53 protein-coding genes and 1 tRNA gene (2 of these 54 only partly in view) are annotated in these 55,920 nt (G+C 67.0%); 35 read left to right on the top strand and 19 right to left on the bottom strand.

Features of this window, described 5'->3' with window-relative positions:
- Window positions 1-32, top strand: the final stretch of a protein-coding gene (locus L8F96_RS03855) for an alpha/beta hydrolase-fold protein (RefSeq protein WP_334655142.1). It extends 901 nt beyond the left edge of the window; 32 of the gene's 933 nt are visible here — the last part of the coding sequence; the start codon falls outside the window, past its left edge; it ends in the stop codon at window positions 30-32.
- Between the two features lie 359 nt (window positions 33-391).
- On the opposite strand, the gene L8F96_RS03850 is transcribed toward L8F96_RS03855, so the two are convergent.
- The gene (locus L8F96_RS03850) at window positions 392-1,789 is read right to left on the bottom strand and encodes a sugar transferase (protein WP_136450665.1); all 1,398 of its coding nucleotides are present in this window, start codon (window positions 1,787-1,789) and stop codon (window positions 392-394) included.
- Between the two features lie 312 nt (window positions 1,790-2,101).
- Here L8F96_RS03850 and L8F96_RS03845 point away from each other — a divergent pair, with 312 nt between their 5' ends.
- Window positions 2,102-2,341, top strand: coding sequence for a hypothetical protein (locus tag L8F96_RS03845; protein ID WP_334655141.1), 240 nt, complete (start codon window positions 2,102-2,104; stop codon window positions 2,339-2,341).
- A gap of 28 nt (window positions 2,342-2,369) precedes the next feature.
- On the opposite strand, the gene trpS is transcribed toward L8F96_RS03845, so the two are convergent.
- The 3 genes from trpS to secB form a co-directional block, all read right to left on the bottom strand.
- Window positions 2,370-3,377, bottom strand: a complete 1,008-nt coding sequence (gene trpS / locus L8F96_RS03840) for a tryptophan--tRNA ligase (RefSeq protein ID WP_334655139.1) — start codon at window positions 3,375-3,377, stop codon at window positions 2,370-2,372.
- A gap of 12 nt (window positions 3,378-3,389) precedes the next feature.
- The gene (murJ, locus tag L8F96_RS03835) at window positions 3,390-4,949 is read right to left on the bottom strand and encodes a murein biosynthesis integral membrane protein MurJ (protein WP_334655138.1); all 1,560 of its coding nucleotides are present in this window, start codon (window positions 4,947-4,949) and stop codon (window positions 3,390-3,392) included.
- A 172-nt stretch (window positions 4,950-5,121) separates the two neighbouring features.
- Complete coding sequence (gene secB, locus L8F96_RS03830) at window positions 5,122-5,649, bottom strand: protein-export chaperone SecB (protein ID WP_125944296.1); 528 nt, start codon at window positions 5,647-5,649, stop codon at window positions 5,122-5,124.
- Window positions 5,650-5,799: 150 nt separating this feature from the next.
- On the opposite strand from secB, the gene L8F96_RS03825 reads away from it, so the two are divergent.
- The 3 genes from L8F96_RS03825 to L8F96_RS03815 are packed head-to-tail and all read left to right on the top strand — an operon-like array spanning window position 5,800 to window position 8,226.
- Entirely contained in the window at window positions 5,800-6,444 is a 645-nt protein-coding gene (locus tag L8F96_RS03825; protein WP_136450662.1) for a Tim44/TimA family putative adaptor protein, read from the top strand.
- On the top strand, window positions 6,444-7,697 hold the full coding sequence (gene mltA / locus L8F96_RS03820; RefSeq protein WP_334655134.1) for a murein transglycosylase A: 1,254 nt from the start codon (window positions 6,444-6,446) through the stop codon (window positions 7,695-7,697). The genes L8F96_RS03825 and mltA overlap by 1 nt, the downstream gene beginning before the upstream one ends.
- Window positions 7,698-7,728: 31 nt before the next feature.
- Window positions 7,729-8,226: a Smr/MutS family protein gene (locus L8F96_RS03815; RefSeq protein ID WP_125944298.1), complete on the top strand. Its 498-nt coding sequence runs from the start codon at window positions 7,729-7,731 to the stop codon at window positions 8,224-8,226.
- Between the two features lie 6 nt (window positions 8,227-8,232).
- On the opposite strand, the gene L8F96_RS03810 is transcribed toward L8F96_RS03815, so the two are convergent.
- On the bottom strand, window positions 8,233-10,401 hold the full coding sequence (locus L8F96_RS03810; RefSeq protein ID WP_334655133.1) for a primosomal protein N': 2,169 nt from the start codon (window positions 10,399-10,401) through the stop codon (window positions 8,233-8,235).
- 58 nt (window positions 10,402-10,459) lie between these two features.
- Between L8F96_RS03810 and L8F96_RS03805 the strand changes: the two genes are divergently transcribed.
- The 4 genes from L8F96_RS03805 (at window position 10,460) to L8F96_RS03790 (ending at window position 16,016) form a co-directional block, all read left to right on the top strand.
- On the top strand, window positions 10,460-11,344 hold the full coding sequence (locus L8F96_RS03805) for a tyrosine-type recombinase/integrase (protein ID WP_334655132.1): 885 nt from the start codon (window positions 10,460-10,462) through the stop codon (window positions 11,342-11,344).
- Between the two features lie 509 nt (window positions 11,345-11,853).
- Window positions 11,854-13,173, top strand: a complete 1,320-nt coding sequence (locus L8F96_RS03800) for an EAL domain-containing protein (RefSeq protein WP_082102968.1) — start codon at window positions 11,854-11,856, stop codon at window positions 13,171-13,173.
- Window positions 13,173-15,575 carry a sensor histidine kinase gene (locus L8F96_RS03795; protein WP_334655131.1) on the top strand — a complete coding sequence of 801 codons (2,403 nt, stop codon included), beginning with the start codon at window positions 13,173-13,175 and terminating at the stop codon, window positions 15,573-15,575. The genes L8F96_RS03800 and L8F96_RS03795 overlap by 1 nt, the downstream gene beginning before the upstream one ends.
- A 54-nt stretch (window positions 15,576-15,629) precedes the next feature.
- Window positions 15,630-16,016, top strand: coding sequence for a response regulator (locus tag L8F96_RS03790; protein ID WP_046409240.1), 387 nt, complete (start codon window positions 15,630-15,632; stop codon window positions 16,014-16,016).
- Between the two features lie 20 nt (window positions 16,017-16,036).
- Here the strand turns inward: L8F96_RS03790 and L8F96_RS03785 are convergent, their stop codons facing one another.
- Complete coding sequence (locus L8F96_RS03785; protein ID WP_334655129.1) at window positions 16,037-16,975, bottom strand: D-2-hydroxyacid dehydrogenase; 939 nt, start codon at window positions 16,973-16,975, stop codon at window positions 16,037-16,039.
- A gap of 47 nt (window positions 16,976-17,022) precedes the next feature.
- Here L8F96_RS03785 and L8F96_RS03780 point away from each other — a divergent pair, with 47 nt between their 5' ends.
- Window positions 17,023-17,985 carry a M48 family metallopeptidase gene (locus L8F96_RS03780; protein ID WP_334655127.1) on the top strand — a complete coding sequence of 321 codons (963 nt, stop codon included), beginning with the start codon at window positions 17,023-17,025 and terminating at the stop codon, window positions 17,983-17,985.
- 12 nt (window positions 17,986-17,997) lie between these two features.
- Here L8F96_RS03780 and cysS read toward each other — a convergent pair whose 3' ends face one another.
- The gene (gene cysS / locus L8F96_RS03775; RefSeq protein WP_334655126.1) at window positions 17,998-19,428 is read right to left on the bottom strand and encodes a cysteine--tRNA ligase; all 1,431 of its coding nucleotides are present in this window, start codon (window positions 19,426-19,428) and stop codon (window positions 17,998-18,000) included.
- Window positions 19,429-19,625: 197 nt separating this feature from the next.
- Between cysS and rpsU the strand changes: the two genes are divergently transcribed.
- Together rpsU and L8F96_RS03765 are read left to right on the top strand one after the other, a co-directional pair.
- The gene (gene rpsU, locus L8F96_RS03770) at window positions 19,626-19,832 is read left to right on the top strand and encodes a 30S ribosomal protein S21 (protein WP_007404630.1); all 207 of its coding nucleotides are present in this window, start codon (window positions 19,626-19,628) and stop codon (window positions 19,830-19,832) included.
- Window positions 19,833-19,946: 114 nt separating this feature from the next.
- Window positions 19,947-20,519, top strand: coding sequence for an FKBP-type peptidyl-prolyl cis-trans isomerase (locus L8F96_RS03765; RefSeq protein WP_046409243.1), 573 nt, complete (start codon window positions 19,947-19,949; stop codon window positions 20,517-20,519).
- Between the two features lie 280 nt (window positions 20,520-20,799).
- Here L8F96_RS03765 and L8F96_RS03760 read toward each other — a convergent pair whose 3' ends face one another.
- The gene (locus L8F96_RS03760; RefSeq protein ID WP_046409244.1) at window positions 20,800-21,096 is read right to left on the bottom strand and encodes an EthD family reductase; all 297 of its coding nucleotides are present in this window, start codon (window positions 21,094-21,096) and stop codon (window positions 20,800-20,802) included.
- A 61-nt stretch (window positions 21,097-21,157) separates the two neighbouring features.
- Window positions 21,158-22,588 (bottom strand): aldehyde dehydrogenase family protein, encoded by a 1,431-nt coding sequence (locus L8F96_RS03755; protein ID WP_046409245.1) that lies wholly within the window; start codon window positions 22,586-22,588, stop codon window positions 21,158-21,160.
- A 211-nt stretch (window positions 22,589-22,799) separates the two neighbouring features.
- On the opposite strand from L8F96_RS03755, the gene L8F96_RS03750 reads away from it, so the two are divergent.
- Complete coding sequence (locus tag L8F96_RS03750; protein WP_334655125.1) at window positions 22,800-23,735, top strand: right-handed parallel beta-helix repeat-containing protein; 936 nt, start codon at window positions 22,800-22,802, stop codon at window positions 23,733-23,735.
- 52 nt (window positions 23,736-23,787) lie between these two features.
- On the opposite strand, the gene L8F96_RS03745 is transcribed toward L8F96_RS03750, so the two are convergent.
- Window positions 23,788-25,440 (bottom strand): alkaline phosphatase family protein, encoded by a 1,653-nt coding sequence (locus L8F96_RS03745; protein ID WP_334655630.1) that lies wholly within the window; start codon window positions 25,438-25,440, stop codon window positions 23,788-23,790.
- An 89-nt stretch (window positions 25,441-25,529) separates the two neighbouring features.
- Between L8F96_RS03745 and L8F96_RS03740 the strand changes: the two genes are divergently transcribed.
- The 5 genes from L8F96_RS03740 to L8F96_RS03720 all read left to right on the top strand — a co-directional run bounded on the left by L8F96_RS03740 (window position 25,530) and on the right by L8F96_RS03720 (window position 31,492).
- Window positions 25,530-27,515, top strand: a complete 1,986-nt coding sequence (locus L8F96_RS03740) for a protein-disulfide reductase DsbD family protein (protein WP_417158941.1) — start codon at window positions 25,530-25,532, stop codon at window positions 27,513-27,515.
- Between the two features lie 11 nt (window positions 27,516-27,526).
- Complete coding sequence (locus tag L8F96_RS03735) at window positions 27,527-28,126, top strand: redoxin family protein (protein ID WP_334655122.1); 600 nt, start codon at window positions 27,527-27,529, stop codon at window positions 28,124-28,126.
- A 120-nt stretch (window positions 28,127-28,246) separates the two neighbouring features.
- Window positions 28,247-29,722, top strand: coding sequence for a circularly permuted type 2 ATP-grasp protein (locus tag L8F96_RS03730; protein ID WP_334655120.1), 1,476 nt, complete (start codon window positions 28,247-28,249; stop codon window positions 29,720-29,722).
- Between the two features lie 37 nt (window positions 29,723-29,759).
- Entirely contained in the window at window positions 29,760-30,695 is a 936-nt protein-coding gene (locus tag L8F96_RS03725; RefSeq protein ID WP_046409251.1) for an alpha-E domain-containing protein, read from the top strand.
- Window positions 30,695-31,492 carry a transglutaminase family protein gene (locus L8F96_RS03720; RefSeq protein ID WP_296218284.1) on the top strand — a complete coding sequence of 266 codons (798 nt, stop codon included), beginning with the start codon at window positions 30,695-30,697 and terminating at the stop codon, window positions 31,490-31,492. Before L8F96_RS03725 ends, L8F96_RS03720 begins: the two co-directional genes overlap by 1 nt.
- Before the next feature lie 13 nt (window positions 31,493-31,505).
- Here the strand turns inward: L8F96_RS03720 and L8F96_RS03715 are convergent, their stop codons facing one another.
- Together L8F96_RS03715 and L8F96_RS03710 are read right to left on the bottom strand one after the other, a co-directional pair.
- Window positions 31,506-32,273 (bottom strand): arginyltransferase, encoded by a 768-nt coding sequence (locus L8F96_RS03715; protein ID WP_296218286.1) that lies wholly within the window; start codon window positions 32,271-32,273, stop codon window positions 31,506-31,508.
- 181 nt (window positions 32,274-32,454) lie between these two features.
- Window positions 32,455-33,699 (bottom strand): threonine ammonia-lyase, encoded by a 1,245-nt coding sequence (locus L8F96_RS03710; protein WP_296218289.1) that lies wholly within the window; start codon window positions 33,697-33,699, stop codon window positions 32,455-32,457.
- 177 nt (window positions 33,700-33,876) lie between these two features.
- On the opposite strand from L8F96_RS03710, the gene L8F96_RS03705 reads away from it, so the two are divergent.
- Window positions 33,877-34,716 (top strand): NAD(P)-dependent oxidoreductase, encoded by an 840-nt coding sequence (locus tag L8F96_RS03705; protein ID WP_125944313.1) that lies wholly within the window; start codon window positions 33,877-33,879, stop codon window positions 34,714-34,716.
- Window positions 34,713-36,419, top strand: a complete 1,707-nt coding sequence (locus L8F96_RS03700) for an amidohydrolase (RefSeq protein ID WP_334655115.1) — start codon at window positions 34,713-34,715, stop codon at window positions 36,417-36,419. Before L8F96_RS03705 ends, L8F96_RS03700 begins: the two co-directional genes overlap by 4 nt.
- A gap of 66 nt (window positions 36,420-36,485) precedes the next feature.
- Here L8F96_RS03700 and L8F96_RS03695 read toward each other — a convergent pair whose 3' ends face one another.
- The gene (locus tag L8F96_RS03695; RefSeq protein ID WP_136450648.1) at window positions 36,486-36,824 is read right to left on the bottom strand and encodes a hypothetical protein; all 339 of its coding nucleotides are present in this window, start codon (window positions 36,822-36,824) and stop codon (window positions 36,486-36,488) included.
- Between the two features lie 126 nt (window positions 36,825-36,950).
- On the opposite strand from L8F96_RS03695, the gene uvrC reads away from it, so the two are divergent.
- Together uvrC and L8F96_RS03685 are read left to right on the top strand one after the other, a co-directional pair.
- Complete coding sequence (uvrC, locus tag L8F96_RS03690; RefSeq protein ID WP_334655114.1) at window positions 36,951-38,870, top strand: excinuclease ABC subunit UvrC; 1,920 nt, start codon at window positions 36,951-36,953, stop codon at window positions 38,868-38,870.
- A gap of 54 nt (window positions 38,871-38,924) precedes the next feature.
- Window positions 38,925-39,116, top strand: a complete 192-nt coding sequence (locus L8F96_RS03685; RefSeq protein WP_125944316.1) for a hypothetical protein — start codon at window positions 38,925-38,927, stop codon at window positions 39,114-39,116.
- Window positions 39,117-39,135: 19 nt separating this feature from the next.
- On the opposite strand, the gene radC is transcribed toward L8F96_RS03685, so the two are convergent.
- The gene (radC, locus tag L8F96_RS03680) at window positions 39,136-39,828 is read right to left on the bottom strand and encodes a RadC family protein (protein WP_334655113.1); all 693 of its coding nucleotides are present in this window, start codon (window positions 39,826-39,828) and stop codon (window positions 39,136-39,138) included.
- 198 nt (window positions 39,829-40,026) lie between these two features.
- Between radC and L8F96_RS03675 the strand changes: the two genes are divergently transcribed.
- From L8F96_RS03675 to L8F96_RS03640, 8 genes are all read left to right on the top strand, one after another.
- A complete protein-coding gene (locus tag L8F96_RS03675; RefSeq protein WP_334655111.1) occupies window positions 40,027-43,146 on the top strand; it encodes an intermembrane phospholipid transport protein YdbH family protein in 3,120 nt (1,039 codons plus the stop codon).
- Window positions 43,143-43,364: a YnbE family lipoprotein gene (locus L8F96_RS03670; RefSeq protein ID WP_334655110.1), complete on the top strand. Its 222-nt coding sequence runs from the start codon at window positions 43,143-43,145 to the stop codon at window positions 43,362-43,364. The genes L8F96_RS03675 and L8F96_RS03670 overlap by 4 nt, the downstream gene beginning before the upstream one ends.
- A 1-nt stretch (window position 43,365) precedes the next feature.
- Entirely contained in the window at window positions 43,366-43,746 is a 381-nt protein-coding gene (locus L8F96_RS03665) for a YdbL family probable chaperone protein (protein WP_046409261.1), read from the top strand.
- Between the two features lie 168 nt (window positions 43,747-43,914).
- The gene (locus L8F96_RS03660) at window positions 43,915-44,232 is read left to right on the top strand and encodes an AtpZ/AtpI family protein (RefSeq protein ID WP_046409262.1); all 318 of its coding nucleotides are present in this window, start codon (window positions 43,915-43,917) and stop codon (window positions 44,230-44,232) included.
- A 32-nt stretch (window positions 44,233-44,264) separates the two neighbouring features.
- On the top strand, window positions 44,265-45,053 hold the full coding sequence (locus L8F96_RS03655) for a F0F1 ATP synthase subunit A (protein WP_125944320.1): 789 nt from the start codon (window positions 44,265-44,267) through the stop codon (window positions 45,051-45,053).
- Window positions 45,054-45,104: 51 nt separating this feature from the next.
- Entirely contained in the window at window positions 45,105-45,332 is a 228-nt protein-coding gene (locus L8F96_RS03650; protein WP_046409264.1) for a F0F1 ATP synthase subunit C, read from the top strand.
- Window positions 45,333-45,388: 56 nt separating this feature from the next.
- Window positions 45,389-45,883, top strand: a complete 495-nt coding sequence (locus L8F96_RS03645) for a F0F1 ATP synthase subunit B family protein (protein WP_136450644.1) — start codon at window positions 45,389-45,391, stop codon at window positions 45,881-45,883.
- Window positions 45,876-46,526, top strand: a complete 651-nt coding sequence (locus L8F96_RS03640; protein ID WP_125945449.1) for a F0F1 ATP synthase subunit B family protein — start codon at window positions 45,876-45,878, stop codon at window positions 46,524-46,526. Before L8F96_RS03645 ends, L8F96_RS03640 begins: the two co-directional genes overlap by 8 nt.
- Window positions 46,527-46,595: 69 nt before the next feature.
- Here L8F96_RS03640 and L8F96_RS03635 read toward each other — a convergent pair whose 3' ends face one another.
- A complete protein-coding gene (locus L8F96_RS03635) occupies window positions 46,596-47,645 on the bottom strand; it encodes an AI-2E family transporter (RefSeq protein ID WP_334655108.1) in 1,050 nt (349 codons plus the stop codon).
- Between the two features lie 164 nt (window positions 47,646-47,809).
- On the opposite strand from L8F96_RS03635, the gene L8F96_RS03630 reads away from it, so the two are divergent.
- Together L8F96_RS03630 and L8F96_RS03625 are read left to right on the top strand one after the other, a co-directional pair.
- Window positions 47,810-48,469: a TIGR02117 family protein gene (locus L8F96_RS03630; protein WP_334655107.1), complete on the top strand. Its 660-nt coding sequence runs from the start codon at window positions 47,810-47,812 to the stop codon at window positions 48,467-48,469.
- Between the two features lie 68 nt (window positions 48,470-48,537).
- Window positions 48,538-49,842 carry a sugar MFS transporter gene (locus tag L8F96_RS03625; protein ID WP_046409268.1) on the top strand — a complete coding sequence of 435 codons (1,305 nt, stop codon included), beginning with the start codon at window positions 48,538-48,540 and terminating at the stop codon, window positions 49,840-49,842.
- A gap of 140 nt (window positions 49,843-49,982) precedes the next feature.
- Here L8F96_RS03625 and L8F96_RS03620 read toward each other — a convergent pair whose 3' ends face one another.
- From L8F96_RS03620 to yajC, 4 genes are all read right to left on the bottom strand, one after another.
- Window positions 49,983-50,369 carry an Mth938-like domain-containing protein gene (locus L8F96_RS03620; RefSeq protein WP_334655106.1) on the bottom strand — a complete coding sequence of 129 codons (387 nt, stop codon included), beginning with the start codon at window positions 50,367-50,369 and terminating at the stop codon, window positions 49,983-49,985.
- Between the two features lie 7 nt (window positions 50,370-50,376).
- Complete coding sequence (gene secF, locus L8F96_RS03615; RefSeq protein ID WP_046409270.1) at window positions 50,377-51,360, bottom strand: protein translocase subunit SecF; 984 nt, start codon at window positions 51,358-51,360, stop codon at window positions 50,377-50,379.
- 117 nt (window positions 51,361-51,477) lie between these two features.
- A complete protein-coding gene (gene secD, locus L8F96_RS03610) occupies window positions 51,478-53,082 on the bottom strand; it encodes a protein translocase subunit SecD (RefSeq protein WP_046409271.1) in 1,605 nt (534 codons plus the stop codon).
- Window positions 53,083-53,096: 14 nt separating this feature from the next.
- Window positions 53,097-53,435: a preprotein translocase subunit YajC gene (gene yajC, locus L8F96_RS03605; protein WP_046409272.1), complete on the bottom strand. Its 339-nt coding sequence runs from the start codon at window positions 53,433-53,435 to the stop codon at window positions 53,097-53,099.
- Between the two features lie 138 nt (window positions 53,436-53,573).
- On the opposite strand from yajC, the gene L8F96_RS03600 reads away from it, so the two are divergent.
- The 3 genes from L8F96_RS03600 to L8F96_RS03590 form a co-directional block, all read left to right on the top strand.
- A complete protein-coding gene (locus L8F96_RS03600) occupies window positions 53,574-53,879 on the top strand; it encodes a putative quinol monooxygenase (RefSeq protein ID WP_046409273.1) in 306 nt (101 codons plus the stop codon).
- Between the two features lie 49 nt (window positions 53,880-53,928).
- Window positions 53,929-54,005: transfer RNA gene (locus L8F96_RS03595), tRNA-Pro, on the top strand.
- A 311-nt stretch (window positions 54,006-54,316) separates the two neighbouring features.
- Window positions 54,317-55,920, top strand: partial view of a DUF3857 domain-containing protein gene (locus tag L8F96_RS03590; protein ID WP_334655105.1) — the 5' portion only. 319 nt of this gene lie beyond the right edge of the window; only the first 1,604 of its 1,923 coding nucleotides appear in the window; its start codon is at window positions 54,317-54,319; its stop codon lies beyond the right edge, outside the window.

The raw sequence follows: 55,920 nt of genomic DNA, 5'->3' as shown, positions 1-55,920 counted from the left end.
TGGCATCGCTGGCAGCCTTCCTCTCGTCTTGACCGGCTTCCAGGTCGACAGGTTGAACGGGACGGCCTGGGCAACATCCGTCATTCTGCCGCGCCTGATGCGCTGGCTTTCCCGAGTCCCGTTCCCAATTCCGCTTGCCCGAAACGGGCCATCGGACATGGAGAAAGAGACTGCTGCGCGTTGGTCGATCGGCGGTTTCGGGGTAGTGCCCCGATCTACAGAACGACCTTGATTTGGCACTTTCCGTCAGTCCGCTTTATGAGTCGACGGCTTAGTGTCGCTCCGATCATTGGCTACTCCACATCAGGTCATAGCACCCTGCGATCAGATCACGTCGAGCCGGCACCACCGCCAACGCCAACGCCAACGCCAACGCCAGCGCCAGCGCTGCTCAAAACGCGTTGCGGTGCACCACCACCTTCAACGTCGCGAACAGGATCATGATGTCGCGCATCAGGCTCCATCCGTTGACATATTCCAGGTCGGCGCGAAGCCGGTTGATCAGATCCTCGCGCCGGTGGGTCGCGCCGCGAAAGCCGCGGACCTGTGCCAGGCCGGTCAGTCCGGGCTTGCAGACATGGCGATGATGGTATCGCTGGTCGACTTCCCAGAATAGCTGATCCCCGGCGAGCGAGCCGATGGCGTGCGGACGCGGTCCGACGAAGCTCATGTCGCCGCGCAGGATGTTGAACAGCTGCGGCAGTTCATCGATGCTCGTCGCGCGGATGAAACGGCCGATGCGAGTCACCCGCGCATCGTCGCGCAGCGTCGAAACCCGGCCCTCGCTGTCGCACGCCGCCAGCCGCATGCTGCGGAACTTGTACATGGCGAACAGCCGGTTGCCCTTGCCAACCCGCGTCTGCACGAACAGCGCCGGCCCCTTGCTGTCGATCTTCACCAGCAGCGCGACGGTGATCAGCAGGGGCGCGAGGAAGACGAGCGCCGGGATGACGATGGCAAGGTCCAGCGCACGTTTCAGCAGGCGATCGCGCAGCGGCAGCCCGCCGGCCGATACCAGCACGCAGGCGACGCCGTTGAAGTGGCGGTGGCCGATCACCCCGATCGTGTCGAGTTCCGGGATCAGCAGGCGCGCGGTGACATTGCTGCCCTTCAACACGGTCGACCATGTCGCCCGGCGCGACGGGGGGCAGGCGACGAACACCTCGTCCACGCCGCGCAATTGCCGCGCGAGGCGATCGAGCGCGAGCGGATGGATTGTCGTCTGCGCCGAATCCAGCGGCTCGCTCGCGACGATCTTCAGCCCGGGCGGCAGCGGCACGTCGACCCCATCCAGGATCAGCATGCGGCTGAGCGCGGAGCCCGCGAGCAACCGGTCGCTCCACATGCCGATGACGCTTCGCCCCAGCAGCAGCATCGCCGCCGAGCAGAAGAAGGTCACCATCGCGCTCACCCGGGAGATGGGCGACACTTCCTGCAACAGGAAGGCGATGAAGATCGTCAGCAGGAACGCGGTCAGCAGATTGGCGAACGCGCCCCATGCCGAGGCGCGCCAGCGTTCCAGGGTCGGCGCGCGATAGGTGCGCGTGCCCAGCAGCAGGTAGATCGGCAGGATCGCCGCAAGCAGCGCAGGGTTGCCCAGCGGCAGCCCGCGAAGGGCCGCGATCAGCCGACCCATGCCAAATCCGAACAGCGGCGACAGGATGTCGCAGACGAGCAAGGCCACATACAGCCGCAGCCGCAATGCCCGCTTCCCGTCGCTTGGCGCGCTGATCATATCGACGGGGGTCAGCCAGTCGCGCGCCAAGGGGAAGTCGGACAAAGTCGTCACCCAAACCCCCTTGAACCCTCCAGGTCATGATCTTTCACGCCTGGTTTTGCGATGAACGCTTCAGAAGACGGCCTGATGAACCAGCCCGAATCCCGATCTTATCGTGTCTTATCTTGTCGCACTGGGTGCCTTCTTAGCGGACTGGCGGTCAAGCATCATTCTTCCGCAAGGCCGAAGGATGTATCCAATACGGGGGAAGTATTTGCGATAAGGAAGCGCGCATCACGCGACGCCCCGGGGCTGGAGAAGGTCACGACGCCTTGCGCATTATCTTGTTCTTTACTCGCCTGCGCGATCCCGGCGGCTGCAATAATGGCGTCGCAATGGATGGATGGCCGGATGGCAGGTGAGTTTCACGCTGATACGATCGCTTCGCCGGCCGCTCATGCGGACCCGCGGCACGGCGCAACCGTGCCGCGCCCGGCACCGCTCATCGGCGTCAGGTACGGCGTAACCGCGGCCCGCACGCTCGATCCGGCATGCCTCGGCTTCTGGATCGCGGCGTCGACCTTCCTCTGGTCGCTGATCGCGCTGGTCGTCCTGCTGCTCTGACCGCCAGCAACCAGCCCCCGCCATCACCTCAGGCGAGCAGCCCCATCGCCTTCTGCGCGTCCGCCAGCACCGGCGCGGCAAGATCGCGCGCCTTCTCCGCCCCGCGCGCCAGGATCGCGTCGATCGCCCCGCGATCGTTCAGCAGGCGCAGCATCTCGTCGCGGATCGGGCCTAGCTTCGCCACCGCCAGGTCGGCGAGCGCCGGCTTGAACTGGCCGAAGCCCTGCCCCGCAAATTCCGCCACCACCTCCTCGGGCGTACGATCCGCCAGCGCGGCGAAGATCGTCACCAGGTTGCGCGCCTCGGGCCGCTCGGCCAGCGCCTCCCAGCTGTCCGGCAGCGCGTCGGGATCGGTCTTGGCCTTGCGGAACTTGTCGGCGATCTCGCTGTCGCTATCGATCAGCTTCACCACCGACTGCGCCGACGGGTTGGATTTGGACATTTTGGCCGACGCATCGCGCAGGCTCATGATCCGCGGCGCGGCCTTGCTGATCAGCGGCTCGGGCAGGGTGAACAGCTCGGTCTGATAGTCCTGGTTGAACTTGGTCGCGATGTCGCGCGCCAGCTCCAGATGCTGCTTCTGGTCCTCGCCCACCGGCACGTGGGTGGCGTTATAGAGCAGCACGTCGGCCGCCATCAGCACCGGATAGTCATACAGGCCGACGCTCGCGCCCTCGCGGTTCTTGCCCGCCTTGTCCTTGAACTGCGTCATGCGATTGAGCCAGCCGACCCGCGCGACATTGTTGAGCAGCCAGGCCAGCTCGCTGTGCGCCGGCACGCGCGTCTGGTTGAACAGTGTCGACCGCTCGGGGTCGATCCCGGCGGCGACCAGCGTCGCGGTCATCTCGATCGTGTTGGCGGTCAGCTCGGCCGGCGCGATCCATTCGGTTAGGCCATGAAGGTCGGCGATGAAATACATCGTCTCGCCCCCGGCGGCCTGGATCTCGTCCTGCATCGCCACCCACTGCTTCACCGCGCCCAGGTAATTGCCGAGGTGAAGATTGCCGGTGGGCTTGATGCCGGAAACGACGCGCATTGTGGGGGGATCCTATCGACGAACAAGCCTTCTGACGTCGGCCATCCGAAAGGCGCCGAACAGGAAGGTGGCGGCGAAATAGACCAGCGCACCCGCGCTGACCAGCACCAGCATCGCGCCCCAGCGGTGCAGGCTCGGCCCGGTGGTATAGGGGCGGAACAGGTCATTGGCGAACCACATGACGACGCCCATCAGCAGCGCCGCCAGCACCAGCCGCCACGCCCGCCGCTTGAGCTGCGCGTCGGCGACGAAATGCCCCTTCGCCACCAGCGCACGCCACAGCAGGACGACGTTGACCGTGGAGGCAAGCGCCGTCGCCAGCGGCGGCCCCATATGCCCCAGCGGGTAGATGAAGGCGAGGTTGAGCACCAGGTTCACCACCATCGACGCGGTGGCATAGCGCACCGGCGTGCGCGTATCCTGCCGCGCGTAGAAACCGGGGGTCAGCACCTTGACCAGGATGTACGCCGGCAGCCCGATCGAGAAGGCGGCGAGCGACTGCGCCGTCGCCACCGTGTCCGCCGGGGTAAAGGCGCCATGCTGGAACAGCGCGGCGACGATCGGCTGGCCGCACACGATCAGCGCGGCGGTCGCCGGCAATGTCAGGAACAGCGCCAGCTCCATGCCCCGGTTCTGCGTCTCCATCGCCGCTGCGTCCTCGCCCCGGCCAAGCTGCGCGGAAATCGTCGGGAGAAGGACGGTGCCAAGGCCGATCCCGATCAGGCCCAGCGGCAATTGGTTCAGCCGGTCGGCATAATAAATGTAGCTGACGGATCCCGCGGACAGCAGGCTCGCCGCCAGCGCGGTGGAAATGACGAGGTTGATCTGCACCGCGCCGGCGCCCGCCGCGGTCGGCCAGATCAGCGACATCAGCCGCTTCACGTCCGGCGTCAGCGTCGGCCGCTTCAGCTTCAGCACCACGCCCGCCTTGCGGCACGCCCAGATCAGCCAGATCAGCTGCAACGCGCCCGATACCGTCACCGCGATCGCCTGGTTGCGCGCGGTCACCAGATTGTCCTGATGATGGAAGAACAGCAGCGCCGCGATCAGCGTCAGGTTGAGGAGGATCGGCGCCGCCGCCGCGACCCAGAAACGGTGCAGCGAATTGAGGATCCCGCCCAGCAGCGACACCAGGCTGATCAGCATCAGATAGGGAAAGGTCAGCCGCGACAGTTCGACGGCATAGGCGAATTCCGCCCGCGTCGCATCGTTGAACCCGCCTGACAGCAGCCAGGTCACCGGCCAGGCGGCCAGCTCCATGACGATCGTGAAGAAGATCAGCACGGGCACCAGGATCGACAGCGTATCGCTGGCAAAGCCGATCCCGTCGTTCAGCCCGCGGCCGTCCTTGTCGGCGACCTTGCGGTTGAACAGCGGGATGAAGGCGGCGGAAAAGGCGCCTTCCGCGAACAATGCCCGAAACATGTTGGGCAGGCGGAACGCGATCAGGAAGGCGTCGGAGGCAAATCCTGCACCGACGAAGCGCGCGAACAGCGAATCGCGCACCAGCCCGAGGATTCGGCTGGCCAGGGTCAGCCCGCCAACGGAGCCGAGCGCACGCGTCAGGTTCATCGTGTCAGGTTCCACTCGCCGGATGGCCGTGGCGCCCGCTTGGTGATGCGCGTGGTCGCCCGCTGGATCGCCCGCTTGGTCATTGCCGGCCGGCGGCGGGCGCGCCGGTCAGAAGGCCGTTCGCGGGCCGGCACGTCACAGCGCCAGCCCGCGATCATGGCCCCAGTCAGGTTCAGGCCTGGCCGAAATTGCCCGAGGCGATCTGCGCGTCGCGCTGCTCGGCCTGCTGCATGTACAGCGAGTTGAAATCGATCGGCTCCAGCAGCAGCGGCGGGAAGCCGCCGTCGCGGATCGTGTCGGCGACGACGCGGCGCGCGAACGGGAACAGCAGGCGCGGTGCCTCCCCCAGCAGGAACGGCTGCAGCGCGTCCATCGGCACGTTGCGCACGCCGAACAGGCCGGCATAGGCCAGCTCGACGAGGAAGGTGACGCGGCCCTGCGTCTCGGCGCGAACCTCGATCTTCAGCGTCACTTCATGCGCGTCATCGGCCACCTGGTTGGCGGCGATGTCGAACTGGACGTTGATTTCCGGGCCCTGTGCGTCCTGGAAGACGGCCGGTGCGTTCGGGTTCTCGAACGACAGGTCCTTCACATATTGCGACAGCAGGCCGACGGCGGGGGCATTGTCCGCGCCGTTGGGCAGCGCGCCGTCCTGGCCGGGTTGGTTGCCGATTCCGGCGCCGTTGTCCTGCTCGTCCATGTCAATCTTCCTTGAGGATGATGGGGGCGCGGGGTGCCGCGCACATGCGGCCAGCGCCTAGCAGGGGGCAAAGGCGGATTCAACGCCGGCACCCATTTGAAACGTGGCGCGTTGCGCCCTATGTTGGAACCTTAGCGTATCGGAGGTCGGGTGTTCTACATAGTCCTTCTTGCGATGGTTGCGGCATTCCTTGCGCTCCGGCTCTATTCGGTGCTGGGCAAGCGTACGGGACATGAGCAGCCATTGCCCAAGCCGGCGGAGGACCGCGTCGTGGCCAGTGCATTGCCGCGCGCCGTGGAAACGACCGCCGAACCGCGTGAGCCGGTGGTGAAGCCTTTCGAGGGTAATGCCGAGCCTGGCATTCGCGCGATCATCGCGGCCGAACAGGGCTTTGACGTCAATCGCTTCGTCGATGGCGCGCAGGCGGCGTACCGCATGATTCTGGAGGCCTTCTGGAAGGGTGACGAGGATACGCTCCGCGATCTCGTCTCGCCCGATGTCGGCCGTGCGTTCAGCGATGCGATCGCTGCGCGCCAGGCCGCGGGGCAGGTGCTCGACAATCGACTGGTGTCGATCGACAAGGCGACCATCACGGGTGCCTCGCTGCAGGGTAAGGAAGCACGAATCACCGTTCGCTTCGACGCGCTGATCGCCGCGGTGACGCGCGATGCGGAGGGCAATGTGATCGCCGGCTCGACCAGCGACGCGCTCGAAACCCACGACATCTGGACCTTCGCCCGCACGCTGCGCAGCAGCGATCCCAACTGGAAGCTGTCGGACACCGACGAAGCGTGATGCATCTTCGGGGGGGGATTACGCTGGCCGCGGCGCTGGCGCTGTCGGCCTGTGTCGGCGGCGTCGTGCCGCCAACGCCGGGTTCGGCGCCGCCGCGCGGCACGTCCCAGCAACAGCCACCGCGCACCAGCGGCCCGGTGCGCCAGCCCACGCCCGCGACGCCGATGGCGCCGCTGCCGGCCACGACCAACGCTGGTGCCACCACTGCCGTCGCTGCCGGCCTTGCGGCGGGGCCTTCGGTCGCCGGCCTGCCGATCACCCGCGATGCCGCGGCCCGCGCGCTGGCCGCCTTCCGCATCAGCTGCCCCTCGCTGGTCCGCCGCACCGACCCCACCGGGCTGACGCGCGGCGCCGACTGGAAACCCGCCTGTGACGCCGCGGCGCGTGGCGGCGACCCGCGCGATTTCTTCACCCGCTGGTTCGAAACCGTGCAGGTCGGCGACGGCAAGGCATTCGCCACCGGCTATTACATCCCTGAAATCGCCGGCTCGCGCACGCACCGCCCGGGCTATGCGCCGATCTACGGCCGCCCCAGCGATCTCGTCGATGTCGATCTCGGCCAGTTTTCCGAGGCGCTGAAGGGCAAGAAGATTCGCGGCCGCGTCGAAGGCACCAATTTCGTGCCTTATTACGATCGCACCATGATCGAGGAAGGCGCGCTTTCCGGTAAGGCGCGGATCCTCGGCTATGCCGTCGATCCGGTGGAGCTGTTCTTCCTTCAGGTGCAGGGCTCGGGCCTCGTCCGCATGCCCGACGGCCAGGTGCTGCGGATCGGCTATGAAACGCAGAACGGCCGCGATTATACCGGCATCGGCAAGCTGATGCTCGATCGAGGGCTGATCGGCCGCGGCGAGGCGAGCATGCAGGGCATCGTCGCCTGGCTCCACGCCAATCCCGCGCAGGGGCGGGAGATCATGCGCGAGAACAAGAGCTACGTCTTCTTCCGCGAACTCGACGGGCCACCGCTCGGCGCGATGGGCCTGCCGGTCTCCGATCAGGCGACGGTCGCCGCTGACGTGCGCTTCGTGCCGCTCGGCGCGCCGGTGTTCCTGTCGATGGACCGCACCGACGCGACTGGCCTCTGGGTGGCGCAGGATACCGGCGGCGCGATCAAGGGCACCAACCGCTTCGACACCTTCTGGGGCGCTGGCGACGAGGCCCGCGCGATCGCCGGCGGGATGAGCGCACGCGGCACCGCATTCCTGCTGGTGCCGGTGGGCACGCTGGCCCGGATCGGTGTCGCGCGCCCTTGATCCCGATGAGGCCGCGCTCTGGGCGCGGGTGATGGCCACCGTCCGTCCGCTGCGCGCGGCGGCGGTGACGATCGTGCCGCGTCCGGTGCCGGGGCCGGCACCGGTTGATCGCAGGCCAAAAGTCTCCGCAAACAGGCCGATTACCCCCGCCAAGACCCCGCCGCCCGCGCGCCCGGGGCCGGGCGTCACCCTGGATGGCGGCTGGGACAAGCGTCTGTCGCGCGGCCTGGTCAGCCCCGACGCGACCATCGACCTCCACGGCCACACGCTCCATTCCGCCTATGACATGCTCGACGGCGCACTCGCCCGATCGATCGCCCACGGCGACCGGGTGGTGCTTCTGGTGACCGGAAAACCGCCCCGCCCCGAGAGCGAACGCCCCCACGCCCGCGGTGCGATTCGCGCTGCGATCGGCGACTGGCTGGCCGGCTCCCGCCACGCCTCCGCCATCGCCGCGGTTCGCAACGCGCACCCTCGTCATGGCGGGCAGGGCGCGCTCTACATCGTCCTGCGCCGCCCTCGCACCTGACGGCGGCTAGAGGAAACTGTACGGGTCGACGTCCACTGCCACCCGCACCTTGATGGGCCAGTCGAGTGCCCCCAGCCAGTCGCGAATCACGTCCTGCACGTCCAGCGTGCGCTTGGCATGCACCAGCAGCCGGAACCGATGCCGCCCGCGCAGCATCGCAAGCGGGGCGGGGGCTGGGCCATAGACATGCATCCCCTCCACCTTCGGCGCGCTCCGCCCGATCAGCCGCGCCGTTTCCTGCGCCGCGGCGCTATCCTCGCTCGACACGATGATCGCCGCATAGCGCCCGAACGGCGGCGCCCCGGCATCCTGCCGCGCCTCCACCTCCGCGGCGTAAAAGGCATCCGCATCCCCGGTGATCAGCGCCTGCATCACCTGCGCCCCGGGCGAATGAGTCTGGATAAACACGCGGCCCGGCTTCTCGCCACGCCCGGCCCGGCCCGACACCTGCCGGATCTGCTGAAATGTCCGCTCCGCCGCGCGCAGATCGCCGCCCTCCAGCCCCAGATCCGCGTCGATCACGCCGACCAGCGTCAGGTTGGGGAAGTGATAGCCCTTGGTCACCAATTGCGTGCCGACCACGATGTCGATCGCGCCCGCCTCCATCCGCGCGACGAACTCGGCGGCCTTAGCCGGTGACCAGATCGTGTCGGACGTGACGATCGCCACTCGTGCGTCCGGAAACAGCGCCGTCGCCTCATCAGCGATCCGTTCCACCCCGGGCCCACACGCAACCAGGCTGTCCTCTTCCCCACATTCCGGGCAGGCGCGCGGGATCGGTTCGACATGGCCGCAATGGTGGCACGCGAGCCGCCGCGTCAGGCGATGCTCCACCATCCAGGCGGTACAATTCGGGCATTGGAAACGATGCCCGCAATGTCGGCAGAGCGTCAGCGGCGCATAGCCGCGGCGGTTCAGGAACAGCAACGACTGCTCGCCCCGCTCAAGCGTCTCCTCGATCGCCTTCACCAGCGGCGGCGCGATCCAGCGGCCCCGATCCGGCTTGTGCTCCAGCAGGTCGATCGCCTCGATCGCCGGCATGGTCGCCGCACCGAACCGCCCCGGCAACTTCACCTCGGCATAATTGCCCAGCGTCACTTGCTGCCGTGTCTCGATCGCTGGCGTGGCGGACGCGAGGATCACCGGGCATTGCTCGAACTTGCCGCGCATCACCGCCACATCGCGCGCGTGATAATGAACGCCATCTTCCTGTTTGAAGCTCGTCTCATGAGCTTCGTCGACGACGATCAGCCCCAGATCGGCATAGGGCAGGAACAAGGCCGATCGCGCGCCCACGGTAACCCGGGCTTCGCCGCTGGCGATGGCGCGCCACGCGCGCCGCCGCTGCGTCGATCGCAAGCCGGAGTGCCAGGGGACTGGCTCGCAGCCGAAGCGGTCGTGGAACCGCCGAAGGAACGGCTCGGTCAGCGCAATCTCGGGCAACAGCACCAGCACCTGACGCCCCCGGCGCAGCGCCTCGGCGACCGCCTCGAAATAAACCTCCGTCTTGCCCGATCCGGTTACACCATCGAGCAATGTGGGACGAAACGCCCCGGCAGCCACATCGCCGACGAGCGAATCAGCGGCCGCACGCTGGTTCTCGGACAGGACGGGGGCAGCAAAATCGGGGGCCGGCACCGGAAAGGGGCTGTCGATATCAACCTCGACACTCTCGATCGCCCCCAGCTTCACCAGCCCGCGAATCACCCCGTCCGATACATCGGCCATGGTCGCGAGTTCGCGGATCAGGCCCTGACGATCCCCGATCCGCTCCAGCGCCTGCTCGCGCTGCGGGGTCATCCGCTCTGGCCGGTGTCCTGTCGCGCGATATTCCGTCGCCAGCCGCGATCCCTCCAGCGCGGACGTTGAGGAAAGCGCCATGCGCAGCACAGACGCTGGCGGCGCGAGATAATAATCCGCCGTCCATTCGATCAGCCGGCGGAGCGCCAGGCGTAGTGGTGGCGCGTCGGCAACGGCCAGCAGGTTACGCAGGCGATTGTCGCCCACCTCCGCATCGGACGGCATCCGCTCCGGCTCCCACACCACCCCGACCAGCTGCCGGGGCCCGAGCGGCGCGACGACAATCGACCCTGGCTCGACCGACATGCCATGCGGCACTCGGTAATCCAGCGGGCCAAGGGCAGCATTGAGGAGGAGGACACGGGCACGGGACATCGGCCTGCGCATATGGGGCGCAGGCGACTCGGAGGAAAGCAGGTGATACGGTTTTGCGGTGGAAGACCTGCCCGCCCGCTTCGCCGAGCATCTGATTCGGGACAGACGCCGCTCGATCCACACGGTCCGGGCGTATCGCGCCACGGCACAGCGCCTGGTGGACTTCCTGCAGGATCATCTCGGCATGCCGGTCGGTCGCGCGGAACTCGCCGGCCTGACGCCCGCGGACCTTCGCGCTTTCCTCGCGCGGCGCCGGGGCGAGGGGCTTTCCAACGCCTCGGCGGCGCGCGAATTGTCGGCGGCGCGGGCTTTCTTGGAATGGGGCACCGGCGCCAGCGGCGTCCCGATGCTCAAGGGCCCTCGAGTACGCAAGGGCGTGCCGCGCGCCGTTGCGCCGCATGAGGCAGTCGCGCTTGCGGAAGAAGTGGCGGAGGGCGCGGCAGAGCCATGGATCGGCCAGCGCGACTGGGCCTTGCTGCTCCTGCTCTACGGGGCGGGGCTGCGAATCGGGGAGGCGCTGGGGCTCACGGGCGCCGTCCTGCCGCTGGGAGAGACGATCCGCGTCACCGGGAAACGCGACAAGCAACGCATCGTGCCGTTGATCCCCCCGGTCCGCAGTGCGCTCGACGCCTATCTGGCCGCCGTCCCTTGGCCGATCGACCGTGAATCACCCTTGTTCCGCGGGCAACGGGGCGGGCCACTGTCGCCCGGCGTAGTGCGTGCAAAGGTAAGGGCGGCGCGCGGCGCGCTGGGCTTGCCCAACCGAACGACGCCGCACGCGCTGCGGCATTCGTTCGCGACTCATTTGCTGGGCCGGGGCGCGGATCTGCGCGCGCTACAGGAATTGCTTGGTCACGCCAGCCTGAGTTCGACTCAGATCTATACCGCGGTCGATGCGGCGCACCTTCTCGACGTCTACCGACACGCTCATCCGCGCGGCTGAGGGCACGCCCGAGAACGACCCCTCCCGCATTGCACGGCACGTCTTCTTTTCATGTCGTCTGGCGGAGCGCCGTTCTTCTGCCCGAGGGCGGCTGATGCACCGGCCGAACCAGGCCGGTCACCTGCACAAGACAGGAAAAAGCCCCCATCGCTGACGATGAGGGCTCCCTGTTCCATTAGCGCAAGACGCTAATCTTAACATGTGTTGGTCCGCAAATGCGAACCAGTCCGGCTGTTGATCGGAAAAATACTGCCTAGCCGCAGTTCTGCCGATCAACCTGACCGAACGAAACCCTTACCAGGGCTTGATTTCGGTGCCGTAGATCAGCGCGATGATGAAAGCGAGCATGTTGAACTCCCTAGTTTTTTAGCACCTTTGACGGTGCATGCTGTGATTTAACGATTTGTTTACCATATCACAAGCGCATTCATTCGGCCCATCTTGATCGTCCCGACTTTGGACGGTGATTAAAGGTATGTTTAGGCATGGTGCGCTAGCTGCGGCACGGTATGGCTGGCCCCGGCTCACAACCCGAAGTCCCCGCGTCGCGAGAGCAGGCGCTGGCAACGCTTTCCGCTTTGGCGGCGCAACGTCCCGCCTGGCGGTTTCTGGTCCTCGCGGAGATTGCCAATTTCGCGCGTGTCAGACGGCATCTTGGCTGCGCGCGCGCCGATCTCCTGATCACCGATGTCCAATCCCGCATTGAGGCTGCGCTGCCTGATCTGCGCCTTCTCGTTACCGGCAGAACCAGCATCGAGATTGCGTTCGAGGGCGGTCGAGCGGCGGACCTGGATGAGACGTTGGATCGCCTGCGCGATCTGTGTGAGCCGATGTTCGATCTGGACGGCGAAATGTATCAGGTCGATGTCGTGTTCGGCGCAGCGGCTGGCCGCGTGCCGCAAACCGATGAACTCAGGCTGGTTGAGGAGGCAGAGGCGGCGCTGGTCGAGGCCCGGTCGGCACACTCGCCGGTGCGGCATGATCTGGTGGGCCCGGAAGCGCGTGACATTCGCCGCGTGGCGGATGAACTGCGCACGGCGATTGCCGAGGATCAGCTGCTGCTCGCCTATCAGCCGAAGATCCACGTTCGGCGGCAGGAGATCAGTAGCGCCGAAGCACTTGTACGCTGGCACCATCCCGAGCGCGGCCTCGTGCTGCCGGGCGACTTCATCGGCGCGGCAGAGGACGGCGAGGTCATCGACCTGCTAACGCTGTGGACCATTCGCCGCGCGATCGACGATCAGCGCACGCTGCTCGCTGCCGGGCATGACCTGCGCATCTTCATCAATATCTCGGGTCAGCTGCTTGCCGATCAGGCCTTCGTCGATGCCACCTGCCGGCTCGTTGCCGAGGCGGACGCCAAGCTCGGGTTCGAGGTGACCGAAACCTCCGTCATCCGCGATCCCGAATCGGCGATCGCCAACCTGCAACGCTTCGCCGACATTGGCATCATCGTCGCAATCGACGATTACGGCGCCGGCCTGTCGAGCTTGGCGTATCTGAAGCAGCTGCCGGCTCGGGAGCTGAAGATCGACAAGCTCTTCGTCACGCAGCTGACCAGCTCGAACCGCGATCCCCTCATCGTGCGCTCGACGATCGACCTGGCGCATGCCCTGGAGATGGAGGTCGTCGCCGAAGGCGTGGAAACGCATGCGGCTCTCGCCTTACTGACCGTCATGGGGTGTGACATGGTGCAGGGATTCCTCATCAGTCGCCCGGTCGCGCTGCCGGCGCTGATGGCCTTCCTTGAGGAGGACCAGCACCATCATGTCTCGCGAGATAGCCGCGCTTCATTCAACGGGTTGGCGACGGCGTGGAAGCGCGGGTGATGACGCGGGGCTTCCTGGCCCGCATTGTCGCAAGCATCCTCCCGCTGCTTCTCGCGGGAACTGCGCTTGCAGCGTCGACGCGCGACGCGCGATTTGACGTCATGATCGCGGGGATCAAGGCGGAGATACTGACGGATCCCGCGAGTGCCGTCGATCAAGCGTCTGCCGCATTGGATTACGCCCGGCGGGCCAAGTCGCCGCACATGGAGGCGACTACGCGATGGCTGCGCGGGGAGGCGAGGAGCCGTATCATCCAACACCAGGCTGCGGAGCAGGACCTTGCAGCCGCCCGCGTCCTCGTTGAGCGCACTGCGCCGAGATCACAGTTGAATGCCGACATTCTCCTCTCAGAGGGCGGTGTTCTGTATGCGACGGGCAAATTGGCTCGTGCGCTCGACGATCTGCGCCGAGCGCACGACATGTTCCGCGAATTGGGCGACACGCGCGGGCGCGCAAAAGCGCTGATCATGCTCGCCGTCGTTCACTCGATTGGCAAAGACCATGCGACGGCGTTGCGCTATTTCGATCAAGCGTTGGAGGTTTACCGCGGCGACCCAGGCTTGTTGGTGTCGATCCATAATGGTCGCGGCCTTGCTCTCAAGGATCTCGGCCGGTTGGCCCAGGCCGAGGCGGAATTCGGAAAAGCTCTGCACTACGCAGCGCAGATGAAGAGCAAGCTGGTATATGCTCAAGCCCTGACAAATATTGCTGATGTCCGGCTTGATCGTGGCAAGACCGTGAGCGCGGATGACGCCATCGATGAAGGTCTGGCCTTAACGCGCCAACCTGGAGCATCCTCCTATCATCCCAGCTTTGTCGTTCTTGCGGCAGATGCGGCAATACGGCGTGGTGCGGTCGGTACCGCCGAGCGGCTGATCTCGCAGCGCTTCGCCGGGACGGATCTCACCGCCACGCTGTCTCCTGACCGTCAGGCACATGATGTTGCGTACAAGATCTACTCAAAGGCGGGCCGCAGCGATCTCGCCCTCCAGCACCTGGCCGCGCTGAAGCGGCTCGATGATCTCGCAACCGAGACCGCGCGCTCCAACAGTGCCGCAATCGCCGCGGCGCGGTTCGACTTCGCCAATCAGGAACTGCGCATCGCCCAGTTGAAAGCGGCCGATCTCCAGAAGACCGTCGCGTTTGAACGCGCACGCACGCAGACGCAACAATGGATCACGCTCGGGGTGGGCGCAACGACGCTCCTGATCATCGGCCTGCTGGCATTCGGCCTGATCACCATCCGGCGCAGCCGTAACGCGCTCGCGCGAACCAATATCGCGCTCGGCAAGGCACTCACGGCGAAGACCGAGTTCCTCGCGACCACCAGCCACGAGATCCGTACCCCGCTCAACGGCATCCTCGGCATGACGCAGGTGATGCTCGCCGACGAGCGGCTGGATGCGCCGACACGCGATCGGCTGTCTGTCGTTCAGGGCGCGGGCATCACGATGCGGGCACTGGTCGACGACATACTCGACGTCGCCAAGATCGAAACGGGCAAGATGACGTTGGAGGAAGCGCCGACCGATATCCGGCGCGTGCTCGAGGAAGCGGGCCAATTGTGGGTCGGCCCCGCGCGCGACAAGAAGCTGACGTTTGACCTCGCCATTGCCGATGCGCCGCAATGGGCGCTGGTCGACGGCATGCGCTTGCGCCAGATCATCTTCAACCTGCTTTCCAATGCGGTGAAGTTCACGCCCGCCGGCTCGGTGCGGGTCGAGGCCGCGGTGCACGGCGATCGCTGGCGGCTGACCGTCGCCGATACCGGGATCGGTATCGCCCCTGACAAGCACGAGATCATCTTCGAACCGTTTCGACAGGCCGATACGGGCACGACGCGCCAGTTCGGCGGCACGGGGCTGGGCCTGTCGATCTGCCGCAACCTGTCGCGCGCGATGGGGGGCGACGTCACCGTCTCCAGCGAAGAGGGCCAGGGAGCGACCTTCACGCTCGAGTTGCCGTATCAACCCGCCGCGCCCGCGGAGGAGGCTTTACCACAGCCGGCAGGCGAGGGTGTGCTGGTGATCGACCGCAATCCCATCACCCGCGCGATGTTCAAGGCGCTGCTCGAGCCGCGCGGCGGCGCCGTGGCCTTTGCAGCGAGCGCCAACGAAGCAACCGAAATACTGGCCAACCGCCAGCCCGCCGTCGTGCTGATCGATCATGCAACGCTTCAAGCTGTGGAGAATGCAGCGGCTGCGGTGGAGGAGATCGCAGCAGCCGCCCCGCACGCCAGGATCTCGTTGCTCGGCCCGACGATGGCCGAGGAAGAGCAGTCCGCACTTGCCGCATCAGGCGTGTCGCAGTTCATCGTAAAGCCCATCGCCAAGGATAACTTGGTTAACGCCGTTTTCGGAGCCGAACAGAACGCAACTGGACTTGTCTCCGAGGCGGCTTGAGACGATAATAGTATCGGCAATGGAACAATCAGACTGCCCCTCCGGCAAACGCCCATGAACGTCCTTTTCATCGAGGACGACAGGATGAATCGTCGGGTCGTCCGCGACATGCTTCACGTGGCGGGTGCCGACATGATCGAGGCGGAAAGCGCAGAAGAGGGGCTCCGGCTGCTCGATGGGCAGGATTTCGACATGCTCCTCGTCGATCTGCGCATGCCGGGCATGGATGGTATCACCGCGATTCGTCACATTCGCGCGCGCCCTGATCAGAAGGGCCGGGTGCCCATCATCGTGGTGACGGCCGACACCGCGGTCGACTTGCGCGAACGCTGTCTCGCGGCGGGCGCTGATGATGTGATCTTCAAGCCCGTCGCGATGGACAATCTGTTTGATGCCATGGGTCGGGTGCTGGCCGCCGACGAGGGCGGCCTGATCGGCTGATCGCGGACCTTTGCCGCGGCTCAATAGCCGCGGTCGAGATCGGCGACATTCTCCATCGGCTGTCCCGCACGGAAAGCGGCCAGGTTGCGCAGGAACAAAGCGGCTGCGCGCTGGAACATCTTGGTCTGGCTGCGGCCCGACAGATGCATCGAGATCATGCAATTGGGCGCGGTCCACAGCGGATGATCCGCGGGCAGCGGCTCCGGGTTCGTCGGGTCGAGGAAGGCGCCGCCGATCGACCCGCTCGACAATGCTGACAGCAGCGCGTCGTCATCGATCATGTCGCCGCGAGCGATGTTGATCAGCCATGCACCGCGCTTCATCGACGCGAGCTCCGCCGCCCCGATCATCGCCTTCGTCTCGCTGGTCGACGGCGCGGCCAGGATCACCCAGTCGTAATCGCCCAGCTGCGCGCGCCATGCGTCCGGGGTCAGCGTCCCGTCGCTGCCGGACCGGGTGACACCCGTCACCTCAACGCCGAACGCCGCCAGCCGCTCGCCGATCAAGCGGCCAATCGCGCCATAGCCGATGATGATCGCCTTGGTGTCGGCAAGCTCGATCTTGCCCGGCGAGTCGCGCAGCCACTCGGCGCGATCCTGGGCGCGCACCACTTCGTCGAAGCGCTTGGCCGCGGCCAACACGCCCAACACGGCATATTCCGCCACCGCAATGGCATTGATCCCGACGCCATTGGTCAACGTCGCCTCGCGTTCGCGCAGCGTGTCGAGCGGAAAGGCATCCAGTCCGGCATAGATCGTCGTCACCCAGCGCAGCGCCGGCCCCGCGGCGCGCAGCGTTTCCTCGGTCAGCCGCGTCGGCTGCATGTCCACCCAGGCAATCTCCGCGTCGCCGATCATCTCCTTGGCGTCGGCGGGGCTGGACCACCATGCCACCTCCAGATCGTGCGGGAGCTGCGATTCCAGCAGCGGACGGGCGAGCGCGGGGAGAACAGCCTTCATGGACAAGGGTGATAGCGCGTGATCCAGGGGTCGCCTATCATCAACGCGTGATTGCCTTACTCATCGCCACCGCCGCCCCGATGCCCGCTCCGGCCGGGGGGCTCGACGCCGCCAGCCTTGAAGCACTGCGCGCGATCGATCTACGCCTCGCCACCATCGCGCACCGCCTGGTCACTGCCAACGCGCCCTTGTGCCAGGATCAGGCGCCGGCGACCGGCATGGTGGTTCATGCGATCAACCAATATGATCGCGATACCCAGCCTGCCGCACGGCAGGTGTTCGGCTTCTCCGCCCCGATCGCCGTAGAGGGCGTGGTGCCTGGCTCGCCCGCGGCGGCGGCGGGCGTCTCCGCTGATGATGGCCTGCTGTCGATCGGCCCGCGCGCGCTGACCGCGTCCACTGCGCCGCCCTCCAGCGTTGATCGCGATTTGGCGCTCTCGCTTCTGGAAGGGGCCGCGTCACCTGTTCGCGTTACGGTAACGCGCGGCGGCGGCGAGGCACGGGACATCGCGATCAACGCGCCCGCCGGCTGTCGCAGCCGGTTCGAGGTTCTGCTCGGCCCCGCGATGACGGCGCAGGCGGATGGCAAGGTCGTGCAGATCGGCGTCCGCTTCTTTGAGCGCTATCGCGATGACGAGGTCGCCGTGATCGTCGCGCATGAACTGGCCCACAACATCCTGCGCCACCGCGTCCGGCTGGAGGCGGCGGGCGTAAAGGGCGGCCTGCTAGGCGAGATCGGCCGCAACGCCAGCCTCGGGCAGGCGGCGGAGCTTGAGGCCGATCAACTGGGCGTCGTCCTGCTCTACAATGCCGGCTATGATTCGGCGTCCGCCGCGCGCTTCTGGCAGCAGCGCGGTGGCGACATCGATGGTGGGCTGTTCCGCAGCCGCACCCATCCGGCAACGAAGCGGCGCGTCGCCGCGATCGACACCGCGGCCGCGTCACTCACAGAGCAACAGCGCCCCGTCATCCCGCCAATCCTCGCACGGCGCGACCAGCCGATGAAGTAAACGGCCGGCCGCTCAGGCGGCCGGCACGCGCCAGTCCCAGCCCAGCGGATCGCCGTCCATCACCTCGACGCCGGCGGCCGCAAGCTCGTCGCGAATCGCGTCGGACGCGGCAAAGTCCTTCGCGGCGCGCGCTGCCTTGCGCTCCTCAAGCCGTGCCTCGATCACCTCCGCCGTGATCGTCGCCGTGGACGGCGGGACGCGAATGTCCTCGCGCCGCAGCGTATCGAGCGGCAGGCCCAGAACCTCGACAAAGTCACCCATCGCAGCCAGCCGGTCGCCGGCCGACACCTTCTTGTCTCCCAGCAACGCGTCGAGCACGGGCAGCACGCGAGGCGTTGCCAGATCGTCGGAGATGGCGGCATCAAGCTGCGCGCGATACTCGGCAGCAGAGCCCTTGGACCGGCCGTCCGCGCGCGACCGCAAACCTTCGATCGCCTGCACCATCCGCTTCAATCGCACCTGTGCCGCGGCCAGATTCTCCCACGAGAACTCCAGCTCGCTGCGATAATGCGCCTGCAGGCACAGCATCCGGTACGACAGCGGATGGTAGCCACGGTCCACGAGCGCTTGCAGCGTCAGGAACTCTCCCGACGACTTGCTCATCTTGCCCGCCCGCTCGACCAGGAAGTTGTTGTGCATCCAGAAGGCGGCACCCGTGTCGGCGCAGTCGCAATGCGCCTGATTCTGCGCGATCTCGTTGGGATGGTGGATCTCGCGATGGTCGATCCCGCCGGTATGGATGTCGAACGATTCGCCCAGATACTTCTGGCTCATCACCGAACATTCCAGATGCCAGCCCGGCGCGCCGCGGCCCCACGGCGAATCCCATTCCATCTGGCGGTTCTCGCCCGGCGCGGAGGTGCGCCAGATCGCGAAATCCTGCGCATGGCGCTTGCCGTCGACCGGATCGATCCGGCTTTCTCCCGCATCGTCCTTCAATCGCGCAAGACGGCCATAATCCGGCACCGTCGTCACATCGAAGTACAGCCCGCTTTCTAGACGGTAGCAATGCTTCGCCTCGATCGCGGCGGCGAAATCGATCATCTCCGCGATGTGATCGGTCGCCAGCGGCAGGTGAGTCGGGCTGCGGATGTTGAGATCCGCCAGGTTGCGCTTGAACGCGTCGGTATAATGGCGCGCGATCGCCCAAATGTCCTGACCCGCCCGGCGGGCGGCCGCTTCCATCTTGTCGTCACCGGCGTCGGCATCCGACGTCAAATGGCCGACGTCGGTGATGTTGATGACATGGGTCAGGTCGTAGCCCTTCCACGTCAGCGTGCGCGACAGCGTGTCGGTGAACACATAAGCGCGCAGATTGCCGATATGCGCGTAATTGTAGACGGTCGGGCCGCAGGAATAGACTCGCACCCCGCGCTGCGGATCAAGCGGTTCGAACACGCGCAGGGAGCGCGACAGGCTGTCGTACAGCGATAACGGCGTCATGCCCGCGCTCTACCCGCGTGATCGGCGGCCGAAAAGGGCGGGTCTGGCGCTGTGATGTAATCGCCACAGACCAGCGGGTTGCACGGGTGGCGGGCTGGTGGTAGACGCAGCGGGTTCACGGCGCAGGCGATGCTTGGTGCCGCCGTTTCCGTTTGACGGAATCGGGCTGTTTCAGATCTCGGAGAAGTGTCGGTTTTATGCAGATCATCGTTCGCGACAACAACGTCGACCAGGCCCTGCGTGCGCTCAAGAAGAAGCTGCAGCGTGAAGGCGTGTACCGCGAGATGAAGTTGCGCCGCCACTATGAGAAGCCGTCGGAAAAGCGCGCTCGCGAGCGTGCCGCTGCGGTCCGTCGTGCGCGCAAGCTGGAGCGCAAGCGCGCCGAGCGTGACGGCGCCCGGTAAGAACCGGCTTTCTCGAGTCGGCTCGCCGCCAACAGTGCTGGCCGACTCGATCAAACATATCTGATGTTGCCACCCGGGGGCGGTACACCGCGTCCGGCCTTTACGGGGATCGCCATGTCGACCGTTACCGCTGTTCCGATCGCTCCGGTGAAGCGCAGCTATGTCGTCTGGTTGATCGTGGGCATCATCGCCGCGGTCATGGCCGCGGCCGCGCTGGCGGTGCAGGGGGATGATTTCCTTACCCGCAACGCCCGTGCCAAGGGCGTTGTGACGACGCCGTCCGGCCTTCAGTATCAGGTGATCGAGCCGGGTTCGGGGGCGAAGCCGACCGACACCGACGTTGCGCTGGTGATGTATGAGGGGAAGCTCCTCGACGGCACCACTTTCGACAAGTCGCAGCAGCCGACTCCCTTTCCCGTCACCGGCGTCGTTCCGGGCTTCTCCGAAGGCCTGAAGCTGATGCCGAAGGGGGCGAAGTACCGCTTCTGGATCAAGCCTGAGCTTGGCTATGGCGCTGAGACCAAGGGGCCGATCCCGGGCAATTCCACGCTCGTGTTCGATGTCGAGCTGCTCGATTTCCTGCCTGAGGCGGTGATCCGCCAGCTTCAGCAGCAGCAGATGGGCGGCGCGGCCGGCATGCCGGGTGCTGCGATGCCGGGTGCCGAGGCCCCGCCGCAGGGTCGCTGATCCTCGCACGAACCTGAGTGATTTCGCACCGTCGTCGCTCCTAGCGGCGGCGGTGTTTTCTCATGTGCCACACGGCCTTCGACGCGAACGGGCTCTTGACCGAGACAGCCGTGGTCGCGGCCGATCAGTCGCGCGGCGTTGCGCCTATCCGGAGGGAGTGGCCCGGCTCACAGGTCTAAGGGGCACTGCAGTGGCAGCGATCGTCGCGCCCGCATTCGCAGATAATCAGCATCGACTGGACGCCCCCAGCCGGCGCCTTGCCGACCGGGGGCTCCGGCGCTCAGAGCGCCCGGCCAACCATGATGGTGGGCGTGATGTCGGTGAAGTTGGGCACGTCGGCCTGAAGCTCGCCGATGCGCGGATTGGCCATCGCCTGGCCCATGCTTTCGGGCGAGGCGAAATGGAAGTGCGCGATCAGCGCAAAGGGCGCAGCCCCGCCGCCCGGCGCCTGGCCTTCGATCAGCTCGACTCGCTCGGGCTGCCAGATCTCCTTGGCGAGCTCGGCGTGCTTCGCCTTGTAATAGCTCGCGTCAAACTTCGCCCCGTCGTGATTCGGGTACAGAACACTGACGATCATTTTCCTCTCCCCTCAAGAAAACGGGCGCCCCCTTGTGTGGAGACGCCCGCGATTGTTTTCATCAGGCGGCGTTTTCGCCGATGATGGTCTTCACTTCCATGAAGTCTGTCAGGCCCCATTTGCCGCCCTCGCGGCCGTTGCCCGAGGATTTGTAGCCGCCAAAGGGCGTTGCGCCGTTCGGTCCCCAGGCGTTGATGGTGACAAGGCCCGCGCGCAGCTTGCCGGCGATCTTGGACGCCTCGGCGGGATCGCCGGAGATGGTCGCCGACAGGCCGTAATCGGTGTCGTTGGCCATTTCGACGGCCTGCTCGCTGTCCTCATAGGTGGTGATCGTCGCGACGGGCCCGAAGGTTTCCTCGCGATAGATGCGCATGTCGGGGGTCACGTCAGCGAGGACGGTCGGCTTCACATAATAGCCGGCATTGCGGCCATCGGGACGACCCACGCCGCCGGTGACGAGACGTGCGCCTTCGTCGAGCGCCGACTGGATCAGGTCCTGGATCTTCTCGAACTGGGCCTTGTTGACGACCGGACCGATGTGCGCGCCCTGCTTGTCGGGGCTGTCGACCTGGGTCGCCTCCATGATCGCCTTCACGACCTCCTCGGCCTCGTTCACCTGGCTCTTGTGGACCAGGAGGCGGGTAGGGGCGATGCAGCTCTGGCCGGTGTTGGCGATAACGCCGGCGAGCGTCGGTGGCAGGACTTCGCCCAGCTTCGCGCCTTCCAGCACCACGTTCGGCGCCTTGCCGCCCAGTTCCTGGTGGACGCGCTTGACCGTCGCGGCGGCCGCGGTCGCGACGGCAACGCCTGCGCGGGTCGAGCCGGTGAAGCTCACCATGTCGACGTCCTTGTGCGCCGAAAGCGCCGCGCCGACCGTCGGGCCGTCACCATTGACCAGGTTGAACACGCCCGCCGGCACGCCAGCCTCTTCCAGAATCTCGGCCAGGATCATGGCGTTGGTAGGGGCTTCTTCCGACGGCTTCAGAACCATCGTGTTGCCCGCTGCCAGCGCCGGGGCGACCTTGGCGCAGATCTGGTTCAGCGGCCAGTTCCACGGCGTGATCATCGCCACGACGCCGATCGGCTCATGGACGACGCGCGCGCCCTTGGCGGCCTGTTCGGAGAAGCTGAATTCCTTCAGCGCGGCGAGCGTGCCCATGAAATGGCCAAGGCCAGCGGGTGCCTGTGCCATGTTGGCGAAGGAGATCGGCGCACCCATTTCGCGGCTCGTCGCAGCGGCCAGGTCGGGGATGCGTGCCTTGTAGCCGGCGATGATCCGCTCGAGCAGCGCGATGCGGTCCTCGACCGTCGACTGCGACCAGGTCTTGAACGCCTTCTTCGCGGCGGCCACTGCCTTGTTGACGTCCGCCTCGCTGCCCAGCGTGATTTCGGTGGTGGGCTGCTCGGTCGCGGGATCGATCACTTCGTGGCGCTTGCCGCCTTCGCTGTCGACCCAGGCGCCGTCGATATAATGTTTCAGATAGCTCTGCATGATGCCTCTCCGTCTCTTGAAATCGGCGTTTCCTTCATGTGTGGGGCGCGATTAAGTCAGTTGCAACAGGAAACGCGACACGTTGCGGCCGTGCCGCGACGGGACAAGGGGGGTGGCCGTCATGGGCTGCGCCGCCCGCCCCGCGCCACTATCGCACCGGGAGCCTGCCCGCCGCGCGGCCCGACGCGGTGACCGACAAAGGGACCCGACCATGCGCACCGCTTCCGCCCTCCTTGCGCTTCTCCTCGCCGCCCCGGTGGCCAGCCAGCAGCGCGCGGCGCCATTCACGGTGGCGGAGACGGGCGAGGCCTACGGAACGCTGGATGATGCGCTTCAGGCCAATCGCGGGCGCGACTTCACCGTGCTGATCGCGCCCGGCACCTACCGCGAATGTGCGATCCAGCAGGCCGGGCGCGTCACGTTCAAGGCGGTGGAGCCCGGTACCGCGATCTTCGAGGGCGCGTGCGAGGGGAAGGCGGCGCTGGTGCTGCGCGGCAACGGATCGACCGTCGACGGCCTCGTCTTCCGCGGCATCCGCGTGCCGGACGGCAATGGCGCGGGCATCCGCATCGAGATCGGCGACCTGGTGGTGCGCAACTCGATGTTCCTCGTCAGCCAGGAGGGGATCCTGGGTGCGACCGACGATCCGGCCAGCGTCACGATCGATCGCTCGACCTTCTCGGGCCTTGGCCAATGCCATGAGACGGAGGATTGCGCCCATTCGATCTATCTCGCCAACCGCGGCAGCGTGACGATCACCAATTCGCGGTTCGAGCGCGGGGAGGGCGGCCATTATGTGAAGCTGCGCGCCCCGCGCGTGCGCATCATCGACAACAGCTTCGACGACAGCGCCGGCAACCGCACCAATTACATGATCGATCTGCCGGAGGGCGGCACCGGGGAGATCGCGCGCAACACCTTCGTGCAGGGACCGCGCAAGGAAAACTGGGGCGGCATGATCGTGGTCTCGGCCGAACAGCGCAAATACAGCGCGGCCGGCCTTTCCATCCACGACAATGTCGCCAGCCTCGCGCCCGGGCAGCAGAAAAGCCCCGCCTTTGTCGCCAACGTCAGCGGTGACCGGCTGGCGGTCGGCACCAATCAGCTCGGCGCCGGCGTGCGTGCCTATGAGGTGCGCCAGCCCTGATGGGGGCGAAGAACGCCGGCTGCCACCCTGACAGCCGGCGCTCCGCCGTCGATTAGCGGCAGGTGTCGCCCGACCCGCTGTCCAGATCGAGGCAGCGGCCATCCAGCCCCTTTACCGGCAGATTGATCGTCGCGGCCAGCGTCGGGACGATGTCCACCGTTTCGATCGACTGCGGCTGTTCAAAGCCGGCCATCCCCTTGCGCCAGAACAGGATCGGCACGCGGCGGTCGTAATCCCACGGGCTGCCATGCGTGGCGACATAGCCCGGACCCGGCTTCGCAATTCCGCTGACGCGCGGCTTCAGCATGATCAGCAAGTCGCCCGAGCGTTCGGGATCGTAGGAGGCGTGGGCGCGCTGCTCCAGCGTCCAGGCTTCGGGCGGCAGGTCCGGGATCGTCGCCGCCGCGATCTGCTCGCGGGTCAGAACGGTGGCGACCTGCGGGAAGGCGCTGATCCGCTTCACCGCCTCGGCGAGCACCGCCTTGCGGCGGTTCGCCGGCACCGTGTTGGAGACATAGACGTCACCTTCCGAACCCAGCAGAACCGGTCCGGCGATACGCAGCTGCTTGCCGATCTCGGCGCCGATGTCGCGCACCGACAGCGCGGGGGTGACTCGCGTCTCGCCCGGCATGCCGCGCTGCTGCTGCCGCTCGGTCGCGTCATGGCCGCCATGGTCGGCGGTCAGCACCACCTGATAGTCGATCCCCCAAGAATCGAGCGCGGCGAAAAAGCCGCCGAGCGTCTTGTCGAGCTCCGCCATCTGCAGGCACATCTCGCCGCCGCCCGGGCCATAGCCGTGCCCGACGTAATCGGTCGCCGACGCGCCGATCGAGATGATGTCGGGCGCATCGCCCTTGCCAAGCTTCATGTCCTGGATCAGCCCGGCGGCGATCGCGAACACCGCCCCATCAAGCGCTGGGGAACCGCGGAACGCCCGCAAGTCCCCTGCCGCGCGGGCAAAGCGACCGTCGCCGATCGTCTGGCCGCCAACCGTGATCGGCTGCATCAGCGGCCGGCAGAAGGCGGGCACCGCCAGCGGCTCCTGCGGCTGCGCGATCAGGCGGGCGACTGCCTCGCGCCCGCGCTGCACCGCTGGCGGCACGGGACGCTGGTCATAGGAAACGAAATCCTTGCCGTCCCAGAACCACAATTCGTCCACCTTGTGGCCGCCCATCATGATCGCGGCGCGATCCTTGCCCGCGACCGAGACGACCCGGCTGGCGGGGTTCGCCGCCTTCATCATCTCGCCCAGCGTCGGCACCTTCAGGTGAAGATCCGCGACCTTGTAGTTGCGGTGGTCGGTCCCGGGGATCCGCTCATCCTCGGAGCAATAGACTTCCTTGTCCTCGCGCGGCGCGTCCTGGTTGATCCAGTTGTTGGCGATGATGCCGGTGCGGCCCGGCCGCATCCCGGTCAGGATCGTCGAATGGCCGGGGCACGTCTCGGTCGCGGCGTGGCTCTGATAACCCGCGGGGAACACCGCGCCCTGCAACAGCCGCGCAAAGCCGTCGGTGAAGCGGTTGCGATATTGCGCAAAGAGATTGGCGGAGAATTGGTCCACCGAAATCGCGACGATCAGCTTGGGCGGGGTACGCGGGGTGACCGCATTGGCAGGTGCGGGCGGCTGGGCGGATTCGAGAACCGCCTCCTGCGCGGCAGCCGGAAGCGCGATGGAGGCAAGAAGCGCGGCGAGAAGAGCTTTCATCATGAACCTTGGTGCTTGGCGACGAGGCGGGGTATGTGCCGGGCATGACGGCGAGGCAAGCTTGGGTAGCGACCCTGTTTTTCATGGTCATGACGGTGCTGGCGACTGTCGCGCCGGCGCAGACCCGTCATGTGGCGATCACCCTGGTGCCCGAGACGGCGCGCCCGGCCGCCGGCAGCACCGTGACGCTCGCGTTCGATTCGCGGCCTGAGCCGGAATGGCACGGCTATTGGCGCAATCCGGGCGACGCCGGGATCGAAACTCAGCTCGACTGGAAACTGCCCGACGGCGTGAGCGCGGGCGATCTGCGCTATCCGGTGCCCGAGCGGCTGATCGTCGGCGGGCTGATGAACTATGTCTATGAGGCGCCCTTCGCCCAGCTGGTCGACCTGAAGATCCCCGCTGGCCTGCCCGCCGGCACGCGCCTGCCGGTGTCGGTGAAGGCGGACTATCTGGTCTGCACCAAGGAGATCTGCGTCCCCGAAAGCCAGACGCTGTCGACCGAACTCGTCGTCGGTGACGGCGCGGTTGATCCTGCGACCCGCGCGCGCTTCGACCAATGGCGCCAGAAGCTGCCCCGGCCCTTGGGTTCGACCGCGACATGGCAGGCAGCGGATGGCCAGTTCCGCCTCGCCGTGCCGTTCCCTGCCGATGCGTCCATTCGCGACGCCTATTTCTACCCGCTCGCCGGTGGCGCGATCGATTATGCCGCGCCGCAGAGCGTGACTCGCGATGGCGACCAGCTCGTCGTCGCGACAAAGGCCGCATCGACCCCGGCGACTGGCGCGCTCGAGGGCGTGCTGGCGACCGGCGACGGGCAGGGCTTCGCGATCAGCGCCAACCCGGGCACCGTCGCTGCGCCGGCGCCCGCTGCAGCGACGGGCGCGCTGATGCCCGCGCTGCTCGCCTTTGCCGGGGCATTGCTCGGCGGCCTGCTGCTCAACATCATGCCCTGCGTCTTCCCGATCCTCAGCCTGAAGGCGCTGGGGCTCGCGCGTTCGGGTGAGACGGAGAGCGCGGCGCGGCGCGAGGCGCTGGCCTATACCGCCGGTGTCGTGCTGGTCTGCCTGGCGCTGGGCGGCGTGCTGCTCGCCTTGCGCGCGGGCGGCGCCAGTGTCGGCTGGGCGTTCCAGTTGCAGGATCCGCGCGTCATCGGCGTGCTCCTGCTGCTGGTCATGGGGATCGCGCTCAACTTGGCGGGGCTGTTCGAGCTGCCGACGCCGCGCTTCGCCAGCCGATCGGGTGCCGGCGGCGCCTTCGCCACCGGCGCGCTGGCGGCGTTCGTGGCGACGCCGTGCACCGGGCCGTTCATGGGGGCGGCGCTGGGCGCGGCGCTGGTCCTCCCGCCGCTTGCCGCGATGCTGGTGTTTGCCGGGCTGGGGCTCGGCATCGCGCTGCCGTTCCTCGCGATCGGCTTCGTCCCCGCGCTGCGCCGCCGCTTGCCCAAGCCCGGGCCGTGGATGGCGCGGCTGCGGCGCATCCTGTCGGTGCCGATGTTCCTCACCGCGCTGGCGCTCGCCTGGGTGCTCGGGCGTCAGGCGGGCGTCGACGGGATGACGATCGGGCTCGGCGCCACCTTGCTCGCCGCCTTCGGCCTGTGGTGGTCCGGCCGCCGCCAGGCCGCGGGCCGCGAGCGTGTGTGGTGGCCGGCAGTGCCGGCGCTTGCGCTGGCGATGGCCGGCGTGCTGCTGGTCCGTGCAGCGCCGCCCGCTGCCGCGGTCGCCTCTGCCACCGATGAGCCCTTCACCGAGGAGCGACTCGCCGCGTTGCGTGCCGAGGGGCGGCCAGTGTTCGCCTATTTCACCGCCGACTGGTGCGTGACGTGCAAGGTGAATGAGAAAACCGCGATCGAGACCGACGCCGCGCGCCAGGCCTTTGCCGATGGCAATGTCGCGGTGCTGGTGGGCGACTGGACCGACGGCGAGCCCGCGCTCGGCCGCTTCATCGAGGCGCACAACCGCGCCGGCGTGCCGCTCTATCTCTGGTATCCGAAGGGCGCCGATCGTCCGCAGGTCTTGCCGCAATTGCTGACCAGCGGCATGCTTGCGGCATTGCCGGGGGGCACGAAGAGTTGAGGAGAGCGATGATGCGCCTGCTTCCTTTTGCGATCGTGGCCCTGGCCGCGATGCCCGCCGCCGCCGAACAGACGACCGGCCAGCCCGCCGGCAACTTCCGCCTCATGGACGCCGATGGAAAGGCTGTGACGCTGTCGCAGTTCAAGGGGCGGCCCGTGGTGCTGGAATGGAACAACCCCGGCTGCCCGTTCGTGCAGAAACATTATGACAGCGGCAACATGCAGGCCGCGCAGGCAAAGGCGAAGGCGATGGGCGCCGCGTGGCTTACCATCAATTCCGGCGCGCCGGGCAAGCAGGGCCATATGACCGGCGCCGAGGCAAAGGCGTTTCTCGCGGCGCAAAAGGCGCAGCCGACCGCCTATCTGCTCGATCCGCAGGGCCGCGTCGGCAAGGGCTATGGCGCCAAGACCACGCCGCACATGTATCTGATCGATGCCTCGGGGAAGCTCGTCTACCAGGGCGGGATCGACGACAAGCCGACCGCTAACAAGGCCGACATCGCCGGCGCGCACAACCACCTGCTCGCCGCCTTGGGAGAGGTGAAGGCCGGCAAGAAAGTGTCGGTGGCCGAGGCGCGCCCCTATGGCTGTTCGGTGAAATACGCCGACTGAGGACGACGGAACGCCGCCGCAATGGCGGCGTTTTCGTATGCGGCTGTCGCCGCGCTCTTGTGCGGCGCAACATTATCGCACAGCATGCACCCGAAACGATCCTGGAGCGTTATCGGTCGAATGGGGACTCGGGCATTCGACGAAATCATGGGGCTGGGTGAGCAAACGCGCCCGGAAATGGACAATCTCGTCCGGTGGCTGGACGAAACGCCGTCCGACGAATTGCGCCGGCGGCAGGAGGCGGCCGAAACCACCTTTCGCCAACTCGGCATCACCTTCGCGGTTTACGGCGATAGCGACGCGAGCGAGCGGATCATCCCGTTCGACATCGTGCCGCGCGTCTTTCTCGCGGACGAATGGGCACGCCTGTCGCAGGGGCTGGTCCAGCGGGTGGAGGCGATCAACGCCTTCCTCGACGACATCTATGGCGCGCAGGAGATATTGAAGGCCGGCGTGCTGCCGGAGGAGCTGATCTTCCTCAACCCGCAGTTCCGCCCTGAGATCTTCGGCATCCGCCCGCCGCACGGGATCTGGGCGCATATCTGCGGGATCGACCTGGTGCGTACCGGCGCCGACGAATTCTACGTGCTGGAGGACAATGCCCGCACGCCATCGGGCGTCAGCTACATGCTGGAAAATCGCGAGGCGATGGTCCGGCTGTGCCCCGAACTGTTCGAGCAGTTCCGCGTCGCCGCGGTCGACAGCTACCCCGATCGCCTGCTGGAAACGATGCGCTCGGTCGCGCCGCGCGGCTGCGCGCAGAACCCAACGTGCGTCGTGCTGACCCCCGGCCACTTCAACTCCGCCTACTACGAACACAGCTTCCTCGCCGATTCGATGGGGATCGAACTGGTCGAGGCGGCCGACCTCGTGGTCGATGACGACATGGTCTACATGCGGACCATTGCTGGCCGTGTGAAGGTGGACGTGATCTACCGCCGCGTCGACGACGACTTCCTCGATCCTTTGGTGTTCCGTCCCGATTCGCTGCTCGGCGTCCCCGGCCTCACCGCCGCTTACGCCGCCGGCAACGTCGCAATCATCAACGCGCCGGGCAACGGCATCGCCGACGACAAGGCGATCTACAGCTACATGCCCGAAATCGTCCGCTTCTATTCGGGCGCCGAGGCGAAGCTTCCCAATGTCGAAACCTGGCGCTGCCGCGAACCGGAGGCGCTGCGCTACACGCTCGACCACCTCGACGAACTGGTGGTGAAGCTGGTCGATGGCTCGGGCGGCTACGGCATGCTCGTCGGTCCGACGGCCAGCAAGGAGGAGATCGCCACCTTCCGCGCCGTGCTGGAAAAGGAGCCGCATCGCTACATCGCGCAGCCGACGCTCGCGCTTTCGACTGTGCCCACGTTGGTCGATCAGGGTGTCGCACCGCGCCACGTCGATTTCCGCCCCTTCGTCCTGACCGGCTCGAAGGGCGTTCAGGTGGTCCCCGGCGGCCTCACCCGCGTCGCGCTTCGCGAAGGATCGCTGGTCGTCAATTCGTCGCAGGGCGGCGGCACCAAGGATTCGTTCGTGCTGCTCGACGATCAGTGGCGCCAGTCGCAGACGATGGGCACGATGACGCAGGAGCAGAGCCTGTGAGCCTCGCGGTGCGCCGCTCCCTATGGGGGGACGCGCGATGCTGAGCCGTACCGCCAGCTCGCTCTACTGGCTGGGCCGCTACATCGAACGTGCCGATTTCATCGCCCGGCTGGTCGAGGCGACGATCCGCCTCGATGTCCTGTCGGCGCGCCCGGCGGGGGAGGCGGCGTGGCTCTCCGCGCTGACCGTCACTGATACGGAGGCTGCGTTCAAGGCGACTGGCGCCAGCCTGACGCGCGAGGCCGTTTCGCGCTTCCTCACCAGCGATACGTCGCACCCCGGCTCGCTCGTGCGCAGCCTCGACATGGCGCGGATGAACGCCCGCGCCGTGCGCACCGCACTGACGCGGGAGGCCTGGTCCGCGATCAACGGCGCCTGGCTGGTGTTCGACAAGCGCGTCAGCCGGCTCGACCCCGATCGCGCGCTGGCGCTGGTCGATGCGGTAAAGGCCGAGACTCGCGGGTTCGAGGGCGCGCTGCACCGCATGTTGCGCAACCAGACGACGTTGTTCATCCGCTTGGGCCAGGCGACGGAGCGGGTGGACAACACCGCGCGTCTGCTGGACGTCAAATACCATATCCTCCTTCCCGAAGGGCAGGAGGTCGGCGGCGCGGTCGATCGCGATCAATGGACCACCATCCTGCAGACGGTGTCGGCCGTCACCGCCTTCCGCTGGCTCTACAATGACGGGCTGCAGCCCGCGAACGTGATCGACCTGCTGCTCTCGCGCGTTGAACTGCCGCGCAGCATTGCCGGCGCGATCGAGGAGGTGACCGACGTGCTGACCCAGCTTGCCAAGCGCACCGGCACCAATGGCGAGGCGGATCGCATGGCCCGCACCCGCCATGCGCGGGTCAGCAAGACGCGCACCAGCGACGTCATCGTGTCCGGCCTGCACCAGCATCTGGAGGCGCTGATCGCCGAGAATGATCAACTTCACGCGGCGATCGGCCGCCAGTTCAAGTTCGCCTGATGCGCCTGTCGATCGATCACCGCACCTTTTACGCCTTCACCGCGCCGCAGGGCCGTATCGTGCAATTGCTGCGGCTCACCCCCTCCGACCTGCACGACCAGACGGTCGCCTCCTGGCATATCGCGGTCGATTGCGATGCCCGCATGACGCACCATCGCGACGGCTTTGGCAATGCCACCACCATGCTCTATTGCGAAGGCCCGCTCGACCAACTCGAACTGACCGTCACGGGGGAGGTGGTGACCAGCCCGTCGGCCGGCGTGCTGCACGGCGCACACGAACTGCTGCCGCCGCGCTTCTTCCTGCGCACGACACCGACCACCGCGGCCGACGCGGAGATTGCCGATTTCGCCACGCGTGCTGCCGACGGAACCGACATTCCCGCGCTGCACCGGCTGAACCATGCGGTGCGTGATCGCTTCGCCGACGATTGCGGCCGGCCGGAGGCTGGCCTTGCCGTCACCGACGCATTCGCGCGCGACGCGCTGACCGCGCGCGACATGGCGCAGGTGTTCATCGCCGCGGCTCGCGCGATCGGCGTGCCCGCGCGCTACGTCTCGGGTTATTGCGACCTTACCGGCGATCACCGCCCCACGCCGCATGGCTGGGCGGAGGCATGGCAGGAAGGCTTGGGCTGGGTCGGCTTCGACCCCTGGCTCGGCCAATCGCCGGAGGAGCATCATGTCCGGGTCGCCGTCGCGCTCGATGCGGCGCAGGCCGCGCCGGTGGCGGGATCACGCCTCGGCGATGGGCGCGAGGCGCTGGAGGTCGACGTGACGGTGCAGGGCGCGGACTAAGCGCCCGAAAACGTCAGGCGATCTGCTCGGCCGACGCTGCTTCACCTTCATCCTCCATCAGCGCCCAGCCGCGCGGGCCCAGCGCCTCCAGCGGCTGGTAGCGCGTCTTGTACGCCATCCGCTCCGCGCCCTTCACCCAATAACCAAGATAGACATAGGGCAGCCCCGCACGCGCCGCGCGCAGGATGTGGTCCAGGATGATGAGATTGCCGAGCCCCGGCCGCGTCGGCAGGTCGGGGTCGAAGAAGCTGTAGATCATCGACAGGCCATCGGCCTGCTGGTCGGTCAGGCACGCGCCGATCAGCCGCCCCGGCCGCCCGTCGCGCGCCGGCTCGCGATATTCGACGATGACGGTGTTGACCGGCGAATGTTCCACCATGTCGGCATAATCCTGCTCGTCCATCCCGGCCATGCCGCCCGTCGGATGGCGATGCGTCAGGTAGCGCGACAGCAACTGGAACTGCTCGTCCGTCGCCCATGGCTTGCACGCCGCCACGTCAAGGTCGGCGCTGCGGCGGATCAGCTTGCGCTGGCTGGCATTGGGGACGAACTCGGTCGTGCGCACCCGTACCGACACGCAGGCGCTGCACCCGGCGCAGGAGGGGCGATAGGCGACCGACTGACTGCGACGAAACCCGATCCGGCCCAGCGCGTCGTTCAGCTCCGCCGCGTTCGGCCCCGACAATTCGGTGAACACCTTCCGCTCCTCGCGCCCGGGCAGATACGGGCAGGGCGCAGGGCTGGTGACGAAGAAACGCGGAAAACGGAAAGAGGCGGTCACCGCTGACGGAACTCCAGTCGAACGCGGCCCTCGCGCGCGTGCCGTGATCGATATGAAGAGACGCCGCCCCCGTGAGAAGCCGGCGCGCCGCCGTTTTGCCGCGGATGGGTGAAGCAATTCCTACCGGCGCGGCGAAATGCCCCAATGTGGGGCAGAATATCGCGCGCCGCCGGTGGTTTGCTCAGGCAAGCTCGATCAGGCTGACCTGATATTTCGCCACGTCCAGCGCGGCGAGCAGCCGGTCGAGATGCGCGCGGTCGCGCGTCTCGCATTCCACGTCGAGGCTCAGGCCCTTCGCCGGCAGGTTGGTGAAGATGCGCTGGTGCGACAGCTCCAGGATGTTGACCCGCTCCTGGTCGAAGATGCGCGCGACATTGTAGAGCGCGCCCGGCTGGTCCTGCAGCCGGATGCGCAGCCGCGCCAGCCGGCCCGATCGCGCCAGGTCGCGCAGCAGAACATTGGCCAGCAGCCGGGTGTCGATATTGCCGCCGCACAGCACGATGCCGACCGACTTGCCGGCAAAGCGATCCTTGTTCGCCAGCACCGCGGCAAGGCCCGCCGCCCCGGCGCCCTCGACCACTGTCTTTTCGATCTGAAGCAACAGGCTGACCGATTCCTCCAGGCTGCGCTCGCTCACCAGCAGGATATCGTCGACCAGCGCCTCGACCATCTTCGCGGTGACCCCGCCGGGCTGCTTTACCGCAATGCCCTCGGCCAGTGTGTCGCCGGCGCAGGGCAGGTCGGTGTGGCGCAGCTTGTTGTACATCGACGGGAACAGCTCGGCCTGCACGCCGATCACCTCGATCGGATGGTCAGCCGCGCGCGCCACCGTTGCCATGCCGGAAATCAGCCCGCCGCCGCCGATCGGCACCACCAAAGTGTCGAGCGTGGGGATCTCCTCCAGCATCTCGATCGCCACCGTGCCCTGGCCGGCGATGACTCGCGCATCATCGAACGGATGGACGAAGGTATAGCCGCGCTCCGCCTCCAGCACCCGCGCATGGGCATAAGCCTCGTCAAAGGTCGCGCCGTGCAGCACCACCGTCGCGCCATGGCCCTCGGTCTGGACGATCTTCACGATCGGCGTGGTCGTCGGCATGACGATCGTCGCGGGGACGCCCAGCCGGTTGGCGTGATAGGCCAGCCCCTGCGCGTGGTTGCCGGCCGATGCGGCGATGACGCCGCGCGCCTTGGCATCGTCGTCCAGCAGCAGCAGCGTGTTGAGCGCGCCGCGCTCCTTGTACGCCGCGGTGAACTGCAAATTCTCGAACTTCAGGTAGATCGTCGCGCCGGCCAGCGCCGACAGCGTCTTGCTGATCAGCGTGGGCGTTCGAACGATGGAATCGCGAATTCGGCTGTGGGCGGCGCGCACGTCCGCCATGCTGACGGGAAGGGTTTCGGTCGTCGGGTGCACCGCAGTCGCCATACGCATAGGTCCTACCAGCCGTTCGCCCCGGCATGTCGAAAGGGCTGTCGTTTCTTCGGAGAAGAAGGGCAGGGGCTTCGACATGCTCGGCCCGAACGGGATCATCGATCCTGGTTCGCAAAGGTCGCCAGTAGGAGCATCTGGCGCGCGGTGCAAACAGGCCCTATCCCGCCGGGCATGAGGATCGCTTTCATCGGCACCGGCGTCATGGGTGCACCCATGGCCGGGCATCTGGCGCGCGCCGGCCATCAGGTCACCGTCTATAACAGGACACGGGCAAAGGCGGAGGCGACCGGGCTTACCGTCGCCGATACGCCCGCGGCTGCGGCGGCAGGCGCCGAGGCGGTGATCACCTGCGTCGGCAACGACGATGATCTCGCCGCCGTCACTTTGGGCACCGATGGCGCGTTCGGTGCGATGGCCGACGATGCGCTGTTCATCGACCATACCACCGTCTCGGCGGACATCGCGCGGCGGCTCGCAGCGGCGCGGCCGCTTAGCGTCGATGCGCCGGTATCGGGCGGCCAGGCAGGCGCAGAAAAGGGCCAATTGTCGATCATGTGCGGCGCCAGCGAGGCCGCCTTTCTCCGCGCCCGCCCCGTGATGGAGGCCTATGCGGCCCGGATCGTCCATGTCGGCGCGCCGGGTGCCGGCCAGCAGACGAAGATGGTCAACCAGATCTGCATCGCCGGCGTCGTTCAGGGCCTGTCTGAGGCGCTTCGCTTCGCCCAGGCCAGCCACCTCGATCTCGACAAGGTGTTCGAGGCGATCTCCGGCGGCGCGGCGCAAAGCTGGCAGATGGTGAACCGCTGGCCGACCATGGCCCGCGACGAATTCGACTTTGGTTTCGCGATCGACTGGATGCGCAAGGATCTTGGCCTTGCGCTGGATGAGGCGAAGCGGAACGGGGCGGTGCTGCCGGTGGCGGCGCTCGTGGATCAATTCTACGCCGAGGTACAGAAAATGGGTGGTGGCAGGCAGGATACGAGTGCGCTGGTGCGGAGGTTGCCGCGATGAAGCGCGCTCTTCTCCTGCTCGCAACGGCCGTGATGGCGGTCCCGGCGAGCGCCGATGGCATCGTCGACAACGTCAACGGCATCGCGCCCACCGCCGACGGCAAGGTCGTCCGCTTCAAGGCGCTGCTGATCGACCAGCAGGGCCGTGTCACCCGCTTGGTCCCGCCGGGCGAGCAGCCGCCCAAGCTCAGCCGTCGCGAGCTGAAGAAGAACGCCGGCAAGCCGCTCTACGACTGGCGCATCGACATGGGCGGCAAGACGGTGCTGCCCGGCTTCATCGACGCGCACGGCCACGTCATGGGGCTCGGCTTCGGCGCGCTTTCGCTCGACCTGTCGGGCGCGCGGTCGCTCGACGAGGCGAAGGCGATGGTCGCCGCCTATGCGCGCGCCAATCCCAATCGCAAGTGGATCACCGGCCGTGGCTGGAACCAGGAGGCCTGGGGCCTCGGGCGCTTCCCGACCGCCGCGGATCTCGATTCGGTGGTCGGCGACCGCGCCGTCTGGCTGGAGCGCGCCGACGGCCACGCCGGCTGGGCCAACACTGCGGCGATGCGGGAGGCAAATGTCACCGCGGCGACGGCGTCTCCTGCCGGCGGCCGCATCGAGAAGAGCGGCAATGCGCCGTCCGGCGTCTTCGTCGACGCGGCGATGCAGCTGATCGAGCGCGCGGTGCCCAAGCCTCTGCCCAAGGAGCGCGACGCCGCCTTCCTCGAGGCGCAGCAGGCGCTTCTCGCCAATGGCATCACCGCCGTCGCCGACATGGGCACAACGGTCGATGACTGGCTCAGCTATCGCCGCATGGCCGATATCGGTGCGATGCGCGTGCGCGTCATGAGCTATGCCGCCGGTGTCGATACCGCGAGCCAGATTGGCGGCAAGGGGCCGACGCCGTGGCTGTACGACGATCGCCTGCGCCTTGGCGGGGTGAAGATCTACCTCGACGGCGCGCTCGGGTCGCGCGGCGCGGCGCTGAAGGCGCCTTATGCCGATGCGGCGGGAGAGAAGGGGCTGAGCTTCCTGTCCGACACGCAGCTGCAGAACCAGATGAGCCGCGCCGCGATGGATAATTTCCAGCTCGCGGTGCACGCGATCGGCGACAAGGCCAATTCGCAGGTGCTCGATGCGATCCAGGTGCTGAACGCCACCTATGGCGGCGATCGTCGCTGGCGGATCGAACATGCCCAGATCGTCGATCCCAACGATCTCAAGAGCTTCGGCAAGTACGGCACGATCGCCTCGATGCAGCCGACTCACCAGACCGGCGACCGCACCATGGCGGAGGCGCGGCTCGGCCCCAACCGGCTGAACGGCGCCTATGCCTGGAAATCGGTGCTCGACAATGGCGGCAAGCTGGCGTTCGGCTCCGACTTCCCGGTCGAGAAGCCCGATCCCTGGGCCGGCTGGGCCGCCGCCTTCACGCGGCAGGACGCCAATGGCCAGCCGCCCGGCGGCTGGCACCCGGAGGAAGCGGTCACGCGGGAACAGGCGTGGTGGGCGTTCACCGGGGGCGCGGCCTATGCCGGCTTCGCGGAAAAGAACTTCGGCAATCTTGCCCCCGGGCAGAAGGCCGACTTCATCGTCGTGGACCGCGATCCGCTCACCGTCGACGCGATGGGCCTGCGCAACATCAAGGTCGAACAGACCTGGGTCGGCGGAGAAAAGGTGTACGATCGCGCCAAGGGCGTGAAGGCACCTGCCCAATAAGGGCCTGCTGAAACCGGGCCGATGACGCTGCCAGCAGCGCGCGTCATCGGCCTGTTCGGCCCGGCCTTACGGTTCGCTGCGCAGGTCGCCGCGATTGGCGGCAAAGCCCGGCGCCGGGCCGGTGGCCGGGCGCAGCGCCTCACGCTCCGATGCCGGCACCGGCGCCGTCGGATCGGGGCGGAAATGATCCGGCGCGCGCTCGTTCGGGCCCGGATGATGATCGCCCTCCAGATCCGGCGCACGATGTCCGTCCTTTGGCGCGAAGAAGCGGTCGAACAGGCCGAAATGGATCGCGCTGGCCAGCCCCGTGGCGATCGCGCCGATCGCGGTGGCGGCGCCGATCGCGACGTTGCGCTGATGATGATCGGCCTTGAAGCGGCCGTTGCTCTCGCGTTTCTGGGTCATGCGCGCTCAACACCTGTGCCAAGCCGCGCGTTCCCCGCCTCGCGGCGCACCCAGCCGCTTCGCACCCAGCCGCTTCGTCGCTTCATGGTTCAAAAACCGGCCGCTCGGCCCTAGATCGCGAGAACGATGCAAGGTTCCTACGGCCCGCCTGACCGGTTCAACGAAGAGAAAGCGACATTCGCGATCCGCGGCAGCGACCAGCCCGATCTGGAGGCTGGCGTGGCGGCGATCCGCAATGTCGTTCAGACGCTGCCGTTGCGGCCCGGTGTGTACCGGATGCAGGATGCGCGCGGCGACGTGCTCTACGTCGGCAAGGCGCGCGCGCTGAAGAACCGCGTCACCAACTATGCGCAGATCAACAACCTGTCGAAGCGGCTCCAGCGGATGGTGTCGCAGACCCGGTCGATGACCATCGTCACGACCAACAACGAGGCTGAGGCGCTGCTGCTCGAGGCGCAGCTGATCAAGCGCTATCGCCCGCCGTACAACGTCCTGCTGCGCGACGACAAAAGCTTTCCTTTCATCCTGTTGCGCGCCGATCACGAGTTTCCGCGCATCCAGAAGCATCGCGGCGCCCGCCGCGCGAAGGGCGATTATTACGGCCCCTTCGCCAGCGCGGGCAGCGTCAACAACACGCTGAATGCGTTGCAGAAATTGTTCCTGCTCAGAAGCTGCACCGACGGCTTCTTCAAGACGCGCGACCGGCCGTGCCTGCTGTACCAGATCAAGCGCTGCTCGGCGCCGTGCGTCGGCCGGATCGACAAGGCCGGCTATGACGAGCTGATTGCCGACGCGAAGAAATTCCTCGCCGGCAAGACAACCGACGTCCAGGCGAAGCTGGGCGCCCAGATGGAAGCCGCCGCCGCGGCGATGGATTTCGAGCTCGCCGCAGTGCTCCGCGACCGGCTGCGCGCACTGACCTTCATCCAGGGCTCGCAATTCATCAACGCCGAAGGGGTGGGCGACGCGGACATCTTCGCGCTCGCCAGCCATGAAGGCGTGATCGGCATCCAGGCCTTCTTCATCCGCGGCGGCCAGAATTGGGGCCACCGCAGCTTCTTCCCCGCGCACACCGCGGATGTGACCGAGGAAGAGGTGATGACCCTGTTCCTCATGCAATTCTATGAGGAGGTGCCGCCGGCGAAGGCGGTGCTGGTCGATCGCGTGCTGCCGGAGGCGGACCTGCTGGCCGAGGCGCTGACGACCCAGGCCGGGCGCAAGGTGTCGATCGAGGTGCCGCAGCGGGGCACGCGCAAGCGGCTGATGGAACAGGCCTGCCGCAACGCCAAGGAAGCGCTTGAGCGCCGGCTGGCCGAAAGCACCACGCAGGCGAAGCTCAACCGTGAGGTCGCGGACCTGTTCGGCCTCGCCGAGCCGCCGCAGCGGATCGAGGTGTATGACAACAGCCACATTCAGGGCACCAATGCCGTCGGCGCGATGGTCGTCGCGGGGCCGGAGGGCTTCCGCAAGGGCCAGTATCGCAAGTTCAACATCAAGCAGGCGGCGACCGACGACGATTTCGCGATGATGCGCGAAGTGCTGACCCGCCGCTTCGCCCGCGCGATCGAGGAGGATCCCGATCGGGACGGGGACAATTGGCCCGATCTGGTGCTGCTCGACGGTGGCCGGGGACAACTGAATGCGGCCAAGGCGGTGCTGGAGGATCTCGGCATCGAGGACGTGTGTCTCGTCGGCGTCGCCAAGGGCCCGCACCACGGCCGCGAGGGGCGCGAGGTGTTCCACCTGATGGACGGGCGCGAACTGACGCTGCCGGTCAATTCGCCGGTGCTGTTCTACCTTCAGCGGCTACGCGACGAGGTGCACCGCTTCGTCATCGGCGCGCATCGCGACAAACGCGCCAAGGCGATGGGGGCGAGCCCGCTGGACGAAGTCCCCGGCATCGGCCCGGCGCGCAAGAAGGCGCTGCTGATGCACTTCGGCACCGCGCGCGCGGTGCGCAATGCCAGCCTCGCCGATCTGCAGAAGGCGCCCGGTGTCAGCGCCGGCGTCGCGCAGCAGGTGTACGACTTCTACCACGCGAAGTGAGCAAAGCGGAACGGCCACGCCTTCTTCGCCGTTGATGCGGCGAAGGAGACCCTCATGTCCAATCCCCCGCTCAATCCCGCGCAGACCGACCCGCTCGCCGAAACCGATGCCGACGGCAATCCGCTTGATGAGGACGCGAAGCTCGACATTGCGCTGGAAGGGTCGATGATCACCTCGGAGCCGCCGCAAATGTCCGAGCCGAAGACCGCGGCGGAGGAAAAGGCCGAAAAGAACGCCGGCCACTGATTGCAGTCTGCGCCGCCGGTTACATCAGTCCCTTGGCACGCAGGCTCACATGGCCGCTGGTGCCGATGATCAGGTGATCGTGCACCGCAATGCCCAGACCCTTGCCGGCATCGATGATCGCGCGCGTGATCTCGATGTCGGCGCGGTTGGGGGAGGGGTCGCCCGAGGGGTGGTTGTGCACCAGGATGATCGCCGCGGAGCCCAGGTCGATCGCACGGCGGATCACTTCGCGCACATGGACCTGCGCCTGATCGATCGATCCCTCGCTCATCACCTCGTCGCGGATCAGCATGTTGCGGCTGTTGAGATGAAGCACCCGCACCCGCTCGATCACATGATGCGCCATGTCGGCGTGGAGGTAGTCGAGCAATGCCTGCCAATTGCCCAGGATCGGCCGCGCCGCCGCTTCAGATTGAAGCAGGCGGATCGCCGCGGCCTGCGCGATCTTGATCGCCGCGACGCTGGTCTCGCCCATTCCCTGCACACGCCGCAGCGCCTCGGCATCCGCCGTCAGCAGCCCGCCGATCCCGCCGAACTCGCGCAGCAGCGCCTTGGCGAGCGGCTTGGTATCGCGGCGCGGGATCGCCAGCGCCAGGAGATACTCGATCAGCTCATGGTCCAGCAGCGCGTCGCCGCCGCCCGCCAGCAACCGCCCGCGCAACCGCGCGCGATGGCCGTGATTGTCTGATGCGGCAGGTTCGTCGTCGGCCATCGCGCGTCAGGCTAGGGCGCGCGACCCCCGTGCGCAATCGCGCCGCGGCGCGGCTGATCCCGATGGTGGACGGCACTGCCGCATGTCCGCCACCGTGCTTCTTCCAAGTGCCATGATCACCCCCTAGAGGTGCGCTTTGTTCTGGGATCGAGAAGGGGCATTGTGACAGCGGGAGAGGTCGCACAGCAACGCCGCCGCATGTCCCGGCGGTGGCTGCTTGTCCTCTTGCTGGTCGTGCTGGTGGGCGTTGCCGCCTTGTGGCTGTCGCGCGTGCCGATCGCCTCGGGCGTCATCGACCGCACCTTCGCCGCAAGCAATGTTCCCGCCAGCTACCGCATCGACAACCTCGGCGTCCGGCGGCAGCGGCTGACCAATGTCGTGATCGGGGATCCGGCCAATCCCGATCTGGTGGCGGACTGGATCGAGACGCGGATCGCGCTACGCGGGGGTGTTCCCGCCCTCGATGCGGTGCGCGCCGGCCATGTGCGGCTGCGTGGGCGGCTGGTGGACGGGCGGCTGTCCCTCGGCGCGATCGATCGCCTCCTGCCGGCGCCATCCGGCCAGCCCTTCGCGCTGCCGGCGCTCGGTGTTGACGTGGAGGACGCGCGGATGCGGCTGGAAACGCCGCTCGGCGTCGTCGGCCTCCGCCTGTCGGGGCGCGGCCGGCTCGATCAGGACTTCCGGGGTACACTCGCCGCGGTCGCGCCCGGCGTCACCGTCGGCGATTGCGCGATCCAGCGACCGACCGCGTTTCTCGACATCCGCGTGCGAGAGGCCGCGCCGCACGTCGCCGGCCCGCTGCGCGCCATGGCCTTGTCATGCGCCGGCATCCGCGCCGAGCAGCCGGCAGCGCGGCTGGACGCCAGCCTCAACGCCGCGCTGACTCATTGGAGCGGTAGAGCCGCGCTGCGCAGCGGCGCGATCGCCGGCAGCGGCGCGCGCACCGCTTCACTGACCGGACAGCTCGATTTCACCGGCGACAAGACCCGGACGGAGGGGCGCGCACAGCTGCGCGGCGAGCAGGTGAGCGTCGCCGGCGCCAGCAGCCGCCAGGCCGGGTTCGCGGGCACGTGGCGGCTCGCGGGCGGCCGCGCGATCGTGGCTGGCCGGTTCGATGGCCAGAACGTCGCGCTTCCCTCGGCGACGCAGCGCCAGCTGGCCGCCGCCGGCGATAGCGCCGCGGGCACCCCGCTCGCGCCGCTCGCGACTGCGGCTGGCACTGCTCTGGCGCGCGCGGGTGCGGACTTCACCATCACCGGCGAGGCGGCGTTCGGCACCGCCACGAACCGCCCGCTCGCGACTCTGCGCGAGCTTACCGTTCGTTCGGCAAGCGGCGCGGCCTTCTTGTTCGGCGAGGGCGGGGAAGTGATCCTCGGTCACCCCGCCGGCATCCGCGCCAACGGCACGCTTCGCCTCAGCGGCGGCGGCTTGCCCGAGGCGACCGTCCGCGTCGCGCAGCAACGGGCGGGCGGGCCGATCTCGGGCGGTGCGCAGGTCGCGCCCTATGCGGCCGGCGGCGCGCGGCTCGCGCTCACCCCGGCGCGCTTCACCGCGGCCCCCGATGGCCGCACCTCGCTTCAGGCGATCGCCACACTCACCGGCCCGCTCAGCGGCGGGGCGGTGGAGGAATTGCGCATCCCGCTGGCGGCGCAGCTCGACGAGCATGGCGCGCTGACCCTCAATCGCGCCTGCGCCGACGCCTCCTTCACCCGCATCGCCCTGTCGGGGCTCGCATTGCGCGACATCCGGCTGGCACTGTGCCCGGTGGACGGCGCGATGTTCCGCCTCGGTCGGGGCGGCGTCGGCGGGGGGATCGCGATCGCCAGCCCGCAGCTCACCGGCACGCTGGGCGGCACGCCGCTGCAGCTCCGCGCCGCGCGTGCCGAATGGCGCCACGCCGGCGCATCCTTCGCGCTTGACGATGTCGCCGCCCGGATCGGCCGCACCGGCAGCGTGACCGAGCTCGATTTCGCCCGGCTGGTCGGCCGGGTCGCATCGGGCGGCATCCTCGGCACCTTTGCTGGCGGCTCGGGACGGATCGGCGCGGTCCCGCTCCAGCTGGCCGATGCGGCGGGAGACTGGCGCTTCGCTGCGTCAGTCCTGTCGCTGGAGGGCGCCTTGTCGGTCAGCGACACGGCGGACAGCGCCCGCTTCCGCCCGCTCGCCGCGCGCACCGTCACGCTGCGCCTCGCCGACAACGTCATCACCGCCGATGGCACGCTGTTCGAACCGGCGAAGAACGTGAAGGTCGCAGCCGTCACGATCCGGCATCAGCTGTCGAGCGGCGCCGGCAACGCACGGCTCGATGTTCCCGGCATCACCTTCGGCGACGGCTTCCAGCCGGAGGAGCTTACCCCGCTGACCTTTGGCGTCATCGCCGATGTGCGCGGCAACGTGCGCGGCGTGGGGAACATCGACTGGTCCCCCGATGGCGTGGCCTCGACCGGCACCTTCGCCACCGACCAGCTTGATCTCGCCGCGGCGTTCGGCCCGGTCGCCGGGATCAAGGGCCAGCTTCGCTTCACCGATCTGCTCGCGCTCGAATCGGCGCCGAATCAGACGGTCACCGTCGCGGAGATCAACCCCGGCGTCGCGGTGACCGACGGCGTGATCGACTATCAACTGCTGCGCGACTTGCGGGTGAAGGTGAATGGCGGCGTCTGGCCCTTCGCTTCCGGCACGCTCACGCTGCGCCCGACGCTGCTCGATTTTTCCTCCCCGCAGGAACGCCACATGACCTTCCTGATCGAGGGGATGGAGGCGCGCCACTTTCTGCAGAAGTTCGATTTCAAGAATCTCGACGCGACCGGCGTGGCTGATGGCGTCCTGCCGATGATCTTCGACCAGAGCGGCGGGCGAATCGAAGACGGCCGGCTGGTGATGCGCGAGGGCGGCGGCAGCATCGCCTATCTCGGCGAACTGACCGAGGAGGATCTGGGCACCTGGGGCAATATCGCGTTCCAGGCGCTTCGCTCGCTTCGCTACCGCAATCTGGAGCTGGTGATGAACGGCCCACTCGCCGGCGAGATGGTGACCGAGGTCAAGTTCGCCGGGATCAGCCAGGGGGAGGGGGCGAAGTCCAACTTCCTCATTCGCCGCCTGCAGAAACTGCCCTTCGTGTTCAACATCCGCATCACCGCGCCCTTCCGCGGCTTGATCGATTCGGTTGCCAGCTTCTACGATCCCAAGCGGCTGATCGACCGCAACCTGCCCGCCCTTATCGAAGAACAGAACCGGCGTGCCCAACCGCTCCCGAACCAGCCGCCCGCCCGCCAACCACCCGCCATTCAGCCCTCCGCAAGCGAGATGATGCCATGAACGAAACGTTGAACATTGTTGGAGGGCGCACGATCTCTGCGGTGCTGAAGGGGAAGGTCCTGGCGGCAACGGTCCTGGCAACGGGGGCGTGCGTGAACGTCTCCGCGCCGGACAAGCCGATCGTGATCAACCTCAATATCAGCGTCACGCAGGAGGTGGTGTATCGCCTCGACAGCGAGGCCAAATCGCTGATCAAGCAGAATCCGGGGATCTTTTGACATGACGAAGAAGGTGATGTGGATGGTTGCGGGGGCGCTGGCGCTCAGCGGCGTCTCGAGCGTTGCCTTGGCGCAGCGTGATCCGGCCTATGCGGCGGCGCGTGCGGCGGGTCAGGTCGGGGAACAGCCGGACGGCTATCTCGGCGTGGTCGGCGCCGGCAATGCGGAGCTGCGCGCGCTGGTCAACGCGATCAATATCCAGCGCAAGGCCGCCTATACGCAAAAGGCGCAGGCATCGGGCGCGACCGTGGAGCAGCTCGCCTTCACCAGCGGCTGCAACCTCATCCAGCAGACTCAGGCAGGTGAGAAGTACCGTACGCCGGATGGCGTGTGGCAGACTCGCGGGGCCGGTGCGCCGACCCGCGATCCGCGCTGCATCTGAGTCGGCCCCAAATGCGCCCGCTAACGGGCTGATAAGGTGCCGACGAAGGGGGGCAGGGGGTGGCCAAGTGTTGACACCCCCGGACCCCCCGGCTAACCGGACGGCGCCTTGGCGGGCTCGCCACTTGGCTTCTTCGCGCCTGCCCAACCAATATTGGGGAGTGCGCGAATGGTCGAGAAAGAGCCCGGACCAGACTCCCTCGGCAACGATGCACGCCTCACCTCGCTCGATGAGCGGTTGAAGGCGGCGCAGGCGGACGAGGCGAGCCGGACAAAGGCGAGCGCGGTGGAATCCGACGGCGGTTATCGCCTCGGAAACCGTGTGCTCGCCGAATTGACCGGGGGAATGGTCGGCGGCGCGCTGATTGGTTGGGTGATCGACCGATTTGCGGGCACGCAGCCCTGGGGTCTGCTCGTGATGCTCGCCCTCGGGACGATCGCTGCGTTCAGAAACATCATTCGGATTTCGACCAAGCGCCCGAAGTGACAATCGGGCGCTTTCGTTAGGGAAATACAGGCGTGGCGGAAGGCGGCGGCAAGATCGATCCGATGCACCAGTTTCTGGTGGAGCCGTTGTTCGGCACCCAGGACTGGCAGATTGCCGGATACAATATTGCCTTTACGAACTCGGCCATGTGGATGGCCGTGGCCACGATCGTGCTGATCGGCTTCATGTCGCTCGGCACGAAGGGCAAGGTTGTGCCGACGCGCGGCCAGATGATGGTGGAGGGCTTCGTGCGCTTCATCGACAACATGCTGGCGCAGAACATCGGACCGGAAGGGAAGCGCTATGTTCCCTACGTCTTCTCGCTGTTCATGTTCATCCTGTTCGCCAACGTGCTCGGCCTGCTGCCGCTCGGCGTGATCGGCGTCCATCCCTTCACCTTCACCAGCCACTTCACCATCACCGGGATCCTCGCGATCCTGTCGTTCGCGATCGTGCTGGTGGTCGGCTTCTATCGTCACGGCCTTCACTTCTTCAGTCTGTTCGTGCCGCACGGCACGCCCTGGTGGCTGCTGCCGGTCATCCCGCTGATCGAGTTCGTCTCGTTCATGGTGCGCCCGTTCAGCCTCGGCCTGCGACTGTTCGTCGCGATGACCGCCGGGCACATCCTGTTGAAGGTGCTGGCCGGGTTCGTCGTCAATGCCGGCAACGCCGGCCTCGGCATCGGCCTGCTGGTGGGTATCCCCAGCTTCGGCCTGATGGTCGGCATCTCGGCGCTCGAACTGCTCGTCGCCGGCATCCAGGCCTATGTCTTTGCGCTGTTGACCTCGCTGTATCTCAACGATGCGGTCAACCTGCACTGAGTTTTCACCTGTTTTTTCCAACCATCTGATTTTTGATAGGGAGTTACTGAAATGGACGCAGAAGCCGCAAAGCTGCTCGGCGCCGGTCTCGCGGCCGTTGGTGCTGGCCTCGCCTCGCTCGGCGTGGGCAACGTGTTCGGCAAGTTCCTCGAAGGCGCGCTGCGCAATCCGGGTGCGGCAGACGCGCAGCAGGGCCGTCTGTTCATCGGCTTCGCCGGTGCGGAACTTCTCGGTCTGCTGTCGTTCGTCGTGGCGATGATCCTGGTGTTCGTCGCTTAACATGATCCTTGACGGGGCCGGCGCGTGACGCTGGCCCTGTTCAGGCAGGATTTTCGATGCCTCAGATTTCCCAACTTGCCGCGACATGGGCGTCCCAGCTCTTCTGGCTGGTGATCACCTTTGGCATCGTCTTCTTCGTCGTGGGCCGCGGCATGCTGCCCAAGGTGCAGAAGACGATCGATTCGCGCGATCGCTCGATCGCGGCTGATCTCGCCGCCGCCTCGGCTGCGCGTGACGCTGCCGACAAGGTGGAAGCCGACTGGCGCGTGCGCGACCAGGCCAACCGTGAAAAGGCGCAGGCGCTCGTCGCTGAGGCGCGTCAGCGGGCGGCCAAGGCTACCGAGGAACGGCTGTCGCTGGCTGCCGCCGATCAGGCGCAGCAGATCGCGGCCGCTGAGGCGGATATCAAGGCGGCCACGGAACGTGCGCTGGGCGAGATCGAGACGATCGCCGCCGAAGCGGCGCAGGAGATCGTGGCCCGCGTGTCCGGCATCCAGGTGTCGACCGACGAAGCGAGGGGCGCCGTGAAGGCGTCGATGGCGAATGGCTGAGTTCATCATCCTCTCCGCCGCGACCGGCGGTTCCGCCCAGGTCGCCGAAAACCTCGCCCATGCGGCCGAGGCAGAGGGCATGACCGCCGAGGGGACCGAGGCGCTCAGCACCTCGATCGCCGAGGGCGGCCCGGATCACCACGTTGATCCGTCGCTGTTCGGCTTTGCCAATGGCACGGTGATCGTGTCGCTGGCGATGCTGGTGCTCATCATCATTCTTCTGGCGAAGAAGGTGCCGGCCATGCTGGTCGGCGGCCTCGATCGCCAGATCGCCGGCATCCGCCAGCAGCTCGACGAGGCAAAGGCGCTTCGTGCCGAGGCTGAGGCGCTGCGCGACGAATATGCCCGCAAGATCGCCGATGCGGAAAAGACCGCGGCCGAGATGGCGGAGCAGGCCAATCACGAGGCGGAAGTCATCGTGGCCCAGGCACGGGTCGATGCCGACGAGCTCGTGAACCGCCGCGCAAAGATGGCGCAGGACAAGATCGCAGCGGCTGAACGCGCCGCGGTGAACGAGGTCCGTGCCCGCGCCGCCGCCGCGGCAGCGGACGCCGCGTCGACGCTGATCGCCGATCGGCTCGGCCCTGATGCCGATCGCGCGTTGGTGAACCGCACGATTGCCGGGATCGGTCGCCTGAACTGATCGCCCGAACAGGCAGCGGATCAGGACTGACCAGCCAAGCGGCCGCATCTCCCAGATGCGGCCGTTTTGCTATGCGGCGCCATCCGCCGCCGGGTCCGAAGCCTTCCCCTGCCGACCACCGCTCAGGTCATCGTTCAACCACAACACCCGCACCATCACGAACGCCGCGACGGTGAGCGGCCCGCCCAGCAGGACGCCGAGTGGCCCGAACAAGGCACCGAACAGGAAGATCGCAAAAAGCGTGATGGCCGGCGGGATCGACACCGACTTGCGCATCACCAGCGGCTCCAGGATGTTCCCCTCCGACTGCTGCACGACGAGGTAGAAGCCCGCGGTCAGCGCAGCGGTCTCAATCCCCATCGTCAGCGCAATCAGCACCCCGGGGATGGCGGCGGCAATCGGCCCGATCAGCGGCACGAACTCCAGCAGCCCGGCGATCAGTCCCAGTGCGAAGGCGGATGGCACGCCGATCACCGACAGGCCGACGCCCGTCACGACCCCGACCAGCAGCATCAGCAGGATCTGTCCGATCAGCCACGCGCGCAGCGAATCGCCTGTCTGATCGATCGCCCGGGTCGCGCGCCGCTGCGCGCTCGCCGGCAGCAGCCGCAGCGCGCCGCGGCGATAGGTATCGGGCGACAGCGCGAGATAGATCCCGCCCAGCACCGCCAGCGCGAGGCCCGAAGCGGCGCTGACCACCACGCTGATGACCGACTGTGCGATCGAGGCGATCGTCGCCCCCTCCGGCATGAAGCGATCGACCAGCTGGTCGAGCCGCTCGGCGCCAACCGTATCGACCAGCGTATCCCATGCGCCGGGCAGCATGTTCGCCAATGCGCTGATCTGGGTCGACACTTCCTGCCCGAACAGCCCGACCGCGCCTATCACCACCACGGCGATGATCACGGTGGCGAGCGACAATGCGATGCCGTCGCCCATCGGCACGACCCGTTGCAGCGCGCGGGCAAAGGCCCGGAGGATCACCGCAGTGATGACCGCCGCGAACACCAGCAACACCGCATCCCGCAGCTTCCAGACAAGCAGGGCGAGGCTGACGAGGCCGATCGCGACGATGGTCTTCAGGGCGAAGTCGGCAATGGCCTCCCGGTCGATCTGCATCCTGTTCCTTGTTTTCGGGTCATTCGACCGACCCTGCGGTGTCGGTCGCCCTGATAAGCGCTTTCCGGATCGACCAACGCCCGTCGCCGCGCGGTGTTGCAGCGATGGGAAACAGCGGCCGGCCCGGGGTGTGCTGCGCCGCGCCGGCTGGTACGGTCCCCGCGATGCGCCGTCGCCCGCTTCTCATCCTGGTTGCCGTGGTGCTGGCGCTGGTCGCCTATCCGCTCGCCGGCATGGTCGGGGGCGTGCTTCCCGCCAACCGCGAATGGGTGGCGCCCGCGCAGGGCATCACCCTCTATGTCGAATCCAACGGCATCCACACCGGCATCATCATGCCCAAGCTCGCCGCCGGCGTGGACTGGCGCCCGTATTTTCCCGCCCGCGACCTGCGCGATCCGCGCTTCGCCGCTTACGATCACGTATCGGTCGGCTGGGGGGAGCATGACTTCTACCTTGAGACGCCGACCTGGGCCGATCTGCGGCCCGGCGTCGTCGTGGCCGCGGCGATCGGCAGCAATCGCACCCTGGTCCATGTCGATCATCTGCCGGCTCCGTCACCGACGGGGGAGGCTCACCGGCTGGTCGTGACGCCCGCGCAATACCGCCGGCTCGCCGCCTTCATCCAGGCGTCGCTCGTGCCGGGCGGGGCGCATTATCCCGGCTATTTCGGCAATGATGCCTTTTACGAGGCGCGCGGCCGCTACGACGCCATCCACACCTGCAACGCCTGGGTGGGGGAGGCGCTTCGCTTCGCCGGCGTCAGGGTCGGGCGCTGGACGCCATTCCCCGCCACCGTGATGTGGTGGTTTCCTCGACACGACTAAGGCAAGGCCCGGATTGTCCTCGCCGTTTTTCGCGGTAAACGGTTACATGTTCTCGGAGGGGATTTTTCATGGCTTTCGCTCACGGCGCGACGACCAGCAACAGCGCTGATCCGTCGCCCGATACGGGGGACGGCGCGCACGTCGATGCGCCGGACCTGCGCTGGTTCGTCTTTGCGCTGTTCTTCATCTTTGGCGGCATCACCAGCCTCAATGACATCATCATGCCCAAGCTGCAGGAGCTGTTCACGCTCAGCCATGCGCAGGCAAATCTGGTAAACTCGGCGTTCTTCCTCGCTTATCTGCTGTTCTCGCTGCCCGCTGCGGCGATCGTCCGTCGTGCCGGCTACATGCGCACTGCCTCGATCGGCCTCGTCACGATGACGGTCGGCTGCCTGTTGTTCATCCCGGCGTCCAGCTCGGCGACGTTCGGCATGTTCCTGCTCGCGCTCTTCGTGCTCGGCGCCGGCATCACGGTGGTGCAGGTCGTCGCGAACCCGCTCATCTCGCTGCTCGGTCCGGCCCGCACCGCGCATAGCCGCCTGACGTTTGCGCAGGCGTTCAACTCGCTTGGCACGACCATCTTCCCGCGCGTCGGCTCGACGCTGATCCTGGGCGGTCTCGCCGGCGTCAGCGCCGCGACGTTGAGCGGCCCCGCCCTCGACGCCTACCGCATCGAGGCGTCGCGGACGATCGTCCACACCTATATCGGCCTCGCCGTCGCGCTGCTGGTCATTGCTGCCGTCGTGTGGACGCGCCGCAACCGGCTGCAGGAGGAGCAGGAGCAGACCGGCTCGATCTTCCACGCGCTGACGCTCCTGTCTCGCCCGCGCTTCGCGTTCGGCGTGCTGTGCATCTTCCTCTACGTCGGTGCGGAGGTCGCGATCGGGTCGAACCTCGTCGTCTATTTGGCGCAGCCGGACGTGTGGAACGTGCCGCTCAACATCGCGGGCAATTACGTGCCCTTCTACTGGGGTGGCGCGCTGCTCGGCCGCTTCATCGGCTCGGCCGTGCTGCGGCTTGTCTCGCCGGGGAAGGTGCTCGCATTCGCCGGCACCGGCGCGATCGCGCTGCTTGCTTTCTCCGCCAACACCACCGGCACCGCCGCTGGCTGGGCGCTGATCGCGGTTGGCCTGACCAATTCGATCATGTTCCCCACGATCTTCAGCCTCGCCTCCGAAGGCCTCGGGCGGCGCGCGGCAGAGGGGTCGGGCGTCATCGCCACCGCGATCGTCGGCGGTGCGGTCATCCCGCCGCTCTACGGCACCGTGGCGGATATGACGGGCAGCCTCGCCTTCGCGCTCATCCTGCCGGTCGCCTGCTATGCGGTGATCCTGAGCTTCGGCGTCTTCGCCCGCCGCCCCGCCGCGGCCTGACCGTACGGGGAAGGGGGGCGCCGCGGCGCCCCCGCGGATGGCAGCGCACGCTGCCGCCACGACAAAAGAAAAGGCGCCGGGCAGATTGCCGGGCGCCTTTTTGTTGTGCGGTGCTGTTTGTTGAGCGGGGGGCGGTGAGCTCAGCGCTGGGGATTACCACCCAGCGGGTAGAGCGCGGCGCCGATCTGCCGCCCCTCGCTGCGCAGCACGCCCCACGCCTTTGCCGCGGCGCGGCTGTCCATCGCCTCTACCCCGATCCCCCGCGCGTCCAGCGCGTCAACCAGTGCACGAGGCGGGCGCGCCAGCGTGTCTCCGGTGCCGATCAGGATGAACTCGGGCGCCGGGTCCAGGATCGGCGCCAGCGCTTCCTCGGTCAATTCCGCGAGCGGCGGGGGAGTCCAAGCCTCGGCGTCAGAGACCGTCAGCAACGCGGCGGTGAGGACGGTCGTCTCGTCGAGCCGGAATCCCGCCGCCGACAGGCCACGCACGATCGGCCCGCCCGCGTCACGCTCCCGGCTCATCTTCATGCGCTGGTCACTCGGCGCGCGGCTCGCGCGGGGCGATCCGCTCGGCATTGTCGATCCCGCCACCGCGCGGCGCGCGCTCGATGCTGGGGTCCGAGCGCAGGCCCAGCGTGATCAGCAGCGACGACGACACGTAGATCGACGAATAGGTGCCGACCACGATGCCCAGGATCATCGCCGCGGTGAACCCGCGCAGCACATGGCCGCCCAGGAACAGCAGCGCGCCCAGCGCCAGCAGGATGGTGACCGACGTCATCACGGTACGCGGCAGCGTCTCGTTGACCGACAGGTTCACGATCTCGCGCATGTCCATCTTGCGATACCGGCGCATATTCTCGCGGATACGGTCGTCGATGACGATCTTGTCGTTGATCGAATAGCCGACGATCGTCAGCACCGCGGCGACGATGTTGAGGTCGAACTCGAACTGCGTCAGCGCGAAGAAGCCAAGCGTCATCAACAGATCGTGGATGATCGCCGCGATCGTCGACACGCCGAACTGCCATTCGAACCGGACGATCGCGAACAGGCCGATGCCCAGGATCGACAGCACGACCGCCAGGATGCCGTTGCGGATCAGCTCGCCCGAAACCTTGCCAGAAATCGTCGAATAGCGGCTGAACGTCGCGCCGGGGAATGCCTCGGCAATCGCGACTTCCACCTTCTTCACCGCGGCGTTGGTCGCGCCTTCGTCGGCGCCCTCCTGCACGGGCAGGCGGATGGTCAGCGTGCGCGGATCGCCGAACTGCTGCAGCGATGCTTCGCCCAGCCCCTGCGCGTCGACAACGGAGCGCAGCTTGTCGAGATCCGGCGGAGACGCAAACCGCTCCTCGATCATCAGGCCGCCTTCGAAATCGACGCCGAAGTTCAGGCCCTTGGCGAAGGTCACGCCGATCGCCAGCACCGACAGGATCAGCGTCAGGCCGAATGCCCAGCTACGCAGGCGGACAAAGTCGAAATTGGTATCGTCGGGGACGAGTTTCAGCAGTTTCATAGTCTCAACCCGCCACCCCGGCCGCAGCCGGGGTTTCCTTGTTGCTGGTACGTGCCGCTGCGGCACGAAACCCCGGCATGTTCCCGGGGCGACGGTCGCTCATCGATCGGCCCCAGGTCATATGTTGATCGTCTTCGGCTTGGCGCGACGCAGCCACTGCGCCGTCAGCATGCGGGTGAAGAGGACGGCGGTGAACACGCTGGTGGCGATGCCGATCAGCAGCACGACCGCGAAGCCCTTCACCGGGCCGGAGCCCAGCAGGAACATGATGATGCCGGAAATGGCGTGGGTCATGTTCGCCTCGAAGATCGTGCGGCTGGCTTCCTTGTAGCCCAGTTCCACCGACTGGACCACCGATCGCCCGCGCCGCCGCTCCTCGCGGATACGCTCGTTGATCAGCACGTTGGCGTCGACCGCGGTACCGATCGTCAGCACGAAGCCAGCGATTCCGGGCAGCGTCAGCGTACCGCCGATCAGCGCCAGCACGCCGACGATGACGAACACGTTGATGACGACGGCGAGGTTCGCATAGACGCCGAACCGGCCATAGGTGACCAGCATGAAGGCGACGACCAGCGCCACCGCCACGGCAGAGGCGAGGATGCCGGCGCGGATCGATTCGGCGCCAAGGTCCGGCCCGACGGTCGATTCCTCGACCACCTTCAGCGTCACCGGCAGCTTGCCCGAACGCAGCGCGATGGCCAGCGCATTGGCGCTTTCCGTCGTGAAGCTGCCCGAGATCTGCGCGCGACCGCCCAGGATCGGCTCGTTGATGTTGGGGGCCGAGATCACCTGGTTGTCGAGGATGATCGCGAACGGCTTGTTCACGTTCTCGCGCGTCACCTGGGCGAACTTGCGGCCGCCCTGGCTGTCAAAGGTGATGGCGACCTGCGGCTCGTTGGTCTGCTGGCTGAATTCCTGCCGCGCATCGGTCAGCTGGTCGCCGGTCAGGATCGCCGACCGCTTGACCGCAATGACCGGCAGGCCGGCGGGATTGTTGGGATAGGGAAGGATCTGGCTGCCCGCCGGTGCCTGGCCGCTGGCCAGCTGCTGCGGCGTCGCGGTCTCGTCGACCAGCTTGAACTCGAGCTTCGCGGTCTTGCCCAGAAGGTCCTTCAGCGCCTGCGGGTTCTGCAGGCCCGGCACCTGCACGACGATACGGTTCGATCCCTGGCGGATGATCGTCGGCTCGCGCGTGCCAAGCTCGTCGATACGGCGGCGGACCACTTCGGTCGCGTCGCCCATCGCGGTGTCGATCGCCTGCGTCAGCCCGGCTTGCGTCGGGGTGAGGACGATACGGCTCGAATCGACGACCTGGATGTCCCATTCGCGCTGGCCGGTCAGGCCGACGCCGCCGCCGGTGATCTGGGTCAGCCGCTCGCGCGCCGCGTCCACCTGGCTCGGATCGCGCAGCAGGAACGACAGGCGCCCGCCGCGGACGGAAATGTCGCCGATCTCGATGCGGGGCCGCTGGCGCCGCATCTCGGTCTGCACCTGCTCGCGCATCGCCTCGAGCCGGCCGGACGCGATGTCGTTCACATCGGCTTCGAGCAGCAGGTAGCTGCCCCCCGCGAGGTCAAGGCCCAGGTTGATCCGCGGGTGCGGGAAGGCACCCCACGAATCGGTGATGCGCTGCGGCAACAGACTGGGGATCGCCAGCGCGACAAGCGCGATGATCGTTGCCCAGATCGAGATGACCTTCCACCGCGGGAAATCGAGCATAAGAGCGGATCGCCTCAGTCGTTCGCGGGCTTGGCGCCGAGCGCCGTCACCTCGGCGAGGGTCGCCTTGACGACCTTCACGCGGGTGTTGGGGGCGATCTCGACCTCGACGAACTGGTCCTCGACCTTGGTCACCTTGCCGACGAGGCCGCCGGCGGTAACGACCGTGTCACCCTTCTTCACCGCCGCGATCGCATTTTGCAGCGTCTTCATGCGGCGCTGCTGCGGTCGGATCATGAGGAAGTAGAAGACGACGAAGACCAGGATGAGCGGCGCCAGGCTGAGAAAGCCTGCCATGCCGCCCTGCGAGGAAGCGCCCGTGGCCGTCTGGGCATAAGCTGGAGAGATGAACATGCCGTCCTTGCGTGCACATGGGTCATGAGGCCCGCAGAACGGACCTCAAGGGAAGCGTGCGCCGCTATCACTGCCACGGCCTTGGCGCAACTCACGCGCGTGGTAAGGAAGCGCGGATACGAGCGAGAAGGAGAGGTAATGACGATCCTGGTAATGGGTACGATCAAGCTTGGCGCCGGAGAGGGCGCAAAGGCCGCGTCGCTGTTCGCCGATCATGCCGCGGTGGTGAAAACCGAAGAGGGGTGCGAGGAATATAGCTTCGCGTTCGACGCGGCCGATCCCGATCTGGTCCGCGTCGCCGAACGCTGGGCGACTCCGGAGGCGCTGGCCGCGCACGGCCAGGCCGATCATCAAAAGGCATTCGGCCGCGCGCTGCGCGCCCATTCGCCGTCCGCCATGTCGATCGACGCCTGGGACGGGCAGCATTGGCGCAAGCTGATCTGATCACGACTTGCATATCCCGCGCGGCCCGCGTAGGGCCGCGCGTCTCGGTCGGGGCGTAGCGCAGCCTGGTAGCGCATCACACTGGGGGTGTGGGGGTCGCAGGTTCGAATCCTGTCGCCCCGACCAGAGACTTCAAGAAAAATTGCCGCCATCCCCGCGCACTGCGCGGGCGGTGGCCGCGCGCCGGCGCATCGTGCGCGGCCGGCCACGTCGAAAGCCGCGGGCGTGTGCGGCCCGTTATCGTGCACCAACATCTTGCAAGTGACCTGCTTCTGCCACAGGTGCAGCCTGAGAGGTTGGGGGCAATATCGATGAATGTTCGTGCTGGGCTGCTCCTTGCGGCGTCAATGCTTGTTGCCGGGCCTGCTTATGCACAATCCGACAAGGTCTCTCGTGGTCCCACTCCCGCCTGGGTGAGCCCATCCGAGTTGTTGCCGATGCCGGCTACCGTCACCGGTCCGTTGCTATTCCTGCGTCAGGATGTGCTGGTCCACTTGAGTGACAAGGGCCAGGCGCAATATTTCGGCTACCGCGTGAAGATCCTGGATTCCAGCGCGCTGCAGGTCGGCAATATTGCCATTGCCTGGAACCCGGCCGCCGGAGCCCCGATCGTGCATGGCATCAGCGTGTTGCGCGACGGACAGCTCGTCGACGTTCTGAAGAGCGCCTCTTTCGAAATCCTGCGGCGAGAGGATCAACTCGAAGCGGCAATGCTCGACGGGATGCTGACGGCGGTGCTTCGCGTCCCTGATCTGCGCGTCGGCGACGAACTGGACGTGCAGTTTACCAGCTTCTCCCGCGATCCGGGGCTCGGGCCGTATGATTCGGGCATGCTGTTGCTGGGGCAGGCCCCGGCTCCCGGCCGCTATCGGCTACGGTTGAGCTGGGACGCCGGGCACGAGCCGCGGCTCAGGATTGCTCCGGACATGACGTCGGCAATGGTGAAGCAGGAGCGGGCGCTCGAATTCCGCTTCGACAATCCCGCGCTGCTATCGCCGCCGCGCGATGCGCCGCCACGCTATCTCTGGCAGCGCGCCGTGGAATACAGCGACTTTGCCGACTGGGCTTCACTGTCGCGTCACTTCGCGCCCCTCTATGCGAAGGCCGCTACCCTCGCCGCCGACTCTCCGATCAGGCGCGAAGCAGCCCGCATTGCCGCGGCTCACACGCGGCCGGTCGATCGCGCTGCCGCGGCGCTGAAGCTTGTGCAGCAGGATGTGCGCTACATCTACGTCGGCCTGAATGGCGGTAACGTGATCCCGGCGTCGGCGGACGAAACCTGGAAGCGCCGCTACGGCGACTGCAAGGGCAAGACCGCGCTGCTTCTCGCGCTGCTGGCGGAGTTTGGGATTGAGGCAGAGGCGGTCCTCATCAATGCCGATGGCAACGACGACGGGCTCGATCAACGACTCGCGTTGCCGCAGGTGTTTGATCATGTGCTTGTCCGCGCCCGTATTGACGGCCAGCAAACCTGGCTGGACGGCACCTTGCCCGCGGTTGCCACGCCAAACGCACAGCCGGTGTTCCCGGTGGGCTGGGTCCTGCCACTCACCCGGGCCGGCAGCGCACTCGAGCAGCTGCCCTGGCGGCCGGCAACCGTGCCCGACACGATCAATCTGTTCGAGATTGACGCACGAGCCGGCTTCGACACGCCGCCCCGCGTTGTCACGACCGAGATTATCCGCGGCGTAAAGGGACTGCAGAACCAGCTGCAATTCGCCGCGATCAGCGCCCCGCAGCTGCTCGACGGCTTTCGCCAGAATGCGATCGGCGAGTTCTGGCAGACGATCGACGACGTCCAATGGCGCTATGATCAGAAGGCGGGTGCCAGCGTCCTCACCATTTCCGGCACGGCCAGGATGACCTGGGATGACGACGACAGCGGTGGGAAGTCGCTGGCGTTGCCTGGTGGTGGCTTCAGCCCGCCCGATCGCCGCGCTCGTTCGCCGGGGCCAAACCAGAACGCACCCTATTACAGCAAGCCTGAGTATATCTGCCACGTCACCACGGTGCGCTTGCCGACATCCACGAAGCCTGAACA

Origin of the sequence: Sphingomonas panaciterrae (genome assembly GCF_036890205.1) — a bacterium.
GTDB lineage: Bacteria > Pseudomonadota > Alphaproteobacteria > Sphingomonadales > Sphingomonadaceae > Sphingomonas > Sphingomonas panaciterrae.
Note: the sequence above shows the minus strand (reverse complement) of the source record. Positions and strands in the feature narration are given on the sequence as shown.

Bases quoted from the DNA above. Each gene is read 5' to 3' on its own strand.
- L8F96_RS03650 (WP_046409264.1), top strand. From the start codon at position 45,105: ATGGACGCAGAAGCCGCAAAGCTGCTCGGCGCCGGTCTCGCGGCCGTT.
- rpsU (WP_007404630.1), top strand. From the start codon at position 19,626: ATGCAGATCATCGTTCGCGACAACAACGTCGACCAGGCCCTGCGTGCG.
- L8F96_RS03815 (WP_125944298.1), top strand. From the start codon at position 7,729: ATGGCCACCGTCCGTCCGCTGCGCGCGGCGGCGGTGACGATCGTGCCG.
- yajC (WP_046409272.1), bottom strand. From the start codon at position 53,435: ATGTTCATCTCTCCAGCTTATGCCCAGACGGCCACGGGCGCTTCCTCG.
- uvrC (WP_334655114.1), top strand. From the start codon at position 36,951: ATGCAAGGTTCCTACGGCCCGCCTGACCGGTTCAACGAAGAGAAAGCG.
- L8F96_RS03620 (WP_334655106.1), bottom strand. From the start codon at position 50,369: ATGAAGATGAGCCGGGAGCGTGACGCGGGCGGGCCGATCGTGCGTGGC.
- L8F96_RS03660 (WP_046409262.1), top strand. From the start codon at position 43,915: ATGGTCGAGAAAGAGCCCGGACCAGACTCCCTCGGCAACGATGCACGC.
- secB (WP_125944296.1), bottom strand. From the start codon at position 5,649: ATGGACGAGCAGGACAACGGCGCCGGAATCGGCAACCAACCCGGCCAG.
- L8F96_RS03740 (WP_417158941.1), top strand. From the start codon at position 25,530: ATGACGGTGCTGGCGACTGTCGCGCCGGCGCAGACCCGTCATGTGGCG.
- radC (WP_334655113.1), bottom strand. From the start codon at position 39,828: ATGGCCGACGACGAACCTGCCGCATCAGACAATCACGGCCATCGCGCG.
- L8F96_RS03675 (WP_334655111.1), top strand. From the start codon at position 40,027: ATGTCCCGGCGGTGGCTGCTTGTCCTCTTGCTGGTCGTGCTGGTGGGC.
- L8F96_RS03785 (WP_334655129.1), bottom strand. From the start codon at position 16,975: ATGAAGGCTGTTCTCCCCGCGCTCGCCCGTCCGCTGCTGGAATCGCAG.
- L8F96_RS03670 (WP_334655110.1), top strand. From the start codon at position 43,143: ATGAACGAAACGTTGAACATTGTTGGAGGGCGCACGATCTCTGCGGTG.
- L8F96_RS03810 (WP_334655133.1), bottom strand. From the start codon at position 10,401: ATGTCCCGTGCCCGTGTCCTCCTCCTCAATGCTGCCCTTGGCCCGCTG.
- L8F96_RS03695 (WP_136450648.1), bottom strand. From the start codon at position 36,824: ATGACCCAGAAACGCGAGAGCAACGGCCGCTTCAAGGCCGATCATCAT.
- L8F96_RS03710 (WP_296218289.1), bottom strand. From the start codon at position 33,699: ATGGCGACTGCGGTGCACCCGACGACCGAAACCCTTCCCGTCAGCATG.
- L8F96_RS03790 (WP_046409240.1), top strand. From the start codon at position 15,630: ATGAACGTCCTTTTCATCGAGGACGACAGGATGAATCGTCGGGTCGTC.
- trpS (WP_334655139.1), bottom strand. From the start codon at position 3,377: ATGCGCGTCGTTTCCGGCATCAAGCCCACCGGCAATCTTCACCTCGGC.
- L8F96_RS03705 (WP_125944313.1), top strand. From the start codon at position 33,877: ATGAGGATCGCTTTCATCGGCACCGGCGTCATGGGTGCACCCATGGCC.
- L8F96_RS03750 (WP_334655125.1), top strand. From the start codon at position 22,800: ATGCGCACCGCTTCCGCCCTCCTTGCGCTTCTCCTCGCCGCCCCGGTG.
- secD (WP_046409271.1), bottom strand. From the start codon at position 53,082: ATGCTCGATTTCCCGCGGTGGAAGGTCATCTCGATCTGGGCAACGATC.
- L8F96_RS03735 (WP_334655122.1), top strand. From the start codon at position 27,527: ATGCGCCTGCTTCCTTTTGCGATCGTGGCCCTGGCCGCGATGCCCGCC.
- L8F96_RS03645 (WP_136450644.1), top strand. From the start codon at position 45,389: ATGCCTCAGATTTCCCAACTTGCCGCGACATGGGCGTCCCAGCTCTTC.
- L8F96_RS03725 (WP_046409251.1), top strand. From the start codon at position 29,760: ATGCTGAGCCGTACCGCCAGCTCGCTCTACTGGCTGGGCCGCTACATC.
- L8F96_RS03625 (WP_046409268.1), top strand. From the start codon at position 48,538: ATGGCTTTCGCTCACGGCGCGACGACCAGCAACAGCGCTGATCCGTCG.
- L8F96_RS03635 (WP_334655108.1), bottom strand. From the start codon at position 47,645: ATGCAGATCGACCGGGAGGCCATTGCCGACTTCGCCCTGAAGACCATC.
- L8F96_RS03700 (WP_334655115.1), top strand. From the start codon at position 34,713: ATGAAGCGCGCTCTTCTCCTGCTCGCAACGGCCGTGATGGCGGTCCCG.
- L8F96_RS03600 (WP_046409273.1), top strand. From the start codon at position 53,574: ATGACGATCCTGGTAATGGGTACGATCAAGCTTGGCGCCGGAGAGGGC.
- secF (WP_046409270.1), bottom strand. From the start codon at position 51,360: ATGAAACTGCTGAAACTCGTCCCCGACGATACCAATTTCGACTTTGTC.
- L8F96_RS03795 (WP_334655131.1), top strand. From the start codon at position 13,173: ATGACGCGGGGCTTCCTGGCCCGCATTGTCGCAAGCATCCTCCCGCTG.
- L8F96_RS03765 (WP_046409243.1), top strand. From the start codon at position 19,947: ATGTCGACCGTTACCGCTGTTCCGATCGCTCCGGTGAAGCGCAGCTAT.
- murJ (WP_334655138.1), bottom strand. From the start codon at position 4,949: ATGAACCTGACGCGTGCGCTCGGCTCCGTTGGCGGGCTGACCCTGGCC.
- L8F96_RS03760 (WP_046409244.1), bottom strand. From the start codon at position 21,096: ATGATCGTCAGTGTTCTGTACCCGAATCACGACGGGGCGAAGTTTGAC.
- L8F96_RS03630 (WP_334655107.1), top strand. From the start codon at position 47,810: ATGCGCCGTCGCCCGCTTCTCATCCTGGTTGCCGTGGTGCTGGCGCTG.
- mltA (WP_334655134.1), top strand. From the start codon at position 6,444: ATGCATCTTCGGGGGGGGATTACGCTGGCCGCGGCGCTGGCGCTGTCG.
- L8F96_RS03720 (WP_296218284.1), top strand. From the start codon at position 30,695: ATGCGCCTGTCGATCGATCACCGCACCTTTTACGCCTTCACCGCGCCG.
- L8F96_RS03845 (WP_334655141.1), top strand. From the start codon at position 2,102: ATGGCGTCGCAATGGATGGATGGCCGGATGGCAGGTGAGTTTCACGCT.
- L8F96_RS03730 (WP_334655120.1), top strand. From the start codon at position 28,247: ATGGGGACTCGGGCATTCGACGAAATCATGGGGCTGGGTGAGCAAACG.
- L8F96_RS03800 (WP_082102968.1), top strand. From the start codon at position 11,854: ATGGCTGGCCCCGGCTCACAACCCGAAGTCCCCGCGTCGCGAGAGCAG.
- L8F96_RS03745 (WP_334655630.1), bottom strand. From the start codon at position 25,440: ATGAAAGCTCTTCTCGCCGCGCTTCTTGCCTCCATCGCGCTTCCGGCT.
- L8F96_RS03685 (WP_125944316.1), top strand. From the start codon at position 38,925: ATGTCCAATCCCCCGCTCAATCCCGCGCAGACCGACCCGCTCGCCGAA.
- L8F96_RS03755 (WP_046409245.1), bottom strand. From the start codon at position 22,588: ATGCAGAGCTATCTGAAACATTATATCGACGGCGCCTGGGTCGACAGC.
- L8F96_RS03640 (WP_125945449.1), top strand. From the start codon at position 45,876: ATGGCTGAGTTCATCATCCTCTCCGCCGCGACCGGCGGTTCCGCCCAG.
- L8F96_RS03665 (WP_046409261.1), top strand. From the start codon at position 43,366: ATGACGAAGAAGGTGATGTGGATGGTTGCGGGGGCGCTGGCGCTCAGC.
- cysS (WP_334655126.1), bottom strand. From the start codon at position 19,428: ATGACGCCGTTATCGCTGTACGACAGCCTGTCGCGCTCCCTGCGCGTG.